The 57,671-nt window shown below is 41.3% G+C and carries 57 protein-coding genes (1 of these 57 only partly in view); 28 read left to right on the forward strand and 29 right to left on the reverse strand.

Annotated features, from left to right (window positions below):
* Positions 1 to 123: 123 nt before the first annotated feature.
* From J0656_RS08515 to trxB, 7 genes are all read left to right on the forward strand, one after another.
* Positions 124 to 1,578, forward strand: coding sequence for an arginine decarboxylase (locus tag J0656_RS08515; RefSeq protein WP_207032882.1), 1,455 nt, complete (start codon positions 124 to 126; stop codon positions 1,576 to 1,578).
* A 19-nt stretch (positions 1,579 to 1,597) separates the two neighbouring features.
* Positions 1,598 to 2,533 (forward strand): agmatinase, encoded by a 936-nt coding sequence (speB, locus tag J0656_RS08520; protein ID WP_207032883.1) that lies wholly within the window; start codon positions 1,598 to 1,600, stop codon positions 2,531 to 2,533.
* The gene (locus tag J0656_RS08525) at positions 2,526 to 3,500 is read left to right on the forward strand and encodes a deoxyhypusine synthase family protein (protein ID WP_207032884.1); all 975 of its coding nucleotides are present in this window, start codon (positions 2,526 to 2,528) and stop codon (positions 3,498 to 3,500) included. The genes speB and J0656_RS08525 overlap by 8 nt, the downstream gene beginning before the upstream one ends.
* A gap of 2 nt (positions 3,501 to 3,502) precedes the next feature.
* Positions 3,503 to 3,811 (forward strand): hypothetical protein, encoded by a 309-nt coding sequence (locus J0656_RS08530; protein ID WP_207032885.1) that lies wholly within the window; start codon positions 3,503 to 3,505, stop codon positions 3,809 to 3,811.
* A 28-nt stretch (positions 3,812 to 3,839) separates the two neighbouring features.
* Positions 3,840 to 4,625 carry an RMD1 family protein gene (locus J0656_RS08535; RefSeq protein ID WP_207032886.1) on the forward strand — a complete coding sequence of 262 codons (786 nt, stop codon included), beginning with the start codon at positions 3,840 to 3,842 and terminating at the stop codon, positions 4,623 to 4,625.
* Between the two features lie 13 nt (positions 4,626 to 4,638).
* Positions 4,639 to 6,009: a 30S ribosomal protein S6--L-glutamate ligase gene (gene rimK, locus J0656_RS08540; RefSeq protein WP_207032887.1), complete on the forward strand. Its 1,371-nt coding sequence runs from the start codon at positions 4,639 to 4,641 to the stop codon at positions 6,007 to 6,009.
* Between the two features lie 549 nt (positions 6,010 to 6,558).
* Entirely contained in the window at positions 6,559 to 7,527 is a 969-nt protein-coding gene (gene trxB / locus J0656_RS08545) for a thioredoxin-disulfide reductase (RefSeq protein ID WP_207032889.1), read from the forward strand.
* A 77-nt stretch (positions 7,528 to 7,604) separates the two neighbouring features.
* Here trxB and J0656_RS08550 read toward each other — a convergent pair whose 3' ends face one another.
* Complete coding sequence (locus J0656_RS08550) at positions 7,605 to 8,048, reverse strand: hypothetical protein (RefSeq protein ID WP_207032891.1); 444 nt, start codon at positions 8,046 to 8,048, stop codon at positions 7,605 to 7,607.
* A gap of 296 nt (positions 8,049 to 8,344) precedes the next feature.
* Between J0656_RS08550 and J0656_RS08555 the strand changes: the two genes are divergently transcribed.
* Positions 8,345 to 11,458, forward strand: coding sequence for a SusC/RagA family TonB-linked outer membrane protein (locus J0656_RS08555; RefSeq protein WP_207032893.1), 3,114 nt, complete (start codon positions 8,345 to 8,347; stop codon positions 11,456 to 11,458).
* 10 nt (positions 11,459 to 11,468) lie between these two features.
* On the forward strand, positions 11,469 to 12,950 hold the full coding sequence (locus J0656_RS08560) for a SusD/RagB family nutrient-binding outer membrane lipoprotein (RefSeq protein ID WP_207032895.1): 1,482 nt from the start codon (positions 11,469 to 11,471) through the stop codon (positions 12,948 to 12,950).
* 74 nt (positions 12,951 to 13,024) lie between these two features.
* Here J0656_RS08560 and J0656_RS08565 read toward each other — a convergent pair whose 3' ends face one another.
* From J0656_RS08565 to J0656_RS08600, 8 genes are all read right to left on the reverse strand, one after another.
* Positions 13,025 to 14,227, reverse strand: a complete 1,203-nt coding sequence (locus J0656_RS08565) for a C40 family peptidase (protein ID WP_207032896.1) — start codon at positions 14,225 to 14,227, stop codon at positions 13,025 to 13,027.
* Positions 14,228 to 14,292: 65 nt separating this feature from the next.
* Positions 14,293 to 15,336, reverse strand: a complete 1,044-nt coding sequence (locus J0656_RS08570) for an aminotransferase class I/II-fold pyridoxal phosphate-dependent enzyme (RefSeq protein WP_207032897.1) — start codon at positions 15,334 to 15,336, stop codon at positions 14,293 to 14,295.
* Positions 15,336 to 16,346 carry a dipeptide epimerase gene (locus J0656_RS08575; protein WP_207032898.1) on the reverse strand — a complete coding sequence of 337 codons (1,011 nt, stop codon included), beginning with the start codon at positions 16,344 to 16,346 and terminating at the stop codon, positions 15,336 to 15,338. Before J0656_RS08575 ends, J0656_RS08570 begins: the two co-directional genes overlap by 1 nt.
* A gap of 107 nt (positions 16,347 to 16,453) precedes the next feature.
* The gene (locus J0656_RS08580; protein WP_207032899.1) at positions 16,454 to 17,176 is read right to left on the reverse strand and encodes a head GIN domain-containing protein; all 723 of its coding nucleotides are present in this window, start codon (positions 17,174 to 17,176) and stop codon (positions 16,454 to 16,456) included.
* Positions 17,177 to 17,342: 166 nt separating this feature from the next.
* Entirely contained in the window at positions 17,343 to 17,945 is a 603-nt protein-coding gene (locus J0656_RS08585; RefSeq protein ID WP_207032900.1) for a GIN domain-containing protein, read from the reverse strand.
* Between the two features lie 37 nt (positions 17,946 to 17,982).
* Positions 17,983 to 19,713: a PspC domain-containing protein gene (locus J0656_RS08590; RefSeq protein WP_207032901.1), complete on the reverse strand. Its 1,731-nt coding sequence runs from the start codon at positions 19,711 to 19,713 to the stop codon at positions 17,983 to 17,985.
* 9 nt (positions 19,714 to 19,722) lie between these two features.
* Complete coding sequence (locus tag J0656_RS08595) at positions 19,723 to 20,052, reverse strand: PadR family transcriptional regulator (protein WP_207032903.1); 330 nt, start codon at positions 20,050 to 20,052, stop codon at positions 19,723 to 19,725.
* 165 nt (positions 20,053 to 20,217) lie between these two features.
* On the reverse strand, positions 20,218 to 20,700 hold the full coding sequence (locus J0656_RS08600) for a DUF4870 domain-containing protein (protein WP_207032905.1): 483 nt from the start codon (positions 20,698 to 20,700) through the stop codon (positions 20,218 to 20,220).
* Positions 20,701 to 20,869: 169 nt separating this feature from the next.
* Here J0656_RS08600 and J0656_RS08605 point away from each other — a divergent pair, with 169 nt between their 5' ends.
* The 3 genes from J0656_RS08605 to J0656_RS08615 all read left to right on the forward strand — a co-directional run bounded on the left by J0656_RS08605 (position 20,870) and on the right by J0656_RS08615 (position 23,018).
* Complete coding sequence (locus J0656_RS08605; protein ID WP_207032907.1) at positions 20,870 to 21,325, forward strand: DUF4442 domain-containing protein; 456 nt, start codon at positions 20,870 to 20,872, stop codon at positions 21,323 to 21,325.
* Positions 21,326 to 21,436: 111 nt separating this feature from the next.
* On the forward strand, positions 21,437 to 22,237 hold the full coding sequence (locus tag J0656_RS08610; protein WP_207032909.1) for a TIGR00266 family protein: 801 nt from the start codon (positions 21,437 to 21,439) through the stop codon (positions 22,235 to 22,237).
* A gap of 127 nt (positions 22,238 to 22,364) precedes the next feature.
* Positions 22,365 to 23,018 (forward strand): DUF2461 domain-containing protein, encoded by a 654-nt coding sequence (locus tag J0656_RS08615; protein WP_207033316.1) that lies wholly within the window; start codon positions 22,365 to 22,367, stop codon positions 23,016 to 23,018.
* Here the strand turns inward: J0656_RS08615 and J0656_RS08620 are convergent.
* Positions 23,015 to 24,571, reverse strand: coding sequence for a M81 family metallopeptidase (locus J0656_RS08620; protein WP_207032910.1), 1,557 nt, complete (start codon positions 24,569 to 24,571; stop codon positions 23,015 to 23,017). The genes J0656_RS08615 and J0656_RS08620 overlap by 4 nt on opposite strands.
* Positions 24,572 to 24,694: 123 nt before the next feature.
* Here J0656_RS08620 and J0656_RS08625 point away from each other — a divergent pair, with 123 nt between their 5' ends.
* The gene (locus J0656_RS08625) at positions 24,695 to 25,282 is read left to right on the forward strand and encodes an NUDIX domain-containing protein (protein WP_225604771.1); all 588 of its coding nucleotides are present in this window, start codon (positions 24,695 to 24,697) and stop codon (positions 25,280 to 25,282) included.
* Here J0656_RS08625 and J0656_RS08630 read toward each other — a convergent pair.
* On the reverse strand, positions 25,276 to 26,559 hold the full coding sequence (locus J0656_RS08630) for a D-alanyl-D-alanine carboxypeptidase (protein ID WP_207032913.1): 1,284 nt from the start codon (positions 26,557 to 26,559) through the stop codon (positions 25,276 to 25,278). The genes J0656_RS08625 and J0656_RS08630 overlap by 7 nt on opposite strands.
* 120 nt (positions 26,560 to 26,679) lie before the next feature.
* On the opposite strand from J0656_RS08630, the gene J0656_RS20140 reads away from it, so the two are divergent.
* The gene (locus J0656_RS20140) at positions 26,680 to 26,877 is read left to right on the forward strand and encodes a hypothetical protein (RefSeq protein ID WP_225604769.1); all 198 of its coding nucleotides are present in this window, start codon (positions 26,680 to 26,682) and stop codon (positions 26,875 to 26,877) included.
* Positions 26,878 to 26,909: 32 nt separating this feature from the next.
* Here the strand turns inward: J0656_RS20140 and J0656_RS08635 are convergent, their stop codons facing one another.
* Positions 26,910 to 27,851 (reverse strand): LysR substrate-binding domain-containing protein, encoded by a 942-nt coding sequence (locus tag J0656_RS08635; RefSeq protein WP_207032915.1) that lies wholly within the window; start codon positions 27,849 to 27,851, stop codon positions 26,910 to 26,912.
* A 142-nt stretch (positions 27,852 to 27,993) separates the two neighbouring features.
* Positions 27,994 to 28,413 carry a DUF2141 domain-containing protein gene (locus J0656_RS08640; RefSeq protein ID WP_207032916.1) on the reverse strand — a complete coding sequence of 140 codons (420 nt, stop codon included), beginning with the start codon at positions 28,411 to 28,413 and terminating at the stop codon, positions 27,994 to 27,996.
* Positions 28,414 to 28,625: 212 nt separating this feature from the next.
* On the opposite strand from J0656_RS08640, the gene J0656_RS08645 reads away from it, so the two are divergent.
* A complete protein-coding gene (locus J0656_RS08645; RefSeq protein WP_207032917.1) occupies positions 28,626 to 30,788 on the forward strand; it encodes a TonB-dependent receptor in 2,163 nt (720 codons plus the stop codon).
* 1 nt (position 30,789) lies between these two features.
* Here J0656_RS08645 and J0656_RS08650 read toward each other — a convergent pair whose 3' ends face one another.
* Positions 30,790 to 31,212 (reverse strand): DoxX family protein, encoded by a 423-nt coding sequence (locus J0656_RS08650; protein ID WP_207032918.1) that lies wholly within the window; start codon positions 31,210 to 31,212, stop codon positions 30,790 to 30,792.
* 160 nt (positions 31,213 to 31,372) lie between these two features.
* On the reverse strand, positions 31,373 to 31,846 hold the full coding sequence (locus tag J0656_RS08655; RefSeq protein WP_207032919.1) for a GNAT family N-acetyltransferase: 474 nt from the start codon (positions 31,844 to 31,846) through the stop codon (positions 31,373 to 31,375).
* A 274-nt stretch (positions 31,847 to 32,120) separates the two neighbouring features.
* Here J0656_RS08655 and J0656_RS08660 point away from each other — a divergent pair, with 274 nt between their 5' ends.
* Positions 32,121 to 33,911 carry a PorP/SprF family type IX secretion system membrane protein gene (locus J0656_RS08660; RefSeq protein ID WP_207032920.1) on the forward strand — a complete coding sequence of 597 codons (1,791 nt, stop codon included), beginning with the start codon at positions 32,121 to 32,123 and terminating at the stop codon, positions 33,909 to 33,911.
* On the opposite strand, the gene J0656_RS08665 is transcribed toward J0656_RS08660, so the two are convergent.
* The gene (locus tag J0656_RS08665; RefSeq protein WP_207032921.1) at positions 33,912 to 34,526 is read right to left on the reverse strand and encodes an FMN-binding negative transcriptional regulator; all 615 of its coding nucleotides are present in this window, start codon (positions 34,524 to 34,526) and stop codon (positions 33,912 to 33,914) included. It abuts the gene before it with no gap.
* A 154-nt stretch (positions 34,527 to 34,680) separates the two neighbouring features.
* On the opposite strand from J0656_RS08665, the gene J0656_RS08670 reads away from it, so the two are divergent.
* From J0656_RS08670 to J0656_RS08705, 8 genes are all read left to right on the forward strand, one after another.
* Positions 34,681 to 35,304, forward strand: coding sequence for a tetratricopeptide repeat protein (locus J0656_RS08670; protein ID WP_207032923.1), 624 nt, complete (start codon positions 34,681 to 34,683; stop codon positions 35,302 to 35,304).
* Positions 35,305 to 35,310: 6 nt separating this feature from the next.
* Positions 35,311 to 36,639: a 2TM domain-containing protein gene (locus tag J0656_RS08675; protein WP_207032924.1), complete on the forward strand. Its 1,329-nt coding sequence runs from the start codon at positions 35,311 to 35,313 to the stop codon at positions 36,637 to 36,639.
* 254 nt (positions 36,640 to 36,893) lie between these two features.
* Positions 36,894 to 37,172, forward strand: a complete 279-nt coding sequence (locus tag J0656_RS08680) for a 2TM domain-containing protein (protein WP_207032925.1) — start codon at positions 36,894 to 36,896, stop codon at positions 37,170 to 37,172.
* Positions 37,173 to 37,216: 44 nt separating this feature from the next.
* Complete coding sequence (locus tag J0656_RS08685) at positions 37,217 to 37,519, forward strand: 2TM domain-containing protein (protein ID WP_237688896.1); 303 nt, start codon at positions 37,217 to 37,219, stop codon at positions 37,517 to 37,519.
* Between the two features lie 2 nt (positions 37,520 to 37,521).
* Positions 37,522 to 37,827, forward strand: a complete 306-nt coding sequence (locus J0656_RS08690) for a 2TM domain-containing protein (RefSeq protein WP_207032927.1) — start codon at positions 37,522 to 37,524, stop codon at positions 37,825 to 37,827.
* A 1-nt stretch (position 37,828) separates the two neighbouring features.
* Entirely contained in the window at positions 37,829 to 38,164 is a 336-nt protein-coding gene (locus J0656_RS08695) for a 2TM domain-containing protein (RefSeq protein WP_207032928.1), read from the forward strand.
* 4 nt (positions 38,165 to 38,168) lie between these two features.
* Positions 38,169 to 38,447 carry a 2TM domain-containing protein gene (locus J0656_RS08700; RefSeq protein WP_207032929.1) on the forward strand — a complete coding sequence of 93 codons (279 nt, stop codon included), beginning with the start codon at positions 38,169 to 38,171 and terminating at the stop codon, positions 38,445 to 38,447.
* A 63-nt stretch (positions 38,448 to 38,510) separates the two neighbouring features.
* On the forward strand, positions 38,511 to 39,266 hold the full coding sequence (locus J0656_RS08705; RefSeq protein ID WP_207032931.1) for a LytR/AlgR family response regulator transcription factor: 756 nt from the start codon (positions 38,511 to 38,513) through the stop codon (positions 39,264 to 39,266).
* Positions 39,267 to 39,355: 89 nt separating this feature from the next.
* On the opposite strand, the gene J0656_RS08710 is transcribed toward J0656_RS08705, so the two are convergent.
* Positions 39,356 to 40,546 carry an LETM1-related biofilm-associated protein gene (locus J0656_RS08710; protein WP_207032932.1) on the reverse strand — a complete coding sequence of 397 codons (1,191 nt, stop codon included), beginning with the start codon at positions 40,544 to 40,546 and terminating at the stop codon, positions 39,356 to 39,358.
* Positions 40,547 to 40,700: 154 nt separating this feature from the next.
* On the opposite strand from J0656_RS08710, the gene J0656_RS08715 reads away from it, so the two are divergent.
* A complete protein-coding gene (locus tag J0656_RS08715; protein ID WP_207032933.1) occupies positions 40,701 to 41,987 on the forward strand; it encodes a tetratricopeptide repeat protein in 1,287 nt (428 codons plus the stop codon).
* Positions 41,988 to 42,081: 94 nt separating this feature from the next.
* Here the strand turns inward: J0656_RS08715 and J0656_RS08720 are convergent, their stop codons facing one another.
* Positions 42,082 to 42,621 carry a mechanosensitive ion channel domain-containing protein gene (locus tag J0656_RS08720; protein WP_207032934.1) on the reverse strand — a complete coding sequence of 180 codons (540 nt, stop codon included), beginning with the start codon at positions 42,619 to 42,621 and terminating at the stop codon, positions 42,082 to 42,084.
* Between the two features lie 72 nt (positions 42,622 to 42,693).
* On the opposite strand from J0656_RS08720, the gene J0656_RS08725 reads away from it, so the two are divergent.
* Complete coding sequence (locus J0656_RS08725; RefSeq protein ID WP_207032935.1) at positions 42,694 to 43,674, forward strand: CorA family divalent cation transporter; 981 nt, start codon at positions 42,694 to 42,696, stop codon at positions 43,672 to 43,674.
* A gap of 119 nt (positions 43,675 to 43,793) precedes the next feature.
* Complete coding sequence (locus tag J0656_RS08730; RefSeq protein WP_207032936.1) at positions 43,794 to 44,441, forward strand: OmpW/AlkL family protein; 648 nt, start codon at positions 43,794 to 43,796, stop codon at positions 44,439 to 44,441.
* A 66-nt stretch (positions 44,442 to 44,507) separates the two neighbouring features.
* Here J0656_RS08730 and J0656_RS08735 read toward each other — a convergent pair whose 3' ends face one another.
* The 10 genes from J0656_RS08735 to J0656_RS08780 all read right to left on the reverse strand — a co-directional run bounded on the left by J0656_RS08735 (position 44,508) and on the right by J0656_RS08780 (position 55,767).
* Positions 44,508 to 45,305, reverse strand: a complete 798-nt coding sequence (locus J0656_RS08735; RefSeq protein WP_207033319.1) for an anti-sigma factor — start codon at positions 45,303 to 45,305, stop codon at positions 44,508 to 44,510.
* Between the two features lie 2 nt (positions 45,306 to 45,307).
* Positions 45,308 to 45,835 (reverse strand): RNA polymerase sigma factor, encoded by a 528-nt coding sequence (locus J0656_RS08740; protein WP_207032937.1) that lies wholly within the window; start codon positions 45,833 to 45,835, stop codon positions 45,308 to 45,310.
* 41 nt (positions 45,836 to 45,876) lie between these two features.
* A complete protein-coding gene (locus tag J0656_RS08745) occupies positions 45,877 to 46,179 on the reverse strand; it encodes a GNAT family N-acetyltransferase (RefSeq protein WP_207032938.1) in 303 nt (100 codons plus the stop codon).
* 17 nt (positions 46,180 to 46,196) lie between these two features.
* Complete coding sequence (locus J0656_RS08750) at positions 46,197 to 46,394, reverse strand: (4Fe-4S)-binding protein (protein WP_207032940.1); 198 nt, start codon at positions 46,392 to 46,394, stop codon at positions 46,197 to 46,199.
* 55 nt (positions 46,395 to 46,449) lie between these two features.
* Entirely contained in the window at positions 46,450 to 47,037 is a 588-nt protein-coding gene (locus tag J0656_RS08755) for a superoxide dismutase family protein (RefSeq protein ID WP_207032942.1), read from the reverse strand.
* A gap of 68 nt (positions 47,038 to 47,105) precedes the next feature.
* Entirely contained in the window at positions 47,106 to 47,804 is a 699-nt protein-coding gene (locus J0656_RS08760) for a DUF2490 domain-containing protein (RefSeq protein WP_207032944.1), read from the reverse strand.
* Positions 47,801 to 49,720, reverse strand: coding sequence for a S9 family peptidase (locus J0656_RS08765; RefSeq protein ID WP_207032946.1), 1,920 nt, complete (start codon positions 49,718 to 49,720; stop codon positions 47,801 to 47,803). Before J0656_RS08765 ends, J0656_RS08760 begins: the two co-directional genes overlap by 4 nt.
* Before the next feature lie 7 nt (positions 49,721 to 49,727).
* Positions 49,728 to 52,934 (reverse strand): WD40/YVTN/BNR-like repeat-containing protein, encoded by a 3,207-nt coding sequence (locus J0656_RS08770; RefSeq protein WP_207032947.1) that lies wholly within the window; start codon positions 52,932 to 52,934, stop codon positions 49,728 to 49,730.
* Positions 52,935 to 53,082: 148 nt separating this feature from the next.
* Positions 53,083 to 54,339 (reverse strand): metal-dependent hydrolase family protein, encoded by a 1,257-nt coding sequence (locus J0656_RS08775; protein ID WP_237688897.1) that lies wholly within the window; start codon positions 54,337 to 54,339, stop codon positions 53,083 to 53,085.
* Between the two features lie 21 nt (positions 54,340 to 54,360).
* A complete protein-coding gene (locus J0656_RS08780; RefSeq protein WP_207032950.1) occupies positions 54,361 to 55,767 on the reverse strand; it encodes an amidohydrolase family protein in 1,407 nt (468 codons plus the stop codon).
* Between the two features lie 102 nt (positions 55,768 to 55,869).
* Between J0656_RS08780 and J0656_RS08785 the strand changes: the two genes are divergently transcribed.
* Positions 55,870 to 57,123 carry an MFS transporter gene (locus J0656_RS08785; protein ID WP_207032951.1) on the forward strand — a complete coding sequence of 418 codons (1,254 nt, stop codon included), beginning with the start codon at positions 55,870 to 55,872 and terminating at the stop codon, positions 57,121 to 57,123.
* Between the two features lie 5 nt (positions 57,124 to 57,128).
* Here J0656_RS08785 and J0656_RS08790 read toward each other — a convergent pair whose 3' ends face one another.
* Positions 57,129 to 57,671, reverse strand: the 3' portion of a protein-coding gene (locus J0656_RS08790) for a YdeI/OmpD-associated family protein (RefSeq protein WP_207032952.1). The gene runs 27 nt beyond the window's last position; only the last 543 of its 570 coding nucleotides appear in the window; the start codon falls outside the window, past its right edge — the gene reads right to left on this strand; its stop codon occupies positions 57,129 to 57,131.

The following is a 57,671-nucleotide window of genomic DNA, read 5'->3' on the forward strand; positions in this document are numbered from 1 at the left end:
CCGTGATTTTTCACGGAATCCCTATTTTGTGCCTTATACCGTATTTGAATTTCGTATCTGAGAAAGTTTGATTTTTAGACTTCTATTTTTCTCATTATCTTTTAATACAATTACGAAATTTAAATGAAAACAAAATATATCGATCTTATCGAGCAGACCTACGATTTTCCACAAGAGGAATTTCAATTGGAGGACAACAAATTACAATTTCATGGTATAGACCTGTACGGACTTGCCCAAAAATATGGTACTCCCTTAAAGTTTACCTATCTACCCAAAATATCGGATAATATCCAAAGGGCGAAGGGGTGGTTCAATTCGGCTATAAAAAAGCACAAATACGCTGGTAAATATCATTATTGTTATTGTACCAAGAGTTCTCACTTTGAGCATGTTTTGAATGAAGCGCTCAAAAATGATATCCATATCGAAACCTCTTCGGCTTTTGATATTAATATTGTGGAACATCTAAAAAAGACTGGAAAAATTACCAAGGACAATTATGTGATTTGCAACGGATTCAAAAGAGATCAGTACATTCAGAACATAGCCCGTTTAATAAACAACGGACATAAAAAATGTATTCCGATAATCGATAATTATGAGGAGATCAATCTCTTGAGCGAAGAAATCGATGGCAAGTTCCAAATTGGTGTCCGTATCGCTTCGGAAGAAGAACCAAAATTTGAGTTTTATACATCAAGATTGGGCATAGGGTACAAGAACATAGTTCCATTCTTTAACCAATCTATAAAACCAAATGAGCAAGTGGAGCTGAAGATGCTCCATTTCTTTATCAATACCGGAATCCGTGATACCGCTTATTACTGGAACGAATTGATGAAATGCTTAAAGGTGTATATCAGCCTTAAAAAAGTCTGTCCAACATTGGATAGCCTTAATATTGGCGGTGGTTTCCCGATAAAAAATTCTTTGGCCTTTGAATATGATTATGAGTATATGGTGGATGAGATCATTCACCAAATTGGTCAGGCCTGTGATGAAGCAGAAGTGGAAGTCCCCAATATTTTTACCGAGTTCGGAAGCTTTACCGTAGGTGAGAGTGGCGGAAATATTTATGAAGTACTCTATCAAAAACAACAGAACGATAGGGAAAAATGGAACATGATCAACTCGTCCTTCATCACCACCATGCCAGATTCTTGGGCAATCAGTAAACGTTTCATCATGTTGTCAATTAATAGGTGGAACGATGAATATGAGCGTATCCTATTAGGCGGCCTAACCTGTGATAGCGATGATTATTACAATTCGGAGCAGCACATGAACGCCATTTATTTGCCAAAATATAGAAAGGACAAACCACTGTATATTGGTTTCTTCAATACAGGGGCATACCAAGAGACCATTGGAGGTTTTGGAGGCCTACAGCATTGCCTAATTCCACATCCTAAACATATTTTGATCAATAGGGATGAGGATGGGAACATAACTACATCGGTATTCGCCAAACAACAAACGGCAGGCGAGTTTTTATCCATATTGGGCTATGAAAGCAAAAAAGATTCCGATGTTTTGGTAGAGGCGGACAACCTTCAGGAGCCAAGCAAAAATTGAAAAAGGAATTAAAATAAAAATGAAAACAGAAAAAACTTATGCCGGAATTCCAAAGGAATACGGTTCGGCCGAAAAAGCTAAAGTAGTATTGTTGCCCGTTCCTTACGATGGTACCAGTACTTGGGGCAAAGGTGCGGACAAAGGTCCGCAAGCCTTCTTGGAAGCCTCCGAAAACATGGAGACTTACGATATCGAGACCGATAGCGAAGTGTACAAACAAGGAATTTATCTTGCAGATGCAATAACCGAGCTGGATTCCCCGGAAGAAATGGTAGAAGCCGTTCATGGAACGGTCAAAGATTACATTAAACGCAATAAGTTGGTTACCATGATAGGTGGGGAACATTCCATTTCCATAGGAGCCATAAGGGCGTTCAGTGAATGTTTTGAAGATTTGACCGTGCTTCAGCTTGATGCACATACCGATCTTAGAAAAGAATATTTGGGGTCCAAGTATAATCATGCCTGTGCAATGTACGAGGCCAAGGAAACCACAAATCTGGTCCAAGTTGGAATTCGTAGTATGGATTATACCGAAACCTTGGTAATGGACAGGGACAATGTTTTCTTTGCCCATGAGATGATTTCCGATGATTTTTGGATGGACTCTGCATTGGACTTAATGACGGATGATGTGTATATAACATTTGACCTCGATGCACTAGATCCATCGATAATGCCATCAACGGGAACCCCGGAGCCAGGAGGACTTTTCTGGTACGAGACCCTTGACTTTTTAAGAAGGGTCTTTAAAGAGAAAAACGTGGTCGGTTTTGATATTGTGGAGCTATGCCCCAACAAAAATGATAAATCATCCGATTTTTTGGCAGCGAAACTTTATTACAAGATGTTGAGCTACAAATTTTCAAACAATAATGAATTCATGGATGAAAACTTTGAGGACGGTGACGACTTCAAAAAATCCAAAAATAATTTAGAAGATTACGATGAGTAACAAAGGAGAAATATCACAATTTATACAAAAATACTTTTTGCACTTTAACTCGGCAGCCCTAGTGGATGCCGCCAAAGGGTACGAAGACCAATTGAACCAAGGATCCAAAATGTTGGTGTCCCTTGCCGGGGCGATGAGTACCGCGGAACTAGGAAAAATATTTGCTGAAATGATTCGTACCGATAAGGTTCATATTATTTCGTGCACCGGGGCCAACCTAGAGGAGGATTTAATGAACCTAGTGGCACATTCCCATTACAAAAGAGTACCAAATTATAGGGACCTTACACCACAAGAAGAATGGGGTCTGTTGGAGAAGGGGCTTAACCGAGTAACCGATACCTGTATTCCGGAAGAAGAAGCGTTTAGGAGATTGCAGAAACATATTTACGATATATGGAAAGATGCCGAAGAAAAGGGCGAGCGCTATTTTCCACATGAATATATGTACAAGCTCTTGCTATCTGGTGTCTTGGAGCAGTATTATGAAATCGATATCAAGGATTCTTGGATGTATGCAGCTGCCGAAAAAAACTTGCCGATCGTAGTGCCAGGATGGGAAGACAGTACCATGGGCAACATCTTCGCCAGTTATGTGATCAAAGGCGAGTTGAAGGCAAGCACGATGAAATCAGGTATCGAGTATATGACCTTTTTGGCCGATTGGTACATGAACAATTCAGAAAAGGGCATTGGCTTCTTCCAAATAGGTGGGGGTATTGCCGGAGACTTTCCGATCTGTGTTGTGCCTATGCTATATCAGGATTTGGAACAGACAGAAACTCCGTTTTGGAGCTACTTTTGCCAAATTAGCGATTCCACCACAAGTTACGGATCATACTCTGGAGCAGTTCCCAACGAAAAAATCACTTGGGGCAAATTGGACATAGACACGCCCAAATTTATTGTAGAATCGGATGCGACCATTGTGGCGCCTTTGATTTTCGCATACTTATTAGACATGTAACCATGAGAAAAGGACAAACCCCCGTTTTAAAACGTGTAATCGTTGATTATAAAAAGTTGGATAATAACATACTCAACCTTCTTGTTGAGAAATTTCCCGATGGTTATGACGACGATGATATAGTAACATACAGAAACGCCAGCAACGAAGTAGTGGAATGTGTTGAAGTGAGAACTGATGACACGGCTTATCTTATAAAAGTAAGCAAGCGTTTGGTGATGGCCATGGAGGATTTTGATGATTCGGACAATGAAGACAGCGAAGATTCAGATTTGGACACCGATGAGCTCGAAAGTTCTGAAGAAGAATAACCTTGTTGGCTAGACTAACTTATTAAAGATGGAATCAAAAGCAATGGCGCTTTACCTCGCAGCAAGTATCAACATACCCGCTTGCAGGAACGCCCTGAGCAAAGAGCTGGTTTATGGAGATCGTGATGAACTTTTTTATTCCGATGCATCACGTTACCTTTATATTTTCAGATATGGTGTTGTTTCCTTTTTTGGGTACGCCGAGAACGAAATATCAGAAATTTTAATGGAAATCAAGCCATTTTGTGAAGAATGGCGTCAATCGGATATTACGGAGACGATGGATATGGAACTCGTTTCTGATCGCGAAAAGGCAACAATAGACCATGATAAAGTGATATTGCCAAAATCAAATGTGGAAGGTATACGGTTGGCATTGTTGCATCTATCCCAGTCGGTAGCTTTGGATTATTTTGCAGGACTCTCCGAACAAGCCATGAAAGAGACTCGGCAGCACACCACCTATCTGGAACAAAAAGGTAAATTGGACTTGGGAGGAAAAAAGTTGAAGCGTCACATTGCAAAAGTGTTGAACATCAACAACCAAATCTCTGAGAACCTCTATATTTTTGATTCACACGAAGTAGTGTGGGAAGACATGGAACTGGATCGACTGGACAAGGGCCTAAAACAAATCTTTGACCTCAAGGAAAGGTACCGCAATATAAAGGAGCAGGGTATTGTGATCAAAGAGAACCTAAGTCTGTTCATGAATATTATGGATCACAGGGAAAGCAGCAGACTGGAATGGATCATTATTATTTTGATCTTGGTTGAGGTGGTTGACCTGTTTATAATGAGATTAATCAGTTAAATAAATAGTTGTTTTGGACGATTTAAAAATATTGGGTAGCGAAGAATGGTGCCGTTTTGATGATTTAGGAATTCCTGCCATAAAGGCAAGAGTGGATTCCGGTGCAAAAACATCATCGATTCAAGCCAGTAAAATCAAGGTTTTCAACAAAGGATTGGAAGAATGGGTCCGGTTCGAGGTGAATCCCGTTCAAGACAATAGAAGCATATCAATATTATGTCAGGCCAAATTAGTGGATGTCCGTAATGTAAAGAGTTCTCAGGGCATTGCGGAAGAACGTCCCGTAATAAGGACGTCGGTCACTATTGCCGGAAAGAGTTATGAAATAGACTTGACCTTGGCCAATAGGGATACCATGGAGTACCGTATGTTGCTGGGCCGCGAGGCTATGAACGACAGATTTTTGGTGAATCCTTCCCAAAGCTTTATTCAAGGGGATATTACTGAGGAACAACTCGAACAAAAATATAAGCCCTATACCACCGAAAAAAAAGGGTTAAGGATAGGTCTTTTAGCTAGCAACCCAAACCTTTACAGTAATAAAAGAATCATTGAAGCGGGCGAGATGCGCGGGCATAAAGTGGTTTTTTTGAATGTGGAGCACGTATATATGAAATTGGATGCTTCCACACCTGAAATCAGATATCGAGGTGGAAACATTCTGGATAAGTTCGATGCTGTTATTCCAAGAATAAAACCAGCGGTTACCTTTTACGGTTGCGCTTTGTTACGGCAGTTCGATACCCTCGGGGTTTATTGCTTAAACACGGCCGATTCTATAGGTAGGTCAAGGGACAAGCTTTTTGCATCCCAATTGTTTTCCAAAAACGATATTCACATACCCACAACAGGTTTTGCCAAATCACCAATGGATACCAAAGACCTTATTCGTATGGTCAGCGGTGCCCCATTGATCATTAAATTATTGGAGAGCACTCAGGGCAAGGGCGTTGTGTTGGCCGAAACCAATAAGGCCGCCGAGAGTGTGATCAATGCCTTTAAAAGTGTACAGACCAATATCTTGGTTCAAGAATTTATTAAAGAAGCCAACGGGCATGACATTCGTTGTTTTGTAGTCAATGGCAAAGTTGTGGCCTCCATGCAACGTACAGCGCAAAAAGGAGAGTTTAGGGCCAATATTCACCAAGGTGGTGCGGCATCTAAGGTCAAAATAACCCCAGAAGAACGAAAATTGGCCATAAAATCTGCAAAAGTATTCAATTTAGATGTTGCAGGTGTTGACTTGATTAGGTCTAACAAAGGACCTCTCCTTTTGGAGGTGAATTCATCACCTGGATTGGAAGGTATCGAAAATACCACAGGAAAGGACATTGCCAATGTAATGATCGAAACCATCGAGAGAAAGTTAAAATATAAGCACTAAATAGCTTGAACAATTCAATTTGTTGAAAATCAATAGACTGCTATTTTTGTAAATAACTTCCTACGCAGACCTCCAAAATCTCAAATATAAATTGAAAAGGGCCATTCGTTAAATCAAATGGCCCATTCGTTAATTGTACCCCTAACAAATCATATTACCGTTGTATGTTTGTCCCAGTTAACGCAAAGCTTTAAAGCTTACGTTCAAACCTTAAATAGGATGGGGTGATTATGGGGTACTTTGTGTTCTTAACCCAATATCTTATTTGTAAAAAGGTTTACGTTGCTCCAAGGGGTTTTTGAGGTTGAGCCCCTTGGTTGTGACGGTTTTCTAAAAGATCAAATGTTATGTTCCCATAAATTTGACCTACTTTTTCGGAAAAGAGCCGTTTTTTACGGCTCTTTTTTATTTGGACGAACCCGAAATGATAAGCTCCTAATTTCTCATTCACAATTGTTCACATCTTTTTAGGAAACACAGAAAATCAAGGGTGTAAGTTTTTGTACAAAAAACCTACTTTTGTAATGTAACATTTCAGGAAGAAGATATATGTCAGAACAAGTGGAAAGAATCAAAACATTGATCATTGGATCAGGACCAGCAGGATATACTGCAGCCATTTATGCTGCAAGGGCGGATTTAAAACCGGTAATGTATACAGGATTGGAGCCAGGTGGGCAATTGACCACAACAACTGAAGTGGATAACTTTCCCGGATATCCAGAAGGGATTGATGGGCCTACCATGATGATGCAATTACAACAGCAGGCCGAACGTTTCGGTACCGAGGTAAGAATCGGGATGGTAACTGCGGTTGAATTAAGTGATGAAGTAGGGGGAATCCATAAAATTACGGTGGACGATTCTACGAAGCTCGAAGCGGAAACTGTAATCATCTCAACAGGTGCATCCGCAAAATATTTGAATTTACCTAGCGAGCAACGCTTGCGAGGTGGAGGTGTATCTGCTTGTGCGGTGTGTGATGGCTTTTTCTATAAAGGTCAAGAAGTGGCCATTGTCGGAGCAGGTGATACAGCTGCGGAAGAAGCATCTTATTTGGCGAACATTTGTAGCAAGGTAACCATGTTGGTGCGCAAAGACCACATGAGAGCATCCAAAGCAATGCAGCATAGAGTAAACAGTATCGATAATATTGAAATCCGTTACAACACGGAAGTAGATGAGGTTCTTGGTGATCAAGTTGTGGAAGGACTACGAATTGTAAACAATGAAACTGGAGAGAAAGAAGAAATCTCTATCACAGGATTGTTTATAGCAATAGGCCATAAACCCAATACCGATGTGTTTAAAGGACAGTTGGATATGGATGAAACTGGCTATATCATTACACATCCAAAATCCACTAAAACAAATAAGCCAGGTGTTTTTGCCAGTGGCGATGCACAGGACAAAATATACAGGCAAGCAGTTACAGCAGCCGGAACAGGCTGTATGGCCGCTTTGGATGCAGAGCGTTATTTGGCAGCTGTAGAGAGCAAAGAAGTGTTGGCCTCATAGCAAGCTGATTATATTAAAATACTGGATATGAAAAAAGGCACTGAAATTTCAGTGCCTTTTTTCATGATTGTCATTGTTTAATCAATCCGCTTGTAATTTTCTGAAAATGTTCTGTTTCCGTCAGAATCAACAGTGATTTGGCTGAAGGTATCTTCCTTGAGGATAAGTTCGAAAGTGAAGTTTCGCATGGTGTCCAAAGCTTTCATCATATCATCGTCACCATATTCTATCACTTCGATTAAGGAGTTATCCGTAACCCTGTATGAGCCATAGCCAAATCTTCCATTGGGGTCATCTGGGACGTATCGGGTCCACATGATTTTTTCTTTGGAGTACATCTTAACCTGTCTGTATCCATCCGATTTTTCTATGGTATCTATAACGTTTTCCCCGTCATAGTTGTAAAAACTTTGAAGCTCCCATGTTCCTTCAATAGTTGGGTTCTTTGGTTCATGTTTCGTGAAACTTCCTGCTATCACGAAAACGAAAACAAGAGTGAAAAGTAAAACTAGTTTTTTCATAATGCCCTACTTTTGATGATTTATAATTATCTAAAAGATAGGGATAATTTTTGATAAAATTAATTTTTAAGATGCTAAATTTTAACATTTTGATAATGTTTGAAATAAATCTATTAAGATTTAGAAACTAAAGAAAGGTTTGTTGCATGATAGATATTTAGAAAATAGGGCTACTATTTGAAGATACTTGATTCAAAGGCCTAAAATTATTAATAATCAAACATTTCTATGTTAAAATGTTTGATTTGTAAAAAAAATTAACCACTTTTCGCCCTTATTCACTTAAACCTAACCTAATGAAAAGCATGTTTTTAACATTTGCTGCAATGTTCTCATGCATTGTCGCATTTGGTCAGACCATTACAGGTACCGTGTCCGATGTATCGGGTACGCCATTGCCCGGGGTGACCATAGTGGTTAGTGGCACGAACATAGGTGCAACTACCGATTTTGATGGAAATTATTCCATAAATGCCTCTAGTGGGCAAGTACTACGATTTTCCTATATAGGAATGAAGCTAAAAGATGTTACTGTAGGTTCCGAAACCACAGTCGACGTTGTTTTGGAAGAAGATTCAACACAACTGGACGAAGTTGTGGTTACTGCCTTTGGTATTGAACGGAAGGAAAAATCTTTAGGGTACTCCGTTACTAAGGTTGAAACAGAAAATCTTAATCTAGCAGGGCAAGCAAACCCAATTGAAAGTTTGCAGGGTCGTGTGGCCGGTGTTCAGATCAACCGATCATCAGGGACTTCTGGTGGAGGAGTCGATATTTTGATCAGGGGCATCACTTCCATCGACCCTTCGAGGAGCAATCAACCCTTGATCATTGTTGATGGGCTTGCTATGAACAACGATACATTTTCGGGAGAAGTTAGACCAAGTTCGGGTTCCAATTCGCCCAGTAGTAGCGAACAATTTGCCTTCTCAAATAGGGCGGGCGACTTAAACCCTGAGGACATTGAGAGTTTTAACGTATTGAAGGGGGCAGCCGCAACGGCGCTCTACGGTGTTAGGGCTGCCAATGGTGCAATCATCATAACGACTAAAAAAGGGAAGAGTGGAAAGGCCAAAATCAATGTTACGGCTTCCACTACCTTCAGGGAAGTAAAAACTACGCCATCTCTACAGACCAAATATAGGGAAGGCTTTAACGGAGCTCCAAGAACACTTTATACTCCGGAGACGGATACTGGATTTACCCGATTGGGCGGAACCTCATTCTATTCTTGGGGTCCAGAGTATGCTGTTGATTCCTTTGAAGTGGATGGAGAAACCATTGATTTGACAGATGACCGGTTCTATAGTCCATATGATATTTTTAGGACAGGCTTTAATTCACAGATCAATATGAACATCAGTGGTGCAAACGAGCGTTTGAACTATTTCTTCTCTATGGGTAACAACAGCGAACAGGGTATTTTGCCTAATACGGATTACAAAAAGACCAACTTTAGATTAAATGCCGGTTACAAGGTAACGGACAATTTTACAATAGATGCTTCCATTTCATTCACCAATTCTGGAGGAAGAAGGCCCAATGGTGGTGATAAATCCGTTATGAGTGCACTATCCTATTTTTCTGGTACCTTCCCCATCAATGATTATTTGAACCCTGATGGGAGCGAAAGGGATTATTCTTTTGGAATCATAGATAACCCGAGGTACCTCATGGAAACCAGTAACTTGGAAGACGATGTAAACCGTTGGATTGGAAATGCAACTTTCAAATGGTCCCCAATGGATTGGTTGAACGTAACGTATGCCGCTCAGATTGATAACTTTTCTGATGCAAGGAATCGTTACGTAGGGCCTGATTTGGATGGAGGTTCCCAAGTTGGCGGATTCATTTTGGAGCAGAACATCAACTATACAGGATTGGAATCCAACCTTTTGGTAGCAATGAGCAAGGATTGGTCGGATGATTTCACCACAGACCTTACCTTGGGACAACAAATATCAGATTCAAAAAGAAGTTATTTGGAAGCTAGGGGTGAAGGCCTGAATATAGCTGGAATCAATGAAATAGGAAATACCACTAACTATTTTATCAACAAAACGGTTTCCCAAGAACGCAATGTTGGTGTCTTTGCAGAGTTTAAGGCGGGATATATGGACAAGTTGTTCTTGTCCGTAACAGGAAGAAATGATTGGGTATCTACTTTGCCTCAAAACGAAAGATCTTTCTTTTATCCTTCTGTAAGTTTGGCCTATGATGTATCAGATTTATTTGGGGACAGCGATACATTTACCTTCGGAAAGCTGAGGGCTTCATATGCAGAGGTTGGAAAAGGACCTCAATTTGGTAAGGCTCCTGCCCTGTATGTGGTCGACGGAGATTTTCCTTTTGGAGGAACCGGAGGATACAGAAGGGACACTTCTATTGGATATGAACTAAAGCCTGAACGCAATAAATCCACAGAGTTTGGTGCCGATTTAAGGTTTTTGAGCAATAGGATTAGATTGGATTACGCATATTACACCACAAAAGTTGAAAACCAAATATTCGATGTAGGTGTAGCATATTCTTCAGGATACTCCGTGTTAACAAGAAATGCAGGTAACTTTAAGGTATTTGGACATGAAGTTCTACTTAGTGGGGACGTCATCAAGAACAAAAATACCAGATGGGAACTAATCTTGAACTGGTCGACCAGTGAGGGTGAAGTCTTAGGGTTGCCCGAAGATATAGAATCGGTAATCTTTGCTGATTCAGGATTTGCAGGTGTGACTTCCGAAGTTAGGGAAGGTGATAAAATGGGTTCGCTGTACGGTTATAAATGGGTGTACGAAAATGGTGAGCGCTATATCGGGCCAGATGGGTATCCGGTAATAAATACAGATGAAAGAGTACTTGTGGGAAATGCATTTCCAGATTTTATTTCATCCATAGGAAGTAACCTAAACTGGAAGGGAATTGGCTTCAACTTTTTGTTGGAATGGAAGAAAGGCGGAGACCTTTATGATTCAGGGCTTAGAAACTCCATTCGTAATGGAAATCCTTTGAGTACTATACAGAGGGATGTGGATGTGGTTTTAGATGGAGTGATGGACGATGGTAACGGCGGGTTTGTTCCCAATACAACAGAGGCCTTGATAGATCAAGACTATTATAGAAATTCAAATGTATACAATAGAGCTTCCGAGGTCTTGGTCCAAGATGCCTCTTGGGTCAAGTTAAGGAACGTATCCTTGTCTTATGATTTTGCAGGTCAGTTTGTGAAAGACCTGAGTTTGGATAAAGTAAGTGTTTCAGCAAGTGCCAACAATATTCTTATCTGGACACCTTTCGACGGATATGATCCAGAAGGAAATCAATACAGTGCTGGCAGCAATGTATATGGGTTCACAGGGTTGAGTATTCCTGTGTCCCAAAGTTATTCATTAGGCTTAAACATAGCATTTTAAAAAAACAACTATGAAAAAAATAAATATAACCAAACTGTTTCTAGTATGCTCCTTCGTGGGCTATATTGGATGTAGTGACGAATACTTTGATGTGAATACCCCTTCCAATACAGCGGAAATAGAGCAGCTTGGAATGAAGGATTTAATAGCCCCGGTAATTCATAGCACTTTGGAAGGTCAAAGGTCGGCCGAACTTTCTTTTGGAAATTATGTACAATATTTTGTGAGCACCGGAGGCGGTGCCGCAGGACAGACTTCGGCCCTTGGACTATGGGACCAGGTTTATTTGTACGTTTTGCCAAACCTTCAGGCTATCAAAGATAAGGCAGCAGAAAACAATGCAACACATTTTGATGCGGTAGCCGATATCTTGATTGCGGCCAACTTGGGCATAGCAACGGATACTTGGGACAATATTCCCTATTTTGAAGCCATACAGGGACCCGACAATAATTTTCCTTCTTTTGATACACAACAGGAAATATATGATGAAATATTTAATCTTTTGGATGGTGCCATTGCCAAATTGGAGGTCCCCGACACTTCAGTATTTGAATTGGGCTCTGAAGATTTGATATATGGGGGAAATGTAGAGAAATGGTTACGTGCTGCATACTCCCTTAAGGCCCGCTATCAGTTACACTTGGTGAACAAAGGTTTAGTTGCACCTGCTGAGGTTTTGGCAAGTGTGGAAAACGGATTTACCTCTAATGAAGATAACTTTGCCATGTATTATAGTGATAGAAACATAAACCCATGGTATTCTGAAGAAGTATTAGCTAGAGAAACTGGGAATTTGAGCAAGGATATTGCAAGTCAGCTGGTAAGTTGCATGAACGGGGATTACTATCCATTTGAAAGTGGGGCATTGGAAATTGACCCTAGATTGCCATTATTTGCCCAGAATGGAGATGCAGACGAGTATAAGGGTTATGTGAGTGGAGGAGAAGGTGAGGCCCCAGATGGAACCGATGCCAATACAGGCTTCAGAACGGACGGTTTTTACACAAGTGTTGATTCCCCATTGATCCTAATTAGTTATGCCGAAGTATTGTTTATTAAAGCAGAGGCTGAATTTTTGGCGAACGGTGGTAACGAAACCAGTACCGGTTCAACGACCGAAGCCTATACCGCATATATGGATGGGGTTGCCGCAAGTATGGAAATGTACGATGTGGATGGAACCGATTATATGGCGGACGGAGTTGTGGATGTTGGTGAAGGAGCGCTTATGTTGCATCACATCATGAAGGAAAAATATATCCATAACTTTTTAAATCCAGAAACTTTCGTGGATTATAGGAGATATGACTTTTCAGATCAAGTTTTCACCGGACTGGAAATTAGAAAGGAAGCAGATGGTGTGGATAGTGAGTTTGCAGGCCAATGGTTTAGAAGAGCTATCTATCCAACCACTGAGTTGAATAGAAATGAAGCCAATGTCTTGGCCAACCAAAAAGAACCAGTAGTTCCGGTTTGGTGGGATGAATAAATGAACATGTTTATCGTAAAAATTAAAGGCCATCCAATTTCGGATGGCCTTTGTTTTTATAGGTTCACACAATATTAAAAAACATCCTCTTTGGTCAGGTACAACAAACCTTCCCTCGTTTCATTTAAAATACGCTTGGTGCGCAGGTAACGGTTGTAATTGTACTCATCAAACTCATCTGAATCTTGGTCCATAGTGCTTATATGAACATTTCCTGCCGAGTGGATAAACTGGTTATCGCCAATCCACATTCCCACATGAATTACGCGTTCCGAAGTGGAATCAGTGGCTTTGCGCCCAAAGAACAAAAGGTCTCCGGCAATCAGTTTGTCAAACTCCTTGGAATCATCGATCAAGACCCCTTCATGAATCTGTTGTGAAGCATCACGAGGGATAATCATTCCGTTCATTAAATAAACCGTCTTGGTAAAACCACTACAATCCACACCTTTGGTGGAAGTGCCTCCCCATAAATAGGGCACACCGAGCATGGTCTTGGAGGTCTCTACCAAACTTTCCTTGGTAAAAGCCAACTTGGATTTCCATTCGTCAAAACTATTCGCTTCGCCCTTTAACAGGTATGCTTCTCGTCCGTCTGGATATTTTATCTTGTAAAAGTCACCATCTTCGCCCACAAGGCTAAAAATATTACCGGCCACCACATCGGAAACGGCATCGGAGCTCGCATCCGCTTCGGTGTATGACTTTCCATATGTATCCGTGTAAATAACCTTATCTGTAGCTTTCCATGTATCAAATTCCTCCTTGGTCATTAATTCAATGCCTCCTGCATCTACCCATCCGAGATAGTTGTCCGGAGTTTGTATATGGTACCAGCTCCTCTCTTTTTGATATACGTTAAGGGGCATTCCCAAAATGCCCTGTGTAACCAATTCAGCAGAATGGGCAGGGTTTGACCTTAGGTTGGCAACCGAATTATTGATTACCCCATAAATCTTTCCCTCTAACTTTTCTGAAGGCAATACCTCAATACTGTCCGTATACTTTATATTTTGGGAATCCAACTCTTTTTTAAGAGCATCCAACGCTTCTGGAAGGTTTGTTTTCCCCTTTAGGATGTAGCCAGAAGAATTCTTTCCAGATTGAATGTCAAAAAGGGCCACCCGTTTGTCCGGCGCATAGTTTTCTTTGACAGCGGCAATCACACCATCTACCTTATTTACATCACTACTATTTTCAGGATTGCAGGCTGAAAAGAAAAGAACTGTCAATACTATAAATAAGACTCCGAATTTTGGCAAGTAGGGAAATTTCATGGTTTAAATTTAAAGTTATAATCAGATTGGATTGCGCAAAATAACCAATAAGGCAGATAAAGCGGTTAACTGAAGTGAGCATTAACACTTTTGGCCAATTTTTTAATATCATCCTCCGTATGGTAAGCGCTCAATACCAACCGACTGACCAAAGGCCCATTTTTATCTGGATAATGAAAGTTGGTAAAAATAAAACCATCTTGGTGCAGTGCATGTGCCAAATCTTTATTCTGAAACTCAAAAGTGGGATGTCCGTCTAAATGATTAAAATATGATGGATTTCGCAATTCGTATTTTAAAAGTTGATAACGGGATTTTAGCACCTCCAATCGTTCGGAATATATTTCTGTTGCTCCCATAAGTGTTGCGATAAATGCTGGTGAAGCTGGGCTGGCACCTCCATAAAATGCAGAATTTTCAAGAACTTCGATGATTTCTTTGTTGCCGAAAACGGCCCCTGCCTGCGTTCCAAGTGCCTTTCCCAATGAACAACAGATTAAAAGATTGGAAGGATTTAATTGTTTGAGCATTTGATAACAGCCATTTCCATTATCTCCAACCAGCCCTATGCCATGTGAGTCATCGCCAATCAATATGATTTTATCCAACGGAAGACGTTGTAAAATTTCAAAGTTTGGGAATTGATTTCCAGAAAAATCAATAGTGTCAAAAAGAAGCGTCGGACACAGATTTTTTTCAATTTTATGGTCTATCAATCCAACCAGTTCTTGAGGGTTGTTTGTTTGTTCCACACCAGGCATTAAAAGAGCGGTATGGGCATGCGGCGCCGCAATCACAGGATGCCCCTTTTCCAAGAGCGTTTGTATCGTCAATTGGGCTGCCAAATAACCACTGGACATGGTAAGACACCCTTCACTGCCCACCCATTCGGCCAGTTGTTGCTCGGCCTGTTCATAAATATTAAGCTTTATGTTCGATTTTCTGGAGGCTCCATAATGCATCCCGTATTCCGATACATTTTTTAAATACAGTGTTTTAAAGGGGGCATAGTTCTGCAACCCCAAATAAGCCGTCCCTCCAAAATAGAGGTAAGGCTTTCCTTCGATGAAGATTTCCCTGTCCGGTATGCGTTGTATGGAGTGGGCCATTAGAGCAGTTCTATTCCGCTTCCTGGTAGCTCGGGAAAAATAACTTTTCCGTTATCCAGAATTTCCACCCCTTTGGCTATATCGCCTTTTAACAACATGGCACCATCCATGTCCACATAATCCAGTTGTGGCAATAATTGTGCAATGGCGGATATTCCAACGGTAGATTCCGTCATACAGCCGACCATAAGTTGCAATCCCAGTTCTCTTCCTTTTTTGATCATCCGTCGTGCGGGGGTGAGGCCGCCGCATTTGGTGAGTTTAATATTGATGCCGTGAAAATACCCGCCACAAGCTTCCACATCAGTTTCAATGATGCAGCTTTCGTCTGCAATAACCGGTAGAACGGATTTTTCCTTTACCAAGGCCATACCTTCCCAATCGTCGGCTTTAAGAGGTTGCTCCAAAAATTCAACACCCAGTTCTTTCAACAATGGGGCGTTTTTGATGGTCTCTTCTGCTGTCCAAGCGGTGTTGGCATCTATTCTGAAAATGCTATCGGTATGTTTTCGAAGTTCACGAACAATAGCAACATCGTCTGAAGTCCCAAGTTTTATTTTATAAAGGGGCCATGGTTTCTCTTGGAGTTTTTTCACCATTTTCTCGATGGTATCAATTCCAATGGTATAATTGGTCATCGGATATTTTTCGATAGTGGTGCCCCAGATTTCATAAAGGGGCTTCCCTTTCAACTTGCCATAAAGGTCGTTTGCGGCCAGATCCAAAGCGCAAAGGGTAAATTTATGAAGGTTGAGCGACTCTAAAAATTCGTAAAAATCTTCGGGAGTGTCAAAATTGTACTCTTCAATTTGATTTTGAACTGCTTCTATTTCGGCCATCATCCCTTCAATGGTAATTTTATAATATGGATTGGAAGTGGCTTCGCCATACCCCGTTTTTCCATCCAACGAAAGGCAAACGATCAAGGTGTCCTGTTCGTCCCTGGATTCTCTGGAAATGGTAAAGGTATGTGCTAGTTGAAGAATATATTTTTTGAGTTTTATCTGCATAGTTTGTATTGGTATTATTCGGTGCTAATATAGGATTTCGAACAAACATACAAACACAAAAGCCCACTGAAAACTCAGTGGGCCTTTGCTATTTAAAGGGAATTGGATTAATATTTACTAACGCTGCCCGATACGGATTTTTTGGTCTCTACGCTGGCATCACCCGTATACCTAATATCTGCACCACTACTTGCATCGGCGACCAGAGACTCCGAAACATTCACGGAAATGTCTGCCCCGCTACTTGCATCGGCGTTGCACCTTTTTACAATTAGGTCTTGCGCTTTAATGTCGGAACCACTGCTTGCATCTGCAAAAAGAGCATCCGCTTGACCGGAAACTTTAATATCTGCCCCACTACTGGCATCGGCAGAAACCTCACCCGCCATTACCTCTGCATGTAAATCGGCACCGCTACTTGCGTCCAGCTCAATATTTTCTGCTTTGATAACATTTTGGGCAATAAGGTCAGCGCCGCTGGAGCTTTCCAAAGCAGTAATCTCTGGAAGGGTTACATAAACGTTTTTTGTGGCACGCCCGATATTTTCAATGGCATGTATCTTTAGTCTACCATCTTTGATGTCGGTACCGATTAGGTCTATGATGTTCTCGTCTGCCTCCACGGTAATGTTGAAGTCAGAACCTTGGGTCACGAATACATCTATACCTTCCGATGCGGATACGATGTCGAAATCCTCTTTTACATCGCGGCTCTCTTCTACGACTTCGCCGTTACCGGTTTTTCCGTTGCCGAAGTTCATATCCATCATACACGAGGATGCAAAAAGGGATAGGAGTGCGGCGATTGCTAATCTTGCTAGTGTTGTCATGATTGTTGTTTTTACTATTGATTGATTTTGAAAATGGTTAATTGTCTTCTGAAATAAATTCAGTGTAAATGTCCTTTATTATGTGCTTTATTGGAATTTAAAAATACCCAATTGTAGAAAACTGTTCCCCAATTGTAATTTTTGGTTTTGTACCTTTTCCTTCATTCTATCCGCGTTTTATTACACCACCATTTGATATATCCGACTTGATTTTGGGGTTACCTGTATAAAAAATAGTTCCTCCACCTTTCACTGTGCCATCAAGAAGTGTTGCGACTTGAGCGGTTATTTTTCCGCCTCCGTAAACAATGGCAAACAGAGAATCGATAGGTGTTGATGCCATCTCAAGATTTCCTCCATCTTTTACAGAGCATTTAAGGACCTCTATTGGGGCGAAACCATCCTTTATTTTGAGTTTCCCGCCTCCACTTAACTGAATTTCATCAAAATTTGGAGTCCCTATATGGATTTCAACATGGCATTTATCTAAATGGTTGTCCTTACTTGAAATGCCTAAGGTTTTTGATGAAACGGCCTCATCGATTTTTTCCACACATCTTTTTTCTCCTTTCAATTGCAATGTGGTTGTCGAAGAAGGGTACAGGTAGACATTTCCTCCTGTTGTAACAATTAGACTTTTAAAAGGCTGTATGGTTTTCTCTACCTTTACAACATCTTTGTTCCCTAAAAAAGAATTGTCTTGTGCTTTGCATGATGGTAATGCGAAAAGGCTGAATAGGATTACGGGTATTGAAATAAACTTTATCATGTTGATTTTTTGATTGATTTATAAGGTGTAAACCTGACTAGTTTTTTGCTTTAACTTTTACGCCGTCTTCATTGATCTTCATTTCAAAGGAATCCTGGTCATCCTGAAGGTTGATATCGATACCGTCTTCATTGATAATGATCTTGCCGTTTCCATCGAATTCCTCTTCATTCTCATCTTCTGGGCAATCCAGACATTCCAGTTCACCTTTGTCGTCCATTAACCAATGTTGTCCTGCCATGCCACTTCTGTAAAACCCTTGGTCATTGTCTATGCCTCTGCCAATGTATCTGCTAGTGGAGTCGTCAAAATACACGGTTTTACCTTCAGGAACATAAATTGTCACGGTCACTTCTTGGTTTCTGGCCTTGTTGGATGTTTCCGTGGTCAAGTATTTGTCCAGTACAATTTCATTGCCATCAATGGTGTAGGCATATTCAATGTTTCTGGCTCGGTCCCGAGCTGCCGGGGTAGAACTTCCATCCGCATCTTTTCTAATGTTGATGCTAATGGAATCCGTATCCGACTTTCTTATTTTGATGTCAATTTCATCAGACATAAGAATACGGTCGTCGTTTTCGTCATAACCAAAGGTCATTCTTCCAAAATGAATATCGTCTCGGTTATAATCCATATCACCATCCTTCATTGTAATGATCAATGTATCGGAGGGAATTTCCAATGCCAGTTCTTTTTTGTCGTTGACACTTCCCGTAAATGAGAATTCAGCGGCCTGTTTTATGCCAAGGGCAATCAATGCTCCTACGGAGATCAACCAAAGACCCAACAAGGAGAACTTCGCAATATTGCCAATAGACTTCAGGTTGTTCACTAATATCTTCAATCCCAAGTACATCAGAAAGAAAAATGGAATACCAAAGGCAAAAAAACCAAACAATAAAGTAGCCCATACTGGAATAATTCCAGCTTCAATTATGGTATTGTAAACGTCTATGACAGGAAAATTTGAGGCATCGAAAGCACCGAGTGTCACAATGGCGATAAATAGCGCAATGAGATTTGCCGCACCGACCAGTACTAGGATAATCCCTATGAACTTCCCGAATATCTTGAAGAGGAACAGGATAATGTCCCCGATGGTATCAAAAAAGGTCTTGGAGCTGCTTTTGACCCTGTTGCCCACTTTTTCGTAGTCAACGCTTTTTACCTTGTCGGCAACATCATCAAACCCCTCTTTAACTTTGCGTTCTATATTGCTGATGTTGACGGGCTCCCCCCGCATATCCAATTTTTGGGAGGTTGTGGCGGCCTCTGGAACCAATATCCAAAGCAGGATATAGGCAATAAGCCCAAAACCACTGGTAAATATGGCCAATAGAATAAATATGAGCCTTACCCAAAGGGAGTCTATGCCCAAATAATGCTCCAAGCCCGCACAGACACCTCCAATATATTTGTGGTCGATGTCGCGGTACAACTTTTTCGTTCTTCTGGCGGTGGGTTCGGCGTAGCTCTTTTTGGGCTCGTCCTCAAAAATGTCCTCGTCCACCATGTAATCTTCGGGTTGCCCCATAACATCGATTACCTGATCCACCTCTTTGTGGGTGATCACTTGGCGCTCGTTCTCCATTTTTTCCAAGAAGAGTTCGGCTATCCTGGCCTCTATATCGGCAATGATCTCGTCGCTTCCCTTGGTACCCGAAAAGGAGCGTTTTATTGACTCCAAGTACCGTCTCAGCTTGTTATACGCATCGTCGTCTATATGGAAGAGCGTATTTGCTAGATTTATATTTACTGTCTTGTTCATTTTTTGATTCTATTTTGTGTTGGTTACCAGATTGACTGCATTTCTTAGTTCGTCCCAGGTGCCGTTTAGTTCGTTAAGGAACAACTGGCCCGTTTCGGTGAGACCGTAGTATTTGCGGGGAGGTCCCGATGTAGATTCTTCCCAACGGTAGTTGAGCAATCCTGCGTTCTTAAGCCTTGTGAGCAAAGGGTATATGGTACCTTCCACTACTAACATCTTTGCGTCTTTTAAAGCGTCCAGAATTTCGGAGGCATACTTGTCCTCATCTTTTAGGATGGACAAGATGCAATACTCCAGAACACCTTTGCGCATTTGTGCTTTTGTGTTTTCTATGTTCATAATTTCATGGGTCTAAATTTATGCTGAACTGGGTTCGGCATTTAATTAACAGTTTTTTCTTGTTCTTTGATTGATGATGGTTTCTTTCGTTTTTTGATTGATGTTTAAACTCCTTTTCTTTGATTGATGATGAATTTTTCGGAGGTGATTAGGCTCCTATATATATTACTTGATGAATTTTATGGTAAATGGATATTTGAAATATTCTCCCTCATTGGTTCGGATTGTGGCCAGAACGGTGAAAACGATGTTTACAACGCCAAGCGCCACCTGCAAGAATCCTGTAATGCCCACTGGCCAGAACAATCTGCCAAACCTAAAATCGTCGCTGTCAATATGAATGTTCAAATTGTTGAGGTCGCTCAACCCATGGAACCCGAAAAAGTTCCAATCGAACAAGTCTGGCCAAAATCCAATAAAGAACGGGATGGTGACCAAACCTGCCACGATGGAGTAAAGCAACATACTAATTTGAAAATTAAGAGCCTGTTTGCCGTTATAATCGACAAACGCGTGCTCTTTTTTGTTTGCGGTCCATAAGATCAACGGAAGTATAAAGTTTCCGAAAGGAATAAAGTACTTCGAGAACATGGACGCGTGGATGATCGCGGATAAATTTCGTTCGTGTTTGGTGATTGTAGTTGCCATTTTCTGATTGATGTTTTTTGATTGTAAAGGGGTTAACCTATTAGCTTACGATGCAAATATATATCCAAAAGATGGTACTATGCAAAACAAAGTACTATAATTTAACATATAATTAACAATAATTGGTAACGTCTTTTTACCTATTTTTAGACAGATTTAAATAAGCAGTATGGCACTTACACCCAGTAAAATCAATATGTTCACATTTATGAACCTCCCTTCGGCATGGTGGTGCGGGGTACGGCTCAAATATATTGATGATAAAAAAGCAATGACCACTGTAAAGCTTAAATGGATGAATCAAAATCCGTTCAAATCCATGTTTTGGGCTGTTCAGGGGATGGCCGCCGAGTTGAGTACAGGAGCTTTAGTGATGAACGAAATCCAAAAAAGCGGAAAGAAAGTGTCCATGCTCGTCGCCAATAACAAAGCCACATTTACCAAAAAAGCTACGGGACGCATCAATTTTACCTGTGAGGATGGGGAACTGATTGCCGATGCGATACAAAAAACCGTTGATACTGGGGAGGGGCAAACCTGCTGGATGAAAGCCGTAGGGGTCAACCAAGATGGGGTGGAGGTGTCCACCTTTCATTTTGAGTGGACGGTGAAAGTGAAGGGATAGTCAAGGTAAAGGGTTAACGCCTAAAGGGTAAAGTTTTTATCAAATAAGAATGTAACAAAAACCAAAACAAATCAACAGATAAACAAAACAACATTCAAAAACAATCCTATAATGAACGCACACGAAATAGACTACCACATTTACGGCGAAGAAATGCAGTATGTGGAAATAGAGCTGGACCCTCAAGAAGCCGTTGTTGCCGAAGCAGGCTCTTTTATGATGATGGATCAGGACATTAAAATGGACACCATCTTTGGTGACGGTTCCAATCAAGATACTGGCGTTTTGGGGAAATTGTTTTCCGCAGGCAAGCGTTTGCTCACTGGCGAGAGTCTTTTTATGACCGCTTTCTTGAACATTGGTCAAGGAAAGAAGCAGGTAAGCTTTGCTTCGCCATATCCTGGTAAAATTGTTCCAATAGACCTTTCTGAAAAAGGAGGGAAGTTCATCTGCCAGAAAGATGCTTTCCTGTGCGCCGCCAAAGGCGTTTCCGTAGGGATTGAATTCTCCAAACGTTTGGGGCGTGGTTTTTTTGGTGGTGAAGGCTTCATTATGCAAAAATTGGAAGGCGATGGTATGGCCTTCGTGCATGCCGGTGGCACCATGGCCAAAAAAGTATTGGCACCCGGTGAGACCTTGAAAGTAGATACAGGCTGTATCGTTGGTTTTTCCCATACGGTGGATTATAATATTGAATTCATCGGGGGCATCCGAAACTCGGTGTTCGGTGGAGAAGGCCTGTTCTTTGCTACGCTTCGTGGGCCTGGAACTGTTTATATTCAATCCTTGCCGTTTAGTAGATTGGCCAGCCGTGTGTGGGCCGCTGCACCGCGAGGTGGCGGAAAGGACAAGGGCGAAGGAAGTATCTTGGGTGGTCTTGGTGATTTGCTCGATGGCGATAATAGGTTTTAATTTTAGGAGTTAGGAGTTAGGAGTTAGGAGTTAGGAGTCAGGAGTCAGGAGTCAGAGGTCGGTTATCTGATTTCTGACATCTGAATTCTGATTCCAGAAGTCTTAAAAATTCACTTCTTTTGTGGATATGAATTTCAACGACCTGTTCCATTTTCTGGAAGAATTACAACAAAACAATAACAAGGAATGGATGGATGCGAACCGTAAATGGTACAAATCCCTCCGCAACGATTTCATTACTTGGTTGGATCATTTGGATATGACCATGGCCCAGCTCCATGATGATTATTACACAACTCCAGGAAAGAAGGGCATCAATCGAATCAACAACAATTTGATGTTCCACCCGAACAAACCCATTTATAAGGACCATTTTGGTGCTGGATTGGACAAAGCTCCGAATTCAGCCGATTTTTATATCGAAATTGGTCTAAAAAACTGTCTTTTAGCAGGAGGTAGATGGCGACCCGATTCCAAAACGCTCCGCAGTATCCGGGATGCCATTGATTATAATGGGGAGGAATTGCAAAAAATTCTGGACAAGCCTTCATTCAATAAAATGTTCGGTGGATTGTACGAGGACGAAAAATTGGTGTCATCGCCCAAAGGTTTTTCCAACGATCATCCACACATAGAATTATTGCGTAACAAAACCTTTGCCGTGGAATATAAATTGACCAAAGAGGATGTCCTAAGCGATGATTTCAAGGAAAAAATCGTTGATGTTTACAAGGAGATGTTACCTTTTCGTCAATATTTGAACCAAGCGGTTACTGTTTAATCTAATTCATCCGAAGCTTCTATCAAACGGGCAGATAGGTCTGGACGTTCCATATCCTTATCATAAGGGAACATAGGACGTATGATTTTTTTGTGCCCCAATCGTTCCAAATCTTGGTCCACACCACCGGGCGTCAACATCATGATCCAGTCTCCTCGCATGTTATACAGTTCAGGAACCAAATAGCCAATTTTTACTACAATGATATCCGTTTCACTTGGTGTAAGTCCCAAGTTGGTGAAATCCGATTTTCTATGGTACGGTTTCCTCTTTTTTGTAACGATGATATAAGCATTGTCCACTTTTACCACGACCTCGGTCTCTGCGTGAACGTCACCATGTTTTATGGCGGTCACTTCCCCCGTCAATTCTAAAGGCGGAGCGTATCGGTCATCTATTTCAGCGCCTACTGGAGCACTTACCTGCCCGCCAACTCCAACTTTCAGGGCTTCCTCAACCAATTTGGGTCCAGGAATGGATGCGTAAATCAAAGATTTGCCACCTGGCACATGGAATTCTTCATGTTTTAAAAGCTCTGTCAAGGTCCAAGTAACATCGCCAGCACCACCTGCGGTGGGGTTATCGCCCATATCGCTCAACATAAATGGTTTCTTGTCGCTGGCAAGGGCAGTTTCCAGCGCTTCCTCGTAGGGTTTTGTAGGAGCAACGAATTCAAACTCTTCGCGGACATCCCAAAAACTATTGGCCAATTTTTCCGCACCTTCGGTAACAGCTTTTTTATCATCTCCGGTAACCATGACCACTGCATGATTTCGCGGCTCATCGGCCCAAGCGTAGCCAATCCAAATGGCCGCATCGATCACACCTTCTTTTTGTTCTACTTCGGGCACTTGGGCATAAAGACTTTTTCCTGGTTCAACTCGGGTACTCGTTTTTTCTCCGGGGAGCAAGATGGGTACGGGGACCCACGCTTTATATTTTGGTTTGCCTTTTCCGTTTTCCAATCTAGTGACCAAGTTTTCCACGGCCCGTTTACGCGATTCTGTGGCATCCTCATGAGGGGCCATACGGTAACAAGTAATCAAATCGGAATGCTGAGCCAATCGTTTGGAAACATTTCCATGTAAGTCCATGGAAGTGGAAATCAACACATCGGTACCGACCACTCCACGGATTCTTTTGATGAGGTCGCCTTCGGGGTCGTCCAGTCCAACAACACTCATCGCACCGTGGATGTCAAAGAAAAGACCATCATAGGGCATGTTTTCTTCCAGCATGGTCAGGGTTTTGCCAACCAAGGACTCATAAGCCTCTCGTGTAACTGTTCCGCCCGGCAATGATTTTCCCACTAAAGTGGGAACCCATTCGGCCCGTTGTCTCAATGAAGAATCAGCATCCATAAAAGGATAACGGTTAAATATGGAATCCCCAATTTTAGGGTGGAACGCTTCTTCATGGGTTAGGGCAGGTGAAAACGTGCTGGATTCAATTCCCAGTCCTGCAATGGCTATTCGGGGCAGTTTTTTTTCGGTATTCTTCTTACAACTTATCAGAATGGCAAAAAGAAATAGATAAAGTAGAGGCTTACGCATATTATTAGGTTTGGTCGGTTTCATCAAAGCATAAATATCGACATTATTGTGATGGTGTCAAAAGGAAGAAGTGATTCATCCGGATAAATGGATTAGCATTATATTTAGAAAAATTTATTCATTTTGGCTAACGACAGAATCAGAAACATGCAGCGGGAGCTGCTTTCAGATAATTGGTATACGCTTGAGAAAATCTCTTTTGAATATTTACGGGATGATGGTGTTTGGGAAAAGCAAACCCGCGAAGCTTATGACCGTGGCAATGGTGCCGCTATCCTTTTATATAATGTTGATAAGGGAAAGGTGGTGCTCACCAGGCAGTTCCGGATGCCCACATATGTAAACGGTAACGATGATGGGATGATGATCGAGGTTTGCGCCGGACTGTTGGAAAAGGGCAATGCCGAGCAGACCATAAAAATGGAAGTGGAGGAGGAGACCGGCTATAAAATTGATAAGGTAAAAAAGGTTTTTGAATCCTACATGTCCCCTGGTTCGGTTACGGAAATTCTCCACTTTTTTATAGGGGCCTACGAAGATGGTATGAAAATCAGTGAAGGTGGTGGTGCGGATGATGAAACGGAGAACATTGAGGTGTTGGAGCTGGATTTTGAAAAAGCCATTGCCATGGTGGAATCTGGTGAAATACGGGATGCCAAAACCATCATGCTGCTACAATATGCCCAAATCCAAGGAATTTTTGATCAGTAGTTTTCGTGAAGACTTTTTAATGTAGCATACATTGTTTGCCTGACTTCTTTGGAAGGCACCCTAAAATGGTTGTTCATAAAACTGAAGATGAGCAATTTGCCCGATATCGTCTTTATATACCCACTTAAATTATAATTGTTGCCCACCGAACCGGATTTGGCAAATAGAAAAGGCTCTGTGGTGGGGTCTTCCCATTGTTCAACCGTATTATCGGGTCCCCACATCGGAAAAATTCCGAATAGGCGTTCTTCCGGGATCTCATCGTACATTTTATGGAGGATTTGGACAAAGGACCTCGGTGTAAACAGATTATATCGGGAAAGCCCGGAGCCATCTACCCATCGCGGTTGCTGTTTCAAGTCCTTGAAATGATTGTCCAACATATAATCAATGGCATTTTGGGTGCTCAAGGTATCGGAGACCATTCCCGACGCTGCCAACAATAATTGTTCCGCCAAAAAATTATCGCTCTTCAACAGCATTCTTTTATAAATGGAGTCCGTTTCAATGCCGTACAATGTTTGTTTTTCGCCTTCGGGGTAATGTTGGGTCAAGAAAATCTCTTTTCCTGTGGCTATTTCCAATAAATGTTTCGTCAAACTATCACTGGTCATATAAGGAACTTCCAAAGTGTCCTGCTCCATTGGGGCAATATAGAATTGGTTTTTGAATTCCACTCTTTTTATGGTTGTATCCTTTACCATGGTTTGGTCTTCAAAATATTTTGGGGAAACCTCCAAAGCACCGTTGTTTGAAATGGTAGCTACATTTCCGTAGAGTGGCAAAGTAGATTTCTCTGGCGAGAAATAGGTGTCATAATCTTCCCATGCCCAGCCGGGTCCATACCGTTGCTCATCATGATTTTTGGTGTAGAGTGCAATGGTTTTTTGATTTTTTAACCAGTTTATGGCAGTGCTGTCGGAAAAATAAGGATGCAGCCAAGTTGGATCCCCAGTTCCTTCCACAAATACAGTGTCATTGGCAACCAAATATTTTAGAGTAGGGATGTTTTTGGGAAGCAAATTAAGGCCTGTATAGAAAGTCACAATCTTAGTGTTGCTGGCAGGGGTAAAGTATTTATCCCCGTTCAAATTATAGACTTCTTTTCTACTATTTGCATCGACGACAACCAAACCATGGAAAGAATTTTGAAGTTTATCGTCCGCTATTTTTGAATTGAGAGTTTTCTTGATGGAACTGCAACTGGTCAGTAAGGTGGTAACTATAAAATATCTGAAAATCAGTATTTTGAAATGATTTTTATGTGTTTTAAGCATATGATTCTTTAGTGGAATTTAACAACAAGATATTCAATTTTTAACTGGAAGTTAGCTTTTTTAAACCTCTTTTTTAGTAATTTAGGTCACAACCTATTTACCCAATTTAATCAAATTGATATGCCCAGAGCTATGTTAGATTACACCAAAACAATCCTTCAAAAGGTGAGTTTTGATGCTAAACTCTTCGCTAGGGAGCTTCAGAAAGCAATTTCTAGATTGTTACCCAATGAAGTAGAAGAATTGAAAATCTGGTTGCAATTTTATATTGTGGACAAACCGGAATTACATTCAACAATTTTATTATTAAAAACTTAAACACTAACAAGGGCCGCTGAAAAGCGGCTCTTTTAATTTTTGGACAACGGACTGATGATTTTTACGTCCTGAAATGCAATTGCTCCACGAACAATACTGGAGATAACTTCTCTTAGGGCGTCAGTTATCTGTATTTTTAGTTCGCTTTTATGGTATATCATACTTATTTCTCGGGCAGGTGAAGGGGTTTGGAAAGATTTAAGGTTTATAGTTTTTTCTTTATCCAAGTGCAGGGTGTTTAAGTAAGGTAACAAAGTCATTCCCATACCTTCGTCAGCTAAGCTTACCAAAGTTTCAAAGCTTCCGCTCTCTATTTTAAAGTGTTCGCTACGTAGATTTTTGGAAGCTTTGCATAAGTTGATGACCCCTTCTCGGAAACAATGTCCATCTTGCAATAAGAGCACATCATTGACATCCAAATCACTCGTGGTAAGTTCATTTTCTGCAGCCAAGCGATGATTTTTTGGAACATATCCTACAAAGGGTTCATAATAAAGGGGTCGTTCTTTTATAAATTCAATTTCTAACGGAGTTGCAGCAATCCCAGCATCCAAATGTCCGTCCATAATATTTTTGATCATGGTTTGGGTAGACTGTTCCTTAATAATAAGGTTGACCTTTGGATATTTCTTAATGAATGCGTTCAAGAACATTGGAAGCAATGTTGGCATTACAGTAGGAATGATTCCCAAGGTATAGTCCCCACCGATATATCCCTTATCCTGATCTACAATATCTTTGATGCGCTCAGCCTCGGCAACAATGTTTTTAGCTTGGGCCACTATTTTTTTACCAACTTCTGTAATGGTTATAGGTTTTTTGCTCCTATCAAAAATCAGTACATCCAGTTCGTCTTCCAACTTTTGAACCTGCATACTCAGTGTGGGTTGGGTAACAAAGCTCTTTTCCGCTGCCAGAGTAAAGTTCTTGTGTTCGGCAACAGCTAACACATATTGAAGCTGGGTAATGGTCATTCAATTATAAGTTTAGGGGATAAAAGTATAAAAAACCATCAGGTTAATCTATAGAAAAAACGTAATCCTGAATCATTATAGCGGATAAAAAAAAGCCTACACTATGGCAGGCTTTCTTTTGATTGATGATGTTTTTTCTAGGCTAGAACCTAATGGTGAACTCCAAATCTTCCTCGCCAACAGTAAACTTTGCACTATTAAAGCTAGGTGGCCCCATGGTCATATCGTTACCGGACATACCATAGCTTTCTTTGGGCATTCCGTTGGATTGATAGTCCATTCGATTGTTTTCATTGGCATCGTGCATGGCCATAATGGCATAGTTTCCGGGAGTCACGTTGGTGAATGTCAATGTGACTTTACCATCGGTGATGGCACTTTGTAAATTTTGTACGCCTTGTCCTTTCATAAAGGTTTCTTCGGTATGCAGACCTGCGAGAACTTTGCCTTCGTCTTTAGTAATATTGTCAATGGTAACGGTAATATCCACGCCGGTTTTTTCTTGTGCTAGGCCAACGATGGTTACTAAAAAGAGACTTAATGCTAGTGTTACAGTTTTCATAATGGTTGTTTTTGATGTTTTGTATGCTTCAAATCTCCAAAAGAAGAGGTTCTAAAAAAATTTCAACCTACCGAAATGTTGATTTTTTGGAGTGAACTGCAGTCGGAAATCAGGAAATCAATTCGGTTATAAAAATCTACAGTTGGGCACTTCCTTTTGGTTTGGCAACCTGCATCCAAGCAATTTTGTGGCATCAATCTAAACGATCAGTCATGAAAACCTTTATCAATATTATCACTTTTTTATTTTGCACTGGTGCTATTTTTTCGCAGCACACAATCTCTGGAAAAATCACAGATGCCAAAAACAATCCCATAGAGGGGGCCAACATCTACCTGGAGGGTACATACGACGGGGCCTCTTCAGATATCAACGGAAATTTTAGCTTTGAAACCAGTGAAGAGGGTACACAAACGCTTGTTGTTTCCATGTTATCTTTTGAGCCCCATCATGAAGTGGGTGACGTTTCCTATTTTGAAAATTTACATATCAAATTAATGGAATCCGTAAATTCATTGTCAGGGGTTACTTTGACCGCCGGCACGTTTGAAGCCGGTAACAATTCCAAGGCATCCGTATTGAAACCACTCGATATCGTGACCACTGCGGGTGCAACTGGTGATTTTGTGGCCGCACTGCAGACCCTACCGGGAACAACAACGGTGAACGAGGATGGTCGCTTGTTCGTAAGGGGCGGTACGGCGGGCGAGACACAGGTGTTTATCGATGGACTTCGGGTTTTTCAGCCATTCAACGCTACGGCAAATAATACGCCTACCCGCGGAAGGTTCTCCCCATTTTTGTTCAAGGGTATATCCTTTAGCACCGGAGGGTATTCCGCAGAGTACGGTCAGGCGCTTTCCAGTGTACTATTATTGAACACTACGGATGTTCCGTTACAGGAGAAAACCGATATATCCATTATGAGCGTTGGGGGTGGGCTAGGGCATACCAAGATTTGGGGCGACCAATCGTTGAGCATCAACACCTCTTATATGAACCTGGCGCCTTATGAAGCCTTGATTCCTTCCACACAAGGCGTTCGTTGGAAAAGTCCATATGAATCCATTTCCGGTGAAGCCGTTTTTAGGAGCAAAGGCGAAAAAAGCATGTTCAAACTGTACACGGGTTTTAACCATTCCAATTTGGATATTGAACAGGAAGACATCAATTTTGATGATTTTGTACGCTTTGGTCTGAAGAACAACAACTTATATTTTAACTCATCCTACAAATACTATTTTGGGAATGATTGGAGCCTAACTTCGGGCGCTTCCATTGCATGGGACACCAACGATATTGGTATTAATGAAGGTAATGTGGATAGTAAGGAAACGTCTTCGCACCTTAAGGTAAAGGCCCGTAAAAACTTTAGCAATCGATATGATTTGAGTTTTGGAGCAGAATATTTCCATACCCATTATGATGAAACATACACGGATGTAAATGTTGATGGATTCGCCAATGGTTTTACCGATGGACTTTGGGCCGGTTTTGCCGAATCCGACATCTATTTGAGCAACAAGTTTGCCATGAAGTTAGGGCTAAGAGGCACACACAGTAGTTTATTGGATGAATTTAAATTGTCACCAAGACTATCACTGGCATACAAAATGGGCGAGAACGGACAGTTTTCTTTGGCCTACGGTGATTTTTATCAAAGACCAATTTCGGATGTCATCAAGTTTGATGAAAGCCTTTCCATGGAGAAAGCGTCCCACTACATTCTAAACTATCAATATATAAACAACGGTAAAACATTTAGAACTGAAGTCTATTATAAGGATTATGACCGATTGATAAAATATGATTCCGAGATGCCACAGTTTAATTCCGAATATAGTAATTCTGGAAATGGATATGCCCAAGGTATTGATGTATTTTGGAGGGATAGTAAGAGCATCGAAAATTTGGATTACTGGTTTTCCTATTCTTATTTGAATACAGAGCGAGACTACCAAAATTTTCCTGAACGGGCCACTCCCAACTTTGCACCAAAGCACAATGCTTCATTAGTGACCAAATATTGGGTGGACAAATTGCGCTCGCAAGTGGGTCTATCATATTCTTACGGTTCGGGAAGGCCTTATCACAATCCCAATAACCCTGGTTTTATGCAGGAAAAAACCAAATCGTACAATAATTTGAGCTTTAACTGGGCCTATCTTATCGATCAACAAAAAATTCTGTACTTTTCAGTGAGCAACTTGTTGAGCCTTAACAATGTAAGCAATTACCAGTATTCCAATTCTCCAGATGTAGGAGGAGTATACAATAGAAGGGCCATAACCCCTCCGGCGGATAGTTTTTTCTTTGTTGGTTTCTTCTGGACGATAAGTACGGATGGAAAAAGTAATCAGTTGGACAACCTTTAGGCTATTGCTGCATTTTAAGGTAATAATCAACGGAATGCTTTCCAGAACCGTAGACAATAAAGAACAAGGACGTAATTAAGACGATAACGGCCAACATAAGATAGTTAGTGTTCATTACCCCTATAAAATTGGTGAGAATCGCACCGAATAAAATCGGTAACTGTGCTATGGCGGCCCATCTGGTCAGCAAACCGACCGTAATCAGGATACCACCCACAAAATGAGCTGGAATTAAATAGTGAAGAAATATCATCCCCCCTGGAATATCTTGGAAAGGTTCTGCCAACCGCTCCATTTCCTCATGGTTGGACATAAATTCGATTCCCTTGACAAAAAAAACGACACCGAGTAAAACCCGGATTAAATCTAGTGAAAGATAGGTATGGGCATTGGCCCATTTGTTGAGCTTTTTGATGAGACCCATGACATTGAGGTTTGCGAATTGATTACATAAGGTACTCATTTTAAGTGATATATTGAATTTTTTTCACATAAATCGTGAGTAGCCATTGAGCCTAGGTCAAAATGAACCCACTAAATCTATCAATGAAGGCAACTAATTTGGAAACGAGGCTATCCAAAAATCACTCCAAGGTCAATTCCATCTGAATATCGCTACGGGCATATGGGGATTTTACTTTGACCATTTCTACAAACCCCAATTTTTTGTAGAGCGACAATGCCGGCGCCAATTTTCTATTGCTCTCCAAAAATATTTTCTTGGCTCCCAATTGCTTTGCTTTCTCAATAATATGCTGGCCCAACAATTTACCTATTCCTTTTCCTTGGGCCGCAGGTGACACACCCATTTTGGACAGTTCAAAATCGTATCCATCATATATACAAGGTATCAAGGCACAAACTCCTACCGGTTGCTCATTCAATAAGGCAACTGCAATATATCCGCCTTTGTCCAAAATGTAGCCTTTCGGATTGTGCAGTGCAAGACGGTCCATTTCCTCAATCTGGAAATATTTGATGATCCATTCCTCGTTCAGATCTCTGAAAGCATCTTTATAAATTTCAGAATATTGAACAATAGTTAAGGAAGTGCCCATTTTGGAGGTATGTTTTGAGTTTGTTTGATCAAAAATAATTTGAATTTTACCAAAATCTATAAACTTAAATTCACTTTTTGTGAACTGAAACAGCTTATCCATCAATTCGGTATGCTATTCAACGAAAAAATTACCAGTTGGACGATAAAATAATTAGTTTTACATTAGATTAGTCATAAAATTCTTACAAGGTCCCAAATCTTGCGAATGACAAACTTAAAAACATATCGGCCTGTCCCAATCAGGCAACTTAACCTACAAATTCCAATCGGCTATGGAGATAAAACTACCCAAGTTTCCCCAAACTACATTCCCGTACCCATTTGAGCGCTATCTATTTGCGTTCATGGTTCTTATTTTTCTTGGCCTCCCATTGCAGGCACAAGAGGAAAACAATCCATATGTGAGTTATGATGTCCCGTTTCAAAACCTGTTGAAATTCAACCGGTTTTTGATCAATCCCACCTTTTCATCCATTCGGGAGGACAAGTCTTACATTAACTTTTTTCATAGAAGCCAAAGTGCTGATTTCGACAACAACCGCCAAAACTATTTTTTAAGCTATAGTGGCCAGTTGAATGATAGAATAGGCCTAGGTTTTAGTCTTTACAATCAGCGAGAAGGGGTGATTTCCAACCTTGGTGTGATGGCCAATTACTCCCATGGTATTCAGTTGGGAGAAGAGAGCAGCCTAACCTTTGGGGTAAATATTCCTTATTATGTAAGTAGTTACGACCCTAGTAGGGCAATTGCCTTGGAGGAAGATCCTGTTTTGAGCGATGCGAGCGAAAGTTCCATTATCTCTTTTCAACCAGGGCTTAACCTTAGTTTGGGCAAGTTCGATTTTGGTGTTTTTGCCCAAAATTTGGTGGATTTTAATTTGAAGTCCGGAGAATCGCTCACCCAGTTCAAAGAAAAAACCTTTTCAGGCCATATACAGTATGTTCACCAGTTGGAATATGGTAAAGGTATTTTTGAGGATGCACGATTAATGCCGTTGGCAAGAGCCCGTTTTGAAGGTAGTGAAGATCCTGTTTTCGGAGGGGGGATCATTTTTGACCTTCCTAAACTGGGTTGGATACAAGCCGGATATGATCAATTTTATGGAGCATCCGCAGGGACAGGCTTCAATTTGAACCAACGATTGTCCTTTGGCTATAATTTTGAGAAAAGTTTGGTGAATAGTATAGCCAACCTTGGGGTTACCCACGAAATTTCCATTGCATACTCTTTTGTGCCCAATCTTTCCAAAAATACATTTGTATCCAACGATGAAGACGTAGAGAAAAAGAAGATTGAAAATTCAACTGTGGCGGACGCAGGGGAGGAAACCAAAAAGACCGAACAAAGCAGTAAACTGGATGTTGAAACCACTTTACGCCCTACCAATAAAGAAGAAAGGGCCTATTGGGAGGAACGAGTTGCAGAATTGCAAGAAAAACAAGAAGATAGCTATGCCGTTATAGACGATTTGCTCTACAAGGTAGATTCCATGAAGCAGAGCCGTGAGCAAGACATGGAAAAGCGTTTTGAGATGGTGATGCGATTGGTAAAACGGCACAATGGTGACGATATTCCCGATATAAAGGAGAAAGCCCAAAAGCTCTACATGGCCGATAGTAAAGATTTGGATTCCTTGTACAATGCCTTTGATGCTTCAACCGCATCAGCTTTGGCAGTAAACTCTACGCCCATATCCAAAAAAGTTGAGAAGAAAAGCGAAGGAACTTTTAACGGTGGTGCGTTCAAGCCCATTGAAAAATACATCAATCTTGAAGGTGTGGGGCAAGGACATTACATTGTGGCAAATGTGTTTAAGAACGAGACGTACCTGAAAAACTTCATGGAAGAATTGAAGAGCAAAGGTCTACAGGCACAATACTTTAAGAATCCGGATAACGGTCTAAACTATGTCTACTTGGCCAAGTACGAGGAAAACGAATTGGCCTACCAGGCATATCAATCAAAAATGAAAGGCAAGTACCAAGACGAAATTTGGATCATGCATGTGGAAAACCCAAGGTACGCCAACTGGGCCGATGCTATTTTTCAGGATATTGAATAATCAATCAAGACTTTTGTCCCTCATAAAATCTGCAATGCCCTGGCTCCCTGAGTCGGGGCGTTCTTTTAGTTCAGATATTATTTTTTGATGATCATCGGAACGGGTCTGTGATAATTTATACGTTGCCTGTATATCCGAAACTCTTATCTGAAACCCTACCACACCCTTTACCTGACGTAGCGTTTTTGAAGACATATTTTTGAGTGAAATCGGGTTTTTGGAATCTTTCTCATATTTATCTACCAATCGGTGCATGGCTGCCATGGTCTCTTCTTCCGTAAGAATGCTCAACTTCCCGTAAACGTGAACGGCTATGTAGTTCCAAGTAGGCACTTCTTCCTCCTTGTACCACGATGATGATACATACGCATGCGGGCCGTTAAAGATGCAAAGTACTTCGGACTCATCCTTAAAATGTTTCCATTGTGGGTTGGCTTTGGCTATGTGTCCCACCAAAATATCGTTTCCTTGCCCGTCGGTTTCCAGTTCCAAGGGAATGTGCGTCCCCCATGGTTTATTGTCCACGATATTGATCAAAATACCAAAACTGTTTTGCTTCAAAAAAGCTTTGATCTCTTCAATATCATTATTGCTATAATGGGGAGGGGTGTACATAGACGCGCTTCAATTTTAAACCGAACGCTAAAATATAAATTAAGTTGCGATGGACTACGGTTCATCCCCGAATGTTCACAGTTGGGTAAACCTTCTTTTAAAAAAAGCAGTCTTGTGGTCATCTTTGTGGCATCAATAATCAAAAACAACAGTCATGAAAAAACTTATTTTAGCTATTGTACTCATTGGGTCAACATTGGTAAATGCGCAGGATCGCTATTCCAGTGGAATGGAAAAGGCCTTTGAATTATGGCAGAACCAGAAAACAACAGAGGCATCTAACCTTTTCGAGCGAATTGCCACTGCTGAACCGGATAAATGGTTGCCCTATTATTACGTATCGCAGATCAATACCGTAATATCTTTTGGGGAGAAGGATGAGGAAAAATTGAGCAAGCAATTGGAAAAAGCCAAAGAGTTTTTGGATGTGGCAAAGGCCATTTCTCCGGACAACCCAGAAATCCTGATTCAGGAAGCCCTTATCAATACAGCATGGATTGCTTTTGATGGTGTTACTTACGGGATGACGCTTTCCCCAAAAAATGTGCAATTGTACCAAAAAGCTCTTGAAATAGCTCCGGATAACCCAAGGGTGATACTTTCCAAAGCGGAATGGGACATGGGGTCGGCCCGCTATTTTGGTAAGGATGTTACCCCATATTGCAAAGATGTGGAAAGGGCCTTGGATCTTTTTGCTACCTTTAAATCCGAAACTCCGTTCTACCCGACCTGGGGAAAAGAAAGGGCGGAAGAGGTGTTGAAAAGCTGTGGTAAATAGAAATAAATGAAACTCTTTATAAAAGAACTTATAAAAGCATTTTTAGTGGGGATAGCTATTTTTATAGTTTTCCTCATTATTTTCTTTATCAAGGGATGGGACCTTACCTATCAGCAGTTATGGGAGGAGTTTTGGGAAAGTATGATCTTTTCCGTCATCATTTACATGTTCAATGCCGCATCTTTTATCTTTTTGATGCGCAAATACGATAAGGAACTCTTTACAAAAAAGTATGTTGGTTATGGTATTCTAGGGAATATTATAGCTTCCATACTTGGAATTATTGTTTCCAGATTTGTATTAATGGTTCTGGTATATCAAAAATCCATAAGCCAGTTCTTTGCGGAGGAACGCTCTGAATTCTATGTAAGCTCCTTTATCATTTCCATGGCGGTGGCATTGATGTTCTATGCAGCCTACTACTACAAATACTACAAGGAAAAGCAGGTAAAGGAGCAAAAAATTATTGCCGGGTCGGCCTCGGCACGTTTCGATGCGCTGAAAAACCAATTGGATCCCCATTTTTTGTTCAACAGCCTTAATGTATTGACCAGTTTGATAGATGAGGACCCACACCAGGCACAAAACTTCACCACATCGCTTTCCAAAGTATATCGATATGTGTTGGAACAGAAAAACAAGGATCTTGTTACGGTTGATGAGGAGTTGAAGTTTGCTCGAACCTACGTTAGACTACTTAAAATGCGCTTTGAGGACAGTATTATTTTCGATATTCCGGATACTTGCTCCCAGCCTGAAGCTAAAATAGTGCCCCTGTCATTACAGCTTTTGTTAGAAAATGCAGTCAAGCATAATGTGGTCACTTCTTCCCGGCCATTGCATATCAAAGTATTTGAACAAAATGGCATGTTGGCGGTAAGCAACAACCTCCAAGAAAAGCAGGTGGTGAAAAAAAGCAGTGGGGTAGGACTCCAAAACATAAAACAACGCTACAATATCCTTACGGACCGTGAAGTGATCATTGAGAAAACAAAAAGTGATTTCATGGTTTTTATACCCATGCTCACCCAAAAATATACGGTTCTGGAGACACAGGAGAGCTATATTGAAGAGAAACGCTATGCCAATGCTAAGGAACGGGTCAAGAATATTAAAGACTTCTATGGCAATCTTATGGCCTATTGTATTGTGATTCCTTTTTTATGGTGGCTCAACTTTCGCACTACGGATTTTCTATGGGCTTTCTTCCCTACATTGGGTTGGGGATTTGGACTTACAGCCCACGGTATGGCAGCTTTCGGCTATAATCCGTTATGGGGAAAACGTTGGGAGGAGCGCAAGATCAAAGAGTTGATGGAGAAGGACGATTTCTAGGAAATCAGTTCAGTTTTCTGATTGCAGAAGTCAGCAGTCAGTTTTCGGTTGTTTAGATAAGATGAACTCAGCATAAGGGTTGTAATCACGAAAATTTCACGAACTTCCCTCAACCCTCAACCCTCAACCCTCAACCCTCAACCTCTCTATCTACAACTCATCCCATTAAAATTACAGTTCGGGAATTCACTTTTCTTTTTGCAGATAGGTATCCTGATATTTGACCTGTAATCAATAATTAAAACCGAACAGTCATGAAAAATGTAAACGAACACCGATACACCAGAGCAAAAGAGAGAGTGGAGAGCCTAAAATCTTTTTACCATAGCTTAATTGCCTATTGCGTGGTGATTCCACTTTTGATCTACATCAATTATAGGACCACCGATATTCCTTGGGCCATTTTTCCCGCCGTTGGATGGGGACTTGGTTTGGTCAGCCTTTGGATGACCGCTTATGGATACAATCCCATTTTCGGAAAGGATTGGGAAGAGCGTAAGATTCGGGAGTTTATGAACGATAAAGAATTTTAAGAATGAGTATTTTTAGCTATAACATCACATCAAATAACAATACCATGGAAACTATAGATAAAGAAAACAAATATGTAAGGGCACGTGAGCGTGTTCAGGAACTCAAAAAGTTTTATGGGAACCTCACTTCATATGTGTTTGTAATAGCCGGATTGGCAGTTCTAAATTACTACACTACGGGCTTTGGCTATATGTGGTTCTTGTGGGCCGCCTTTGGTTGGGGAATCGGGATTGTTTTTCATGCCATTAAAACATTTGACCTTAATCCCTTTTTTGGAAAACAATGGGAAAAACGCAAGCTAGAGGAGTTTATGCGCGATGATGAACAAAACAATAAATGGAAATAACCATGGAAAATAGTAACAAAGAAAAATACAATAGGGCCAAAAAAAGAGTGGATGAACTCAAAGGCTTTTATATCCATTTGGCCATTTATGTGGTGATAAATGCCTTTATTTTGGTGAACCTGTACCTAAGAAACGATGACTTTTGGAGATGGGAGCATTTCTTTACTTTGATTGCCTGGGGAGTAGGAGTTCTATTCCACGCGTCAAAAACCTTTGGGGTCAACCCATTGTTGGGTAAAGACTGGGAAGAACGCCAAATCCAAAAGTACATGGACGAGGACAAAGAAGAAATGAACAAGTATAAATAAGATGATGGTCAACAAAGATACAGCGAGAGAGAACGCTAAAAAACGCGTCAAGGAGCTCAAAGGATACTATAGGCACATTTTCATTTTTATTGTCGTTAATGGCTTCTTATACCTTCTTAAGACCGGAGTATTAAATTCGTTGTTGCCGGAAACATTTCCAAAGGAGTCCTATTACTATGATTGGATCAATGCAAACATCTTGATTTGGGCCGTGCTCTTGGTCGTACATACCTTGATTCTGCAAAGGCATAAATTTACGTTCTTTAAAAGATGGGAAGAACGGCAGATTCAAAAATACATCGAAGAGGATAGGAACAAGGTGGATAAATATAAATAGCATCATGGACAGAAATTCCGTTTTTGAAAAGGCCCAGCGAAAGGTGAATGCCATAAAAAGGTTTTACTATCATTTGGTGTTTTTTATTTTAGTAAGTTCTGTCCTCTTGGCCTTAAAAGGAAGTATCGTTGATCGGTTCATGGAAACCAGTGGCAACTCTAATGAAGCTTTTTTGAAATGGATAGATTGGAATATTTTGGCGATACCCATAATTTGGGGAGCTGTGATCGCTGTCCAAGGAAGGTATGTTTACAGACTTCATTTTGATGATAAAAAAGTATAGTGAAGAAGAAGTAACAATAAAAATCACAACAAGACCTAAACCTAAACCACAAACCAAACCTATATGAATGTCCTGATTATTGAAGACGAAAAACCAGCAGCAAGAAGATTGTCCAGACTGCTCTCCGAATTGGAAATGGAGGTCTCCACCATGTTGCATTCCGTTGAAGAATCCATAGCATGGTTTCAGAAAAATCCGCATCCCGATTTAATCTTTCTGGACATCCAATTATCCGATGGACTTTCCTTTGAAATTTTTGATGAAGTCGAGGTGAAAAGTGCTATCATTTTTACCACCGCTTATGATGAATATGCACTCCAAGCATTCAAGTTAAATAGCATTGATTATTTGTTAAAACCCATAGACGAAGAAGAGCTGGAAAGTGCCGTAAAAAAGTACCGGAATTTTAAGCCGGAAAACCAAAAAATACCAATCGATTTTAACGACATAAAGAAGCTTTTGGTGAACCCTTTGGAACGTGAATTCAAGAAGCGGTTTACAGCTAGGGTAGGACAGCATTTAAAAATTATAAATGCCGATGAGGTAGAGTGTTTTTATAGTGAGAACAAAGGTACTTATGCCGCTACTTCGGATGGAAGAAATTATTTATTGGACACTACCCTGGAACAGTTGGAGGAGGAGTTGGAGCCACAGACATTTTTTAGGGTCAGCCGAAAATTTTATGTGAACATAAACCATATAGGAGACATCATTTCGTATACAAATTCAAGGCTTCAAATCAAGTTAAAACGGTTTGATGAGGCTGAAGTGATAGTAAGTAGGGAACGAGTAAGAGACTTTAAGTTATGGTTGGAATAAATTAATTTAAAAAACTGATTTTCATAATTTTGAAAATTTATAAAACTAACAATAGGTTTTTCTTATAGTGGGTTTTTTGAGTAAAAAACCTACTTTTCTTCAACTCGATTGTCATCAAAAGCGGAAGGAAGAAGCTTAGGTATCAATTTAATAAAAATAGGCAAAAGAATCGCTCCTCCGGGTAGCATAAAAATTGCCAAGGAAGGAATACTTTTAAAAATATCCATCAGTTGGTTTTGAACTTTTTTCTTCTCTTCGTCACTCAAATCCTTCACGGTCGACTTGGATAAAAGTGCGACCAATTCCCTACTTTCGGTCAGTTCTTTTTTTAATCTTTTGCTGTTTCGTAGAATTAATTTGCCCACGTTTTTTGACATTCCATCATAGAATTGGACGGCCAAATTTTTGTTGCTCAAATAGGCAATTTTATCCTTGTTTTTCTCGAAGAAATTCATCACAAAATCGAGCTCAGATTCTACTTCTTTTTTGGACTTTCCAAGGTCCTTTCCAAGACCAAAAATATAGTCCGTTTCAGAGTAGTCCAACGTCTTATCTTCCCATATGGTCAAGCATGCCATATCCAGAAAATAATCTTTCTCATTTTTGGTGAAATTCCGGTTCAATAAATCCGAATATTCGCCTTCAAATTTTGTATTATCAAGATCAACATAGGTGAGGGAAGACCCCAACAATTGAATCAATTTGGCATCCGATTCATGGGTCTCTTTGGAGTTAAGGGCATGGTACACAATATTAATGGTAACATACTCCAAAAGTTGTGCATGGCTCATCATGTCTTTATCGCTTCGGAGATAAATTATGAAGATGAGAATGTCTACATAAAGTAATGAATTGGTCAAACTATTTCCGAGTGCCCTACTAAAAGTGTTGTCGCTTAAATAGATTCGGGAATCAATCAATTTTTCCAGTTGGGAAATTGTTTTCGAGCCGCTCAATATCTTGCTCAAAAACGAAATCCTGCTCACATTCAAGGATTGATAATATTCGAATATTTTGTTGACGAAGGCCTCGAAATCGGTCTTTCCAACCTCAAAAGTATAGGTGTAGTATAAAGCGGTCAGTAGATTGATCTTGGCAATCTCGTCCTCGCTCAAGGTGTGTTCCACTTCTATAAACGATGGGATGCTTAAGTGGACACCGTATATGAAACCATTTGTTTTGAGTTCTCTGTACAAACTGTCGAAGTCTTCAAAACGGGAAGACTCTTGAGCTACTAGGTGACCAAACTTGTTGATCCAGCCAGAGGCGGAAGGGTTCATGGATACATTTTAACGCATCAAAGTAAAACAATTTCTCTGACTTTGTTTTGGTGCAGGCCAATGACTTCGATGAAATTTTAACATTTCAAAACCAAACCGCGTACTACGCAGTTCCGTAGGTAGGGTAGATACAAGCCCTAAAACAACAAATAAAATGAAAGTAATAATACCACGTATCTGTGTATTCCTCGTCTTGATGTTTCTGGTTTCTTGCGTTCAAGAACCGGAAGTGTTCAGAACAAACAAATCGGACTATGATCACTTTTTGGTATCAGGTCCGTTAAAGACTATACCCGCTAATTTACAGTTTGAAGTAGAAGCCAATTCTGGTAGTATGCAATTGCCCGGTTTGTGGAACTTGACGGACGATAACATGCAAATTTTTAGGGAAACAGGGGATGTGAAATTCTTAAAAAATTCAGAGAGGACCCTAAAAAAAGCAGTTGAAATGGCTACTACTGAAAAATCTGGATTTATAAGGGCTTTGTCCAGAAACTATATGTTACAGCACAGGTTTAAGGAAGCTTTGTTATTGGCAGAAGAGGCAAGAGCCTTAGGCACCGATGTCGAGGCGACCCAGAGTTTGCTGTTTGATCTTCATATGGAACTTGGCAACTATGGACTTGCAAACAAATACTTGGACAGCATTAAGGATGTATCAAGCTATGAATATTTGGTCAGATTGGCTAGGTGGAACAATTTCAAGGGACATTCGGATTCCGCTATCAAGCTTATGGAAAAAGCGACCGAGAAGGCAGAGATTTCCCAGAATGAAGACTTGTTGTTGTGTTCCTACGTCAATTTAGCGGATTATTATGGAGCAACAGGACATATAGAAAAAGCTTACAAACTATATCTCAAGGCGCTTCAAATATCGCCACAAGATGCAAATGCAAAAAAAGGAATCGCTTGGATCGTGTATTCTTACGAAAGAAATGGTATGGAGGCACTTCGGATTTTGGACTCCATCACACAAAAGAACAAATCCCCAGAATATTATTTGTTGAAAGCAGAGATTGCAGCTTTTATAGACGATGATATGTTGAGGGTTCAGGCATTGGATGATTATTATAAGATGGCAGGGAAAAACACGGACTATGGCGACATGTACAATGCCTATAATGTAGATTTTTTACTGAGTATGGATGTGGAACAACGAGCCTATGAATTGGCCCAGGAGGAGGTGAGTATTAGGCCTACACCCGAATCTTATGGGTGGTTGGCCTACAGTTTACTTCATTTGGGAGAAAAGGAAAGAGCAATGGAGGTTATCGAAGAACACGTAATAGACGTTACTTATGAACCTGCTATTTTGCAACGCGCTGCCGAGATTTATAAAGCGAACGGGAAACAGGACAAGGTAAAAGCGCTAAAAGAAGAATTAATGGGGGCAACCTACGAGCTTGGTCCCATAAAGGAGGCAGAGGTTGCCAGTTTGTGAATTTCCCCCGCTAAAAGCAAGGTTGAAGACCGATAGGGTCTCGGCTTGGTTGTTGTTTTTAGGTACGCCATGGTATTTTTGCCATGGCGTTTTTTTAATCTTCGGCTATGGCATTTTGGGTCTCGCTTTCTTGCTCTTTCAAGATTTCAATACCTTTTTGTATGACCAGGTTGGTGGGGATGGTAATTCGTTTGCCATCATCGGTGCGCATAAATAGGTAGAATCCGCTTATGTCCTCAACTTTTCCGGTCCAGTCAAAATCCTTGTCCATCACCCTTATTCTGTCACCCAAACGCAACGGATGGTTAAAAAAGAGGATAACACTTGCCGTAAGGTTGGAAAGGATGGACCACTGCGCCACAAAACCAACCCCCAATATGGCCAATATCGAGGAAATAAATACCGAAAACTCTTCGAAATTGACTCCCCAAATCAATGAAATGCCGATAAAGGCCAGCAGATAGAACATCAAATTGCTTAAATAAAAAATTATTTTTCTACTGTTCATATCAATAGAGCTTGTTCTGCCGAACCGTCGAATAGCTCTTTTGCTCAAAGAGTTGAGCGCAATGATAATGGCCAAAAGAATGATAGTGAACAAAATCTCGGATTTGAAGGACATAGTGTCAATCATGATGCTTCTTAGTAAATTTGATTTATATTGATAAGTCTAAACTACGAATAAACCCTTTCATATTTTTAAGCCATGAAAACAGATTTTGAAGAAAATTCGTGGGTAATAAATTACTCTCCCGAAAATTACTCTAATCACAAATTCTCATTGGAGAGCGATTTGTTGCTTTCAAAAGGCGACAAATCCATTACTTGGGTAAATACCTATGGTTTGGATTACATGGAAGAGTTTAGGCAAATGGTGAACGGCAATAATCTTGACGATTTTTTACTGCGTCTGCTCTTGAACCAAAAGATGGGAAACAAGGTCATAGTGCTGGAGGACCAATTGTTTATTGCGGCCCGAATCCTTAAAACAGAACACGATACTATGGAGTCCGAACAAATGTATTTTGTAGTTTCAAAGGACTTTAATTGGTGCATCCAAGAAAAGAGGGGAGATCATTTTGATTGGATTCGCCAGCGAATATTCGAAAACAAGGGTATCATCAGAAAAAAACGAGCCGATTACCTGCTTTTTTTTATCCTGGAGACCTTGATAACCAATTACAAAGATAAGTATGAGGAAACTGTAATCATGGAAAATGCCTTGGATGCCATCGTAAAACGTGAACCGACTCCTGAGTTTATGTTCGAGGTGGAGCAGAAAAAGGCTGTGATACAAGATTTTAAGAAAGCAGCACAAGGTCTTAGGGATATCATCATTAAGTTGGAACGAGTTCAGGTCAAAGGCTTTCACACCAAATATTTCAGTGAACTTCGTGAACAGATAAATGGCCTTATTGCCGATATCGATTCGGATATTATGGAACTCGAAAGCCAAATAAACCTCTTTTTCAGTGTCCAAGGCCACCGTTTGAACGAGGTAATGAAGACCCTGACCATCTTCTCGGTGGTTTTTATTCCCCTGACATTTTTGGCAGGTATTTACGGGATGAACTTTGAAAACATGCCCGAGTTAAGGTCACCTTATGGTTATTTTATTCTATTGGGCGTAATGCTCATAGTCACCATAATATCCATAGTCATTTTTAAGCGGAAAAAATGGTTTTGATAAATTGAATTATTTCTTTTTGATGGCTTAGTGATTCCTATTTGTCATCCAATGATAAACATCATATTCTTGAAAAACCCAGCTCGGTAGATTTGTCTCATCATTTTAAATAATATACGATGAGAAAAAGAATACTTGTAGCGGCTATCGCTGTAATGGGATTAACAAACTTGGCAGTGGCACAAGATGCCCCGGCGGACAATAGCGGAAAATGGCAGTTTAGATTAAGGGGAATCGTGGTCTCCCCAGATGAAAGCGCGGATATTGAAGCCATTGGTGGGGATGTGGATATTTCCACCTCAATTGTCCCTGAATTTGACATTACCTACTTCTTTGATGATAATTGGTCGATGGAGTTGATTTTGGGAACTACAAAACATGATGTCAAGGCAGTAGAAACTGCTGTTGGAGAAATCGATTTGGGCCATGTTTGGTTATTGCCCCCAACACTTACAGGTCAATACCACTTTACCGGAGGTAATTTTGTTCCCTATGTTGGGGCTGGGGTGAACCTTACCTTATTCTACGGTGTTGATGAAGGACCGACCGTTGATGATATCGACTATGATACGGCTGTTGGCTTCGCCCTTCAAGGTGGGTTTGATTATATGTTGAACGATCAATGGTTCCTGAACTTTGACGTTAAAAAATTGTTCCTGAATACCACCGCGACCGTGGATGCTACTACTGCTTTGGGAGCAACAGTAGACGCCGACGTAGATATAAATCCTTGGATTTTTGGGCTCGGAGTAGGTCTTAAACTTTAATATTCGATTGTTTTTTAGATAATCTAAGTTTTGAAGGTGGTTTGGCTTTGCCGACCACCTTCTTTTTTAGGAGCCTACGGCGCCAAGGGTATACAATTGCTCCAATGTTGGTGTTTCGCTACCACCTTCGGGTTCTAAAGTAATACCAAACGCTTCCGATTCATTCGCGTTTTCCAATGTAAACAGCTTAGTGTCCACCGATGCAAAATCATCCAATAATCCGATGCTGGTGGGGGTCAATGGGTCCAATTTTAGGGACCAGACCTGATAGGTGAAACCTTCGGGTGGTTCTGGAAGCCCTTTGGCATCAATAATCACTTTGCTTTCTACTTTGTTCCAATAGGCTTTTGCATAAGAAGAAGGAGAGACCGTTTGTCCCCCTAATGCAATCACCGTAACGTTTTGATCTCTTATATCCTCAAGGAGCGACTCTTTGTAAGTAATTTCCTCTTGGGTATCCGATAGTATATCCTCTAGACTTTGTTTCTCTTTGTTGGTAAGCTCTATTTCGGATTGTAGCTTGGAATTCTCGGTATACATCCAGAACAATCCGACTGCCAATAGCACCGATGCTGCCCATCCCAAATAACTGCCCCAAGAGGTTCCTTTGCTGGAGGAGCCTTCAGGTGTAAATGGAATAACATCATCTATTCGTGCTTTTATCTTGGTAAAACCATCCGAAGGCATCTTCGGTGAAGCTGCTTCGGTAACTGCAAGAATAGCCCGCTCTATAGCCTCTATTTCATTCCTTATTTCAGGATATTGAATAGCATAATGTTGCACCTCCAAGTTCTCCTCTATGGACAATGCTCCTGCAACATACAGTTCCAATTTTCCAGACGCTATGTATTCTTTCACATCCATGCTCATGCCATATTTTTTCTAATATTCGAAATACAGCTTCTTATTCTCGTTTTGATGGTGCCAACTGGCGTATCCAGCTCTTTGGCAGCTTCTTTTTGTGTATAGCCTTTAAAATAAAGCATATCAATCAGTAAAATGCACTTTTCCTTTAATCCTTTTAACAAAGACTGAAGCCCAATAGTGTCCATTCTACCATTAAGATCTTCGCCGTTTTCAAAGATACCTACGAGAGAATCTACGGGGAGGTTCTTTTTTTGATTTTTATGGGTTTTTGAGCGCACTTCGTCGATTGCGGCGTTACGGGCTATATTCAAGATCCATGTAAAAAAACGGCCTTTGGAAGTGTCGTACTGGTCCGATTTTTCCCAGATTTTCACAAATACATCTTGACAGATCTCTTGGGAACGCTCCGTATCCTTCACAATTACGTTGATTACCCCACATATATTTTCAGCGTACATATTGTACAAGGTTTCAAACGCGACGCTGTCCTTTTTCTGAAATTTTTCTATGAGGTTGTCCAATTGCATAACCGGTTGGTTAAAGATATAAAAAGTTGGCTGTTTTTGTGCTATTCAATATTGATTCCCTTCAGCACCAATGTTTTCCATTCGGGATGTTCTTTAAGATATTTGGCAACAAAGGGGCATAGGGGTATAAGGGTCCAATCTTCCTTTTTGATATGTTCCAAACTTTGTTTGATAAGCTCAGAGCCAATGCCTTGGCCTTCATAACCTGGCGGAACTTCGGTGTGGGTAAGGTAAATTTTTTCTTTGGCCTTGATGTATTCAATTTTTGCTACATCGCCATTATCCAGTTCAAACTGGAATCTTTTGGCAGATTCGTTATCTACAAGTTGATATTGCTTTTCCACAAAATTTTAGTGATTGGTTATCGGTAGCTCAATGCGCCCGATGGACATTTTGAGATTTGTTGTTTCAATTGTTCGGTGGAAGCGTTTTCGGCTTTTATCCAAGGTTTTTCTTTGGGATTATAGACCTTTGGCAACATTTTTACGCAAATTCCAGCATGTTGGCAGAGTTCGGGTTTCCATATCACGGATATTTCCCCGTTAGAGTATTCTTTCATAGCACACACGAATTGAAATAAAAAAGAGCTGCCTGAAAGCAGCTCTGAATAATCTTTATTGAATGATACCTGTACAAGCGATTCTTGCACCGGCAGCTCCGGATGGTTGGGAGGTATAATCATCCACTCCTTGGTGAACGATTACTGCTTTGCCCAAAATGTTTTTCTTTTCGTCATCGCAACCAATGCACCATTCATCCGTAGAAAAATCTACTGTTGCATTTCCATCTGCATCTGCGGTAAAGTTACCGATATCGCCTTTGTGGTAACCATCTTCAGCACCCCATTTACCGTGCTTTTCAAAAGTTGGGTTCCAGTGTCCTCCTGTTGATTTCCCATCGGCGGAAGAACAATCTGCTTTTTCGTGAAGGTGGATGGCATGTTCGCCTTCATCAAGTCCGGTAAAGGTCGCTCTCATGATAACTTCTCCATTATCTTGGGTAAAAACAACCTCACCGTTCACATTACTGTCACTTTTAGGTTCCATACTGAAGGTGATAACCTCAGGGTCAATGGTTTCAACCACTTGGTCCACGGTTTCCTCAATTTCTTCAGTTGCTTCTTCTGTCTCTTTTTTAGCTTCTTTACAGCTAAATGCTGTTATAAATACTAGCGCTAGGGCTATTACTTGTATACTTTTCATTAAAATGAGTTTTTAGATTAACCACTAAGTTAGGTATTATTTATGCCGCTGTCAACCATTACCGTGCTCTATTGATCAGTTTTTTTGCCTTTAAACAATCCTCTTAAATCTGGATTGTAAAAAACGGCCAGTTGCAATCTATCATAAACGGCATTCGCAAATTGGTTTCTCATATATCCCAATTGGATGCTCATGTTTTCTGTAACATTCAAACCAACAGCGCCATACAACCTATTTTGCCCAAACAAATCATCTTGAAGGTTGATGAACAACTCATCGTAAAAGTTCAAAAAGAACGTATTGGTCAATGGCAGGGTCATTTGAATCCGATAACGCGCCCGATGTTGTGTATCGGTGGTTTCCCCAAAATCCAAAAAACGCTGCTCCAAACGGTAGCGGTGTTCAAACAGGAATTCCCAAACCTTGTTTTTGAGTATAAATTGCTCAAAAATCCGATGCTCCTTGGAATTGACCTCACCTTCAAACTCATAAAAATTGTTGTCGGTATCTATAAACGCATAGCCTCCTGTTGCAATAGCATTTGGATCGATATGGTAATTAAGTCCCGTTCTCAACAACATTTGATTGAAGTTGCTCGTGGTTTCGTAAAACCTGAACTGTGCTTCGGTATGAATGCTTAAACGTTCCGAAATTTTGTTGGTGCCAAAGTACATGTACCAAGCACCCATTTCATCTTCACCCGGTTGTTGTGCGTTTATGGTCAATATTCCAAGAAATAAAAATAGGCCTGTTAGTCTTTTGATCATTTATCTTCTTCTTTTATCGGCGTGCTTTTGTCCTCTTTCAAGTATTCGTCCAAAAATTCTAAAATTTTACTGTATGCAGTAATTTGATTCTCTTTTTTGACAAAACCATGTCCTTCATCCTCAAAAAGCACATACTCTACGGGCACACCATTTTTGCGGACTCCGGCAACAATTTCGTCAGACTCTGCCTGCAATACCCTAGGATCTTGCGAGCCTTGAAGTACGATCAATGGTTTGGTGACCTTATCGGTATGGAAAAGAGGGGAAATCTGTTTCAACCGAACAGAGTCGGCACTGTAAGGGTCTCCCAATTCTTTGTACAGTGCATCTTTAAAGGATTCCCACCATGGCGGGATACTTTTTAGGGTTCTCATCCAATTCGTCACCCCAAATAGATTGACCCCTACATCAAATTCTTCAGGGGCGTAGGTCAAAGCGGCCATGGTCATGTATCCGCCGTAGGATCCTCCAATAATTCCTATTTTCTCCCCATCGATTTCAGGTTGTTGAGCCAACCAATTTTTTCCCTCTACGCAGTCTTTCAAATCCTTGTCACCGTGGTTCAGGTCATCCATTTGGTAGAAGGTTTTGCCATATCCACTGCTTCCGCGATTGTTCACTGCTAAAACGGCATAACCATGGTTCACCAAATATTGGATGAAAGAGCTGAAGTTTTGACGGGATTGCCCCCCAGGACCTCCGTGTACCCAAACCAAAGCGGGCACTGGATTTTCCTCGCTTGCTTGGTGTGGGGTGTAGTAAATCGCAGGGATTTCCAAGCCATCAAAGGATTTATATCGGATTACCTCGGCCTTGACCAAATCCTGTCCTTGGATTTCTGGATTCAATACATCGGTCAGCTTTTTCTGCTCCTTGGTCTCCAAGTTGTATACGTAAAGGTTTGATGGTGTATGCGAGCCACCTGCATAAAACCGCATCATGGTTTCGTCGTCGGAAAAGCTAACGCTGGTAATCTCCATGTTCTCCACTTTGGGGAGTTCTATGTTTTTGCCCGTGGCGACCTCCATCACTTCGATGGTATTTTTGGCATCTTCATTAATGTAAGTGACTTGATAGGTGCCATTATCCGTAAAATAACTACCTGAAATATCCCAATCGCGTTCCATCGCCTTTTCGTACGATTCATCAGCAATGGTATATTTCATCAAATAAGAAAATTCACTGCCATCATCGGTGGTGTAATAGAGTGCGGAGCCATCGGGTGAAAAATCCTGCGGTGCATTTCCACTTTGGTTTTTGTTGATTTTCATCAATGCATCGGACTCCAAATTGTACAAGAACAAATCACTATCGTTCGTGTTGATGGATTTGCTCAACGCCACATATTTTTCATCGGGGGAAACAACGCCTACATTGTACCCATCATCATTTTGATAGATAAGTTCGGCGTCCATAGTTTCCAAATCCATTTTGTAGAGGTCCATAAATCGGCTATCCCGCTTGTTGGAGCCATAAAAGAATGCGGATTTGTCCTCGGACCATTGGTAAAACAGGGAACGGGCCCCTTCCTCTGGTGTCAGGTCTTTGTGGCTGCCATCGGTGTCCCGTACAAAAATGTGATAGATTTCATCACCATTGTTGTCCATACGGAAGAGCATTCGCTCATCATTCGGAAAATAAGAAATAGAGAACACCGAAGAGCTGTCCGACTGCGTTATGGGCATCATGTCCCCGCCCGAAGTGGGTATGGTGTACATATTATAAATGCCCGAACGGTTGCTCGACACTAACAATTTGGATTTGTCGGGCGAAAAACTTCCTCCTCCAATGGATTCGTTGTCCATCATTTGGGCAATGGTGTAGGTCTTCATCGTATCCGCTACGGAAGGTTCCTTTTTTTCTTCTTTGCACGCCCAAATACTGGTGATAAGGGCAATGGCCAATAATTTTTTCATGGTTCGCTTATTTAAGTTCAAAACTTTCGGTTTCCTTAAAAGGAGATAGATCCAATGATTCAATGGATGTTCTGTACGATTTCCATTCATCATTAAAGAAGGTATTGGTGCTTTCCAATGCTGCCTTTAGTTCTTCTTCTGCAAACCGAATCATTCTTCTTTCGGTTCCGGTGATTCCAGATTTTCTTGTGTTCACATAGTAAGAAGCATCTCCCAATCTGGTCATTACGTTGGGTTCGGGGTCATCGGTGATCCCTTGTCTTTTGTCTTCCTTGCCCAAATACAGGGCAATGACAGAATCGATTTGCTTTGTAATTTCTTCGGATGCTTTTATTTGTTCCTTGAACTTGTCCTTGTCCAGTTCCTTGAGCTCTTTTTTGAATTTTTCAGCCAAATTTTTGCTTTCCACCAATTGTTTTACGGCATCCGCGGCTGTTTGTGTGTACCCTTCCAGTTTTTTGCCAGTTTCGTACACTTCGTTGATGGAGGCGAGATCAACATCCAACCTTGGGTCCGTTTTAACGGTTACCATGGTGGAATCCGATACATCGCCATAAATGGCCTTTACTTTGTAAGTTCCAGGTTTTACCTCGATACCACCACGTTCTCTGTCGCGTTTGCTGATGGTTCTCGAAGGTCTATCGGGACCTTTTTCATCCAAGTTCCAATAAACTCTATGGAAACCAGCCTTTTCGGGAGTTTTGTATTTCAATGTTCTGATGAGCCTATCACCATCATAGAATTCAAAAAAGATGGAATCCTTGGTTTTTTCCTTTGGCTTTTCGTCCTCGGCCTTATCATCTTCTTCGCTTTCGTCTTTTTTCTCTTCCTTGGACTTGTCAGCTCCTTCTTTTAGGTAGTATGTGATCATAGCTCCTGATTCCCTGTTCTCACCGCTGTAAATGGCATCTCCTCCAAACCTACCGCCAGTGGGCTGTTGGTATGCGGCCAAATAGGCATCAGGACTATCAAAAAGACCGATTTCTTTCTCTAAAACAGAAGTATTGCCCGCCAATTTTCGCAACGGTCGGATATCATCCAATACCCAAGCGGCCCTGCCGAAGGTTCCGATGACCAAATCCTGCTCCCTTGGATGAATGGCCAAATCTTTTGTGGAAACGGTTGGGAAATCCTTGTTCCATTTTTTCCAATTGTTGCCTGCGTCCAATGAAAGATAAAGTCCATCATCCGTACCCAAGAACATGAGGTTGGGGTTTTTTGGGTCCTCGATAATGGATAGCGTGTAGCTTTCCACATCGTTTTCATCTACAATACGGGTCCAGGTTTTGCCATAGTCTTTGGTGCGGTAGGCGTATGGCGTATAATTGAACCTTCTGTAATCGTTTGCGATCAATAGGGCTTCACCTTTATTGTTCTGAGAAGCTTTTATCTGTGGAATCCAACTTCCCGTTGGTAAGCCTTTAATGTTTTTGGTGACCTCGACCCAGGTTTCGCCACCATTTTGGGTATAGTGCACACGTCCATCGTCCGTTCCAATCCAGAGCATATCCTTTTCAACGGGTGAAGGTTCTATCACAATGATGGTGCAGTGGTTTTCCGCCCCTGTGGCATCCATCGTAAGTCCACCGCTTTCGCTCTGTTTTTGTTTTTCCTTATCGTTGGTCGTCAGGTCTGGCGAGATTACTTCCCAAGTCAAACCTTTGTTTGTGGATTTGTGCACAAACTGACTTCCAAAATATACCGTGCTGTTATCAAAAGGGTCTTGTCCAATGGCCGCGTTCCAGTTAAACCTAAGTTTTGTGTCCGCATCGGGAGGGGTAGGGCGTACAATGTAACCGTTCCCTGTTTTCCAATCGTAACGGCTCACATACCCTTGCTGGCTCATGGCATATCCATATTGGCTATCGTCCCTGTCTGGAACCACATCGAACCCATCGCCAAAGGCGATTTCTTGCCAATAACTGTTTCGGATGCCCTGTGCTTTCCAAACATAGGCGGGTCCTCTCCATGAGCCGTTGTCCTGCATACCTCCGTATACATTGTACGGGTACTCGTTGTCCGTACTGATGTGATAGAACTGTGCCACGGGCAAATTACCAATAAAGCGCCATGTTTTGCCTCCGTTTTTGGTAATGTTGAGACCTCCATCGTTTCCATCCATCATGAATTGTCCGTTTTCGGGGTGAATCCACCAGGCATGGTGATCGGGGTGCACACCATTGTCCACACCATAGGCGGGCATCAATTGGGTGAAATTTTTACCGCCATCTTCGGAAACATTGATATAGGTGAAAACCGAATACACCCGATTTTCGTTTTGAGGGTCTACATATATTTCTGAATAATAAAATGGGCGGTTTCCTATATCGCTTTTATCATTGATTTTTTCCCATTTGAAACCACCATCGCTGGATTTGTACAAAGCGTTTTTTTTCGCCTCTACCAAGGCATAGATGATATTGGGTTTGTTTCGGGCAATCGCAACACCGATCCTTCCCAAATCTCCTTTGGGAAGTCCATCTTCCGCGGTGATTTGTTTCCATGTTTTACCACCGTCGTGCGTAATGTGCAATCCGCTGCCTTCTCCGCCCGACTTAAAGAACCATGGTTCTCTTTTGTGCTCCCACATGGCAGCAATCAATTTGTTCGGGTTTTTTGGGTCCATGACCAAATCGGCAACGCCTGTTTTGTTGTTCACGAACAATACCTTTTCCCAAGTTTCACCACCATCCGTAGTTTTAAAGACACCTCGCTCGGGGTGCTCGCCCCAAGGGGAACCAATGGCACCTACGTACACTACATCGGGGTCTGTTGGGTCGATTATGACCCTATGGATGTGCCTTGTTTTCTCCAAGCCCATGGATTTCCAGGTTTTACCCCCGTCCAGGGACTTATAAATTCCATATCCGCCATTTAGGCTGTTTCTTGGGTTGCCTTCTCCTGTACCTACCCAAATTACGGATGGGTTGGATTGTTGGATGGCTACAGCTCCTATTGAGCCTGTTACTTCATTATCAAAAACGGGTTCCCATTTTATTCCACCAGAAGTTGATTTCCACAAGCCGCCCGAAGCTGTTCCAACAAACATTACATCGGGATTGGAATGGACCACATCAATGGAAGTGACACGACCGCTCATTCCTGCGGGACCAATGTTTCTTGGTTTTAGGTCTCGCAGCAGCTCCACATCAAAATCTTGTGCGGTGATACTGGCCGTAATAAGAAGAACAAAATAGAGGATTGATTTTTTCATTAGTTGGCTTTGTTTTTTGAGTTTAGCTTTGACCAGATAACGGCATACTTCGGACAAGCACGGTCATTTTTTGGTCGCCTAAAGATACCAAAAACCCCTGCCTCATTTCTTAAAAGGATGTTAATGAACTGTGAAGGGACAGCGTAGTTTATTCATCCTTGTAAACGACCCCATCTTTCATCACATATTTTACGTGTTTCATTTGAGAAATGTTTTCAACAGGATTTCCATCCACAGCAATGATATCTGCCAAGTATCCTTTTTGAATCATTCCCATTTCATCAAAATGAAGAATTTTTGCATTCAGTGAGGTTGCGGACTGTAAGGCTTTGATGGGTTCCATGCCGTAGGCAACCATAAGTTCCAGTTCCCGGTAATTTTCTCCGTGAGTAAATACACCAACATCGCCACCAAAAACAATATCAACTCCTGATTGCAGTGCCAGTTGAAAGGATTTTTTCTTTTTTGCCACTCGTTCTGGGTCGGGTTCGGCACCTTTTTTCCAACCTTGATATTGCGATATGGCATCTCCCGCGGCAAGGGTAGGGCAAAGGGCTACTCCATTTTCTTTCATCAAACTAAAGATTTCAGCCGTACCGCCATCTCCGTGTTCAATGGTTTCCACACCGCCCAAAATGGCGCGCCGCATTCCTTCTGGGGTACTGGCATGGGCCACCACATAGCGACCAGCTGTGGTAGCTGCAGAAACCATAGCGTTTATTTCTTCCTGTAAAAAGGTAGGTTGGGAGGGCTCTCCCTTGCCCCAGCGGTAATCCGCATATATTTTTATGAAGTTGGCCCCGTTGCCCAGTTGAGTTCTCACTTCTTTGATGGCATTTTCCCTACCGCTCACGGGAACGGCACCGAGAGGCACTGTAACACCGTCATGGAACCCTTTTGGACCATAAGCTCCTGTTGCCACTATGGCTGGACCCGCCATTAAAGTGCGCGGGCCTGGAATAATACCGTCGTCAATTGTCTTTTTGAGGTAGATATCAGTATAACCTGCTCCCTCCGAACCCAAGTCGCGCATGGCGGTGACGCCTGCCATCAATGAATTTTTGGCGTGAACGGAGCCTCTGATAGCTCTCTCAGTGGGTGATTCCTTCAGAACTTGGTCGTTCCATTCTGTTTCGTTGTATGGGTGCAACAGCAAATGGGAATGTCCTTCAATAATCCCTGGCATCAGGGTCATGCCCTTTAATTCTTTTTTGGTGTAGGAACTGGCTCTTTTCAAGTCACTTAACGGGCCAGCGTAAGAAATTCGGTTGCTGTCAATAGCCACCACCCAACGGTTATGGATTTCCTTACCATCAAAAACCCGTTCGGGTACGAGTAGGATTTGTGATTGCAACGTGTTCACTAATAAGGCAATAGCTAAGATGAATAGGTGCTTTGATTGCATGATGAGGTTGTTGTTTTGGAATTAATCCATCACTGAGTTCTTCAATAATTCCTGAAGTTGTTTTTTAGAAAACACCTGATTTCCCTTGATCACGGAGTAAATCTTCTGGGTATTCTGGATGTTTTCCAATGGATTGGCATCCAAAATGACCAAATCGGAGACTTTTCCTTTGGAAATTCGCCCATAATCATCCGTTTGACTTAAGAATTTTGCTCCGTTTGGGCTAGAGGTTCGCAGTGCATCGAGAGGTGATATCCCGTTCTCTACCATGGCCTGTAATTCCTTGTGCAAGGAAATACCAGGATAGGCATAAGAGTTGAACGCCCCGCTGTCCGACCCAGCCAACAATTGAACTCCTGCAGAATCGAGCGATTTCGCCAATTCGCCAAAAAAAGCATCCAATCGCTTTCTATTTTCCCTGGCCTCTTCGGATGAATTTAATGCTGATTGTATTCTGCCTTGATAGGTTTGAACGATACCATCACCCATATATTGAAGATAGGCATCGTTGCTATGGTCCACCTCGTCCATATAACTCAATGTTTCGCCAATGTGAAGGGTCGGAACTACAAAAACATCATTTTCTTTTAACGTATTAAAGGTTTTGTGCGCAGTGCTGTCCGTATAACCTTCCATAAGGGCGGGCATGGCATCCCAAAAGCCAATTTCACCCTGATTCAGCTTCTCGGTAATTTCCATTTCATTGCTGGCACAACCTTTCATGATGTAGTAGAGGTGCTCAATGCCATCCATCCCTGCGTTTATGGTCTCATCCAAGGTTACAGTGAACGGCATATGCCCAGAAACGGTAAATCCTCTTTTCTTGGATTCCCTTATTGCTGCCAAGTAGTTGTCAGGTGAAATTCTACTGTCATAAATTTTTACAAAGTCCACGTTTAAAGATTCTAGCGAATCCAATGCTTGTACAATATCATCTTCCGATTCCACTTCCAAGGAACCTGCCCATCTGCTATTGGGGCCATCTATTTTTGGTCCAGCGGTAAAGATTGTGGGACCAACCAACTCTTCTAATTCAATTTGATTTTTCCAGTCCATAACGGAATGGGTGAGGTCGCCGCCTGCATCACGAACCGTGGTAATGCCATTGGCAATGAACAGTTTTAGAAAGTTTTTGTTGTTTTTGATTAAGCTGTCACCTCCCCGTAAATGGATATGATTGTCCCAAAACCCTGGCAATACATACTTTCCAGAGGCGTCGATGGTGGAATCAGCCTTAAAATTACTAGAGTCCACAGGTTCGATAGCTTCAATTCCCCCAGCGGAAATAAGTATGTTTTGCTTTTCAATTTTTCCGGTTTCCAGATGGATGACCTGGGCATTGGTAATTGCGAGATCGTAATAGTTGATAGTTTCCTTCTTACAGCTAGCAATCATGAAGAGAAGGGATAAAAGTAGAGGCCTAATCATTTTGGGTTGGTTTATTATGATCTTTAAAGATACCTGATTTTTTATTTCCCATCCCTTTGGGTTTTTCCGATTTTTTTGGTGATTTTTAACCAAATACAAGTTTTGAAGGAAACAAAACCAAGCTGGCTCTATTTACTATTATTGATTCTCTCAGGTGAAGCCATCTTTATCCTTCCTTTTGTATTCCCTCGGGTTTTTAGGCCCACCGTATTGGATGTTCTGGAATTGGAGAATGTAGAGTTGGGACTCTGTTTTTCCGTTTACGGTTTGGTTGCCATGGTTTCTTATGTGTTGGGAGGGCCTTTGGCCGATAAGTACCAACCCAGAAAATTGATAGCTATTGCATTATGGATGACCGCTTTGGGCGGGTTCATATTTGCCCAATACCCGGACATGTGGGTGCTTCAGATAGTTTATGGCTGGTGGGGGTTTACGACCATCTTTTTGTTTTGGGCAGCCATGATAAAGGCCACAAGAATTTGGGGAGGCACCAACTCGCAAGGAAAAGCCTTTGGTTTTCTTGATGGTGGGCGAGGACTTACGGGAGGGCTTTTCAGTTTGTTGGGGGTAGTGGTATTTTCTTTCTTTTTATCCGAGTCTCCCGAAGTTGCCGACCTTAATGACCGAAAGGAAGCCTTTACCTATGTTATTTATTCTGCTTCCATAATCATTATACTCATAGGAATTCTGGTCTGGTTTTTTATGAAATCGGACAAAAATGATGAGAAAGTGACCTTGGAGCGTATTTCTTGGAATGAAATCAAGCAGGTCTTAAAATTGCCATCGGTCTGGCTTCTGATGGTAATTATTCTTTGTGGTTATGTGGGATATAAGATTACGGACATCATTTCCCAATATGCCGAAGAGGTGATGCTCTACAACCAAGTGGAATCGGCCAAGGTGGGAACATTGTTGCAATTTCTTCGTCCGGCCACTGGTATTTTGGTTGGTTTGATAGCCGATAAACTTAAGATTACCTGGCTTCTGTTCGTGAGTTTTGTATTGACCTTGATTGGAGGTGTATTGTTTGCCAGCGGGGTAATTGCACCTACTACAACGCTTTTGTTCTTTATGTCTGTTGTTGTAATAGCGGCAGGTGTATACGCTATTCGGGCATTGTACTTTGGCGTAATGCAGGTGGGCAAAATCCCGATGACCTTAACGGGAACTGCGGTAGGACTCATTTCGTTGATAGGATATACTCCGGATGTGTTTGCCGGTCCCGCGTATGGTATGCTATTGGACGCGCACCCAGGCGAAGAACTGGGTCACCAACATGTTTTTTGGATGCTGAGTGCCTTTGCCTTTGTTGGCGGTTTGGCAGCATGGTTCTACCAAAGAAAATACGGTAGATGATTTTTCTAGTTCCTGTATTTGACGTTTTTTTCTGAAAAGGTGATGATTTCCTTTATTCTTTTGTTTCGTGTTTCTTCCCGCTTAGCCTGATTAAGCCACATGAGATATCCTTTCCGTTGCCCTACGGTGAAATTCTGAAAGTTGGTATGGGCATTTGGCCTCTTTTTAAATGCCTTTTGCAAATCTTCGGGAACCACACCGTTTTCGGCATCATCCAACACGGTCCAAGAACCGTTTTCCTTGGCAATTTCAATCGCTTTTAACCCACTTTGGTGCATCAATCCATTGTCTAACAAATCCTTTATGTAATCCTTGTTCACCTTGCTCCATGTACTCTTCGGTTTTCTTGGGCAGAAGTATTGTTTGCGCTTTCCATCTCCTAAACTTCTTACGGTACTGTCTATCCAACCGTAGCACAGGGCCACCTTTACGGCCTCTTCCCAACGCATACTTTCTTTATGGTGTTCCACCTTGTAGAAGATAAGGTGGATGCCACTGTATGAGCTATGGTTTTCATGAAGCCAATCGCGCCACTCCTCATCATTTTT

It is taken from the genome of Flagellimonas aurea, from assembly GCF_017313785.1.
In the GTDB taxonomy this organism is placed as follows: domain Bacteria; phylum Bacteroidota; class Bacteroidia; order Flavobacteriales; family Flavobacteriaceae; genus Flagellimonas; species Flagellimonas aurea.

Coding starts and splice junctions, on each gene's coding strand:
- J0656_RS08515 (WP_207032882.1), top strand. CDS start 124: ATGAAAACAAAATATATCGATCTTATCGAGCAGACCTACGATTTTCCA.
- speB (WP_207032883.1), top strand. CDS start 1,598: ATGAAAACAGAAAAAACTTATGCCGGAATTCCAAAGGAATACGGTTCG.
- J0656_RS08525 (WP_207032884.1), top strand. CDS start 2,526: ATGAGTAACAAAGGAGAAATATCACAATTTATACAAAAATACTTTTTG.
- J0656_RS08530 (WP_207032885.1), top strand. CDS start 3,503: ATGAGAAAAGGACAAACCCCCGTTTTAAAACGTGTAATCGTTGATTAT.
- J0656_RS08535 (WP_207032886.1), top strand. CDS start 3,840: ATGGAATCAAAAGCAATGGCGCTTTACCTCGCAGCAAGTATCAACATA.
- trxB (WP_207032889.1), top strand. CDS start 6,559: ATGTCAGAACAAGTGGAAAGAATCAAAACATTGATCATTGGATCAGGA.
- J0656_RS08550 (WP_207032891.1), bottom strand. CDS start 8,048: ATGAAAAAACTAGTTTTACTTTTCACTCTTGTTTTCGTTTTCGTGATA.
- J0656_RS08555 (WP_207032893.1), top strand. CDS start 8,345: ATGAAAAGCATGTTTTTAACATTTGCTGCAATGTTCTCATGCATTGTC.
- J0656_RS08560 (WP_207032895.1), top strand. CDS start 11,469: ATGAAAAAAATAAATATAACCAAACTGTTTCTAGTATGCTCCTTCGTG.
- J0656_RS08565 (WP_207032896.1), bottom strand. CDS start 14,227: ATGAAATTTCCCTACTTGCCAAAATTCGGAGTCTTATTTATAGTATTG.
- J0656_RS08570 (WP_207032897.1), bottom strand. CDS start 15,336: ATGGCCCACTCCATACAACGCATACCGGACAGGGAAATCTTCATCGAA.
- J0656_RS08575 (WP_207032898.1), bottom strand. CDS start 16,346: ATGCAGATAAAACTCAAAAAATATATTCTTCAACTAGCACATACCTTT.
- J0656_RS08580 (WP_207032899.1), bottom strand. CDS start 17,176: ATGACAACACTAGCAAGATTAGCAATCGCCGCACTCCTATCCCTTTTT.
- J0656_RS08585 (WP_207032900.1), bottom strand. CDS start 17,945: ATGATAAAGTTTATTTCAATACCCGTAATCCTATTCAGCCTTTTCGCA.
- J0656_RS08590 (WP_207032901.1), bottom strand. CDS start 19,713: ATGAACAAGACAGTAAATATAAATCTAGCAAATACGCTCTTCCATATA.
- J0656_RS08595 (WP_207032903.1), bottom strand. CDS start 20,052: ATGAACATAGAAAACACAAAAGCACAAATGCGCAAAGGTGTTCTGGAG.
- J0656_RS08600 (WP_207032905.1), bottom strand. CDS start 20,700: ATGGCAACTACAATCACCAAACACGAACGAAATTTATCCGCGATCATC.
- J0656_RS08605 (WP_207032907.1), top strand. CDS start 20,870: ATGGCACTTACACCCAGTAAAATCAATATGTTCACATTTATGAACCTC.
- J0656_RS08610 (WP_207032909.1), top strand. CDS start 21,437: ATGAACGCACACGAAATAGACTACCACATTTACGGCGAAGAAATGCAG.
- J0656_RS08615 (WP_207033316.1), top strand. CDS start 22,365: ATGAATTTCAACGACCTGTTCCATTTTCTGGAAGAATTACAACAAAAC.
- J0656_RS08620 (WP_207032910.1), bottom strand. CDS start 24,571: ATGCGTAAGCCTCTACTTTATCTATTTCTTTTTGCCATTCTGATAAGT.
- J0656_RS08630 (WP_207032913.1), bottom strand. CDS start 26,559: ATGCTTAAAACACATAAAAATCATTTCAAAATACTGATTTTCAGATAT.
- J0656_RS20140 (WP_225604769.1), top strand. CDS start 26,680: ATGCCCAGAGCTATGTTAGATTACACCAAAACAATCCTTCAAAAGGTG.
- J0656_RS08635 (WP_207032915.1), bottom strand. CDS start 27,851: ATGACCATTACCCAGCTTCAATATGTGTTAGCTGTTGCCGAACACAAG.
- J0656_RS08640 (WP_207032916.1), bottom strand. CDS start 28,413: ATGAAAACTGTAACACTAGCATTAAGTCTCTTTTTAGTAACCATCGTT.
- J0656_RS08645 (WP_207032917.1), top strand. CDS start 28,626: ATGAAAACCTTTATCAATATTATCACTTTTTTATTTTGCACTGGTGCT.
- J0656_RS08650 (WP_207032918.1), bottom strand. CDS start 31,212: ATGGGTCTCATCAAAAAGCTCAACAAATGGGCCAATGCCCATACCTAT.
- J0656_RS08655 (WP_207032919.1), bottom strand. CDS start 31,846: ATGGGCACTTCCTTAACTATTGTTCAATATTCTGAAATTTATAAAGAT.
- J0656_RS08660 (WP_207032920.1), top strand. CDS start 32,121: ATGGAGATAAAACTACCCAAGTTTCCCCAAACTACATTCCCGTACCCA.
- J0656_RS08665 (WP_207032921.1), bottom strand. CDS start 34,526: ATGTACACCCCTCCCCATTATAGCAATAATGATATTGAAGAGATCAAA.
- J0656_RS08670 (WP_207032923.1), top strand. CDS start 34,681: ATGAAAAAACTTATTTTAGCTATTGTACTCATTGGGTCAACATTGGTA.
- J0656_RS08675 (WP_207032924.1), top strand. CDS start 35,311: ATGAAACTCTTTATAAAAGAACTTATAAAAGCATTTTTAGTGGGGATA.
- J0656_RS08680 (WP_207032925.1), top strand. CDS start 36,894: ATGAAAAATGTAAACGAACACCGATACACCAGAGCAAAAGAGAGAGTG.
- J0656_RS08685 (WP_237688896.1), top strand. CDS start 37,217: ATGGAAACTATAGATAAAGAAAACAAATATGTAAGGGCACGTGAGCGT.
- J0656_RS08690 (WP_207032927.1), top strand. CDS start 37,522: ATGGAAAATAGTAACAAAGAAAAATACAATAGGGCCAAAAAAAGAGTG.
- J0656_RS08695 (WP_207032928.1), top strand. CDS start 37,829: ATGATGGTCAACAAAGATACAGCGAGAGAGAACGCTAAAAAACGCGTC.
- J0656_RS08700 (WP_207032929.1), top strand. CDS start 38,169: ATGGACAGAAATTCCGTTTTTGAAAAGGCCCAGCGAAAGGTGAATGCC.
- J0656_RS08705 (WP_207032931.1), top strand. CDS start 38,511: ATGAATGTCCTGATTATTGAAGACGAAAAACCAGCAGCAAGAAGATTG.
- J0656_RS08710 (WP_207032932.1), bottom strand. CDS start 40,546: ATGAACCCTTCCGCCTCTGGCTGGATCAACAAGTTTGGTCACCTAGTA.
- J0656_RS08715 (WP_207032933.1), top strand. CDS start 40,701: ATGAAAGTAATAATACCACGTATCTGTGTATTCCTCGTCTTGATGTTT.
- J0656_RS08720 (WP_207032934.1), bottom strand. CDS start 42,621: ATGATTGACACTATGTCCTTCAAATCCGAGATTTTGTTCACTATCATT.
- J0656_RS08725 (WP_207032935.1), top strand. CDS start 42,694: ATGAAAACAGATTTTGAAGAAAATTCGTGGGTAATAAATTACTCTCCC.
- J0656_RS08730 (WP_207032936.1), top strand. CDS start 43,794: ATGAGAAAAAGAATACTTGTAGCGGCTATCGCTGTAATGGGATTAACA.
- J0656_RS08735 (WP_207033319.1), bottom strand. CDS start 45,305: ATGGATGTGAAAGAATACATAGCGTCTGGAAAATTGGAACTGTATGTT.
- J0656_RS08740 (WP_207032937.1), bottom strand. CDS start 45,835: ATGCAATTGGACAACCTCATAGAAAAATTTCAGAAAAAGGACAGCGTC.
- J0656_RS08750 (WP_207032940.1), bottom strand. CDS start 46,394: ATGAAAGAATACTCTAACGGGGAAATATCCGTGATATGGAAACCCGAA.
- J0656_RS08755 (WP_207032942.1), bottom strand. CDS start 47,037: ATGAAAAGTATACAAGTAATAGCCCTAGCGCTAGTATTTATAACAGCA.
- J0656_RS08760 (WP_207032944.1), bottom strand. CDS start 47,804: ATGATCAAAAGACTAACAGGCCTATTTTTATTTCTTGGAATATTGACC.
- J0656_RS08765 (WP_207032946.1), bottom strand. CDS start 49,720: ATGAAAAAATTATTGGCCATTGCCCTTATCACCAGTATTTGGGCGTGC.
- J0656_RS08770 (WP_207032947.1), bottom strand. CDS start 52,934: ATGAAAAAATCAATCCTCTATTTTGTTCTTCTTATTACGGCCAGTATC.
- J0656_RS08775 (WP_237688897.1), bottom strand. CDS start 54,339: ATGCAATCAAAGCACCTATTCATCTTAGCTATTGCCTTATTAGTGAAC.
- J0656_RS08780 (WP_207032950.1), bottom strand. CDS start 55,767: ATGATTAGGCCTCTACTTTTATCCCTTCTCTTCATGATTGCTAGCTGT.